The 56758-nt window shown below is 59.2% G+C and carries 54 protein-coding genes, 9 tRNA genes and 1 pseudogene (1 of these 64 cut by a window edge); 34 read left to right on the forward strand and 30 right to left on the reverse strand.

What is annotated here, in order from left to right; all coding sequences use genetic code 11:
* Window positions 1-142: 142 nt before the first annotated feature.
* Both GWQ22_RS08900 and tkt read right to left on the reverse strand, forming a co-directional pair.
* Window positions 143-541: a hypothetical protein gene (locus tag GWQ22_RS08900; protein ID WP_084204666.1), complete on the reverse strand. Its 399-nt coding sequence runs from the start codon at window positions 539-541 to the stop codon at window positions 143-145.
* A 395-nt stretch (window positions 542-936) separates the two neighbouring features.
* On the reverse strand, window positions 937-2928 hold the full coding sequence (gene tkt / locus GWQ22_RS08905) for a transketolase (protein WP_108536476.1): 1992 nt from the start codon (window positions 2926-2928) through the stop codon (window positions 937-939).
* 342 nt (window positions 2929-3270) lie between these two features.
* Here tkt and metK point away from each other — a divergent pair, with 342 nt between their 5' ends.
* The 7 genes from metK to ruvX all read left to right on the forward strand — a co-directional run bounded on the left by metK (window position 3271) and on the right by ruvX (window position 9129).
* Complete coding sequence (gene metK / locus GWQ22_RS08910; protein WP_042037498.1) at window positions 3271-4422, forward strand: methionine adenosyltransferase; 1152 nt, start codon at window positions 3271-3273, stop codon at window positions 4420-4422.
* Between the two features lie 69 nt (window positions 4423-4491).
* The gene (locus GWQ22_RS08915) at window positions 4492-5025 is read left to right on the forward strand and encodes a SprT family zinc-dependent metalloprotease (RefSeq protein WP_275930079.1); all 534 of its coding nucleotides are present in this window, start codon (window positions 4492-4494) and stop codon (window positions 5023-5025) included.
* Between the two features lie 72 nt (window positions 5026-5097).
* Complete coding sequence (locus GWQ22_RS08920) at window positions 5098-5781, forward strand: endonuclease (protein ID WP_275930080.1); 684 nt, start codon at window positions 5098-5100, stop codon at window positions 5779-5781.
* 127 nt (window positions 5782-5908) lie between these two features.
* On the forward strand, window positions 5909-6640 hold the full coding sequence (gene rsmE / locus GWQ22_RS08925) for a 16S rRNA (uracil(1498)-N(3))-methyltransferase (protein WP_275930081.1): 732 nt from the start codon (window positions 5909-5911) through the stop codon (window positions 6638-6640).
* Window positions 6641-6760: 120 nt separating this feature from the next.
* Window positions 6761-7714: a glutathione synthase gene (gene gshB, locus GWQ22_RS08930; RefSeq protein ID WP_275930082.1), complete on the forward strand. Its 954-nt coding sequence runs from the start codon at window positions 6761-6763 to the stop codon at window positions 7712-7714.
* Between the two features lie 391 nt (window positions 7715-8105).
* A complete protein-coding gene (locus GWQ22_RS08935) occupies window positions 8106-8660 on the forward strand; it encodes a YqgE/AlgH family protein (protein ID WP_042037546.1) in 555 nt (184 codons plus the stop codon).
* Between the two features lie 46 nt (window positions 8661-8706).
* A complete protein-coding gene (ruvX, locus tag GWQ22_RS08940) occupies window positions 8707-9129 on the forward strand; it encodes a Holliday junction resolvase RuvX (protein ID WP_042037503.1) in 423 nt (140 codons plus the stop codon).
* A gap of 156 nt (window positions 9130-9285) precedes the next feature.
* Here ruvX and ampC read toward each other — a convergent pair whose 3' ends face one another.
* Window positions 9286-10434, reverse strand: coding sequence for an FOX/MOX family class C beta-lactamase (gene ampC, locus GWQ22_RS08945; protein WP_275930083.1), 1149 nt, complete (start codon window positions 10432-10434; stop codon window positions 9286-9288).
* Between the two features lie 199 nt (window positions 10435-10633).
* Here ampC and GWQ22_RS21870 point away from each other — a divergent pair.
* Window positions 10634-10786, forward strand: a pseudogene (locus GWQ22_RS21870) (AAA family ATPase); the annotation flags it as partial.
* A 167-nt stretch (window positions 10787-10953) separates the two neighbouring features.
* On the opposite strand, the gene GWQ22_RS08955 reads toward GWQ22_RS21870, so the two are convergent.
* A complete protein-coding gene (locus tag GWQ22_RS08955; protein ID WP_275930084.1) occupies window positions 10954-12396 on the reverse strand; it encodes a sodium:alanine symporter family protein in 1443 nt (480 codons plus the stop codon).
* 722 nt (window positions 12397-13118) lie between these two features.
* Between GWQ22_RS08955 and tal the strand changes: the two genes are divergently transcribed.
* Together tal and GWQ22_RS08965 are read left to right on the forward strand one after the other, a co-directional pair.
* Window positions 13119-14069 (forward strand): transaldolase, encoded by a 951-nt coding sequence (gene tal / locus GWQ22_RS08960; protein WP_212512939.1) that lies wholly within the window; start codon window positions 13119-13121, stop codon window positions 14067-14069.
* A 160-nt stretch (window positions 14070-14229) separates the two neighbouring features.
* Window positions 14230-14412, forward strand: coding sequence for a DUF3545 family protein (locus GWQ22_RS08965; RefSeq protein WP_042037507.1), 183 nt, complete (start codon window positions 14230-14232; stop codon window positions 14410-14412).
* Window positions 14413-14461: 49 nt separating this feature from the next.
* Here the strand turns inward: GWQ22_RS08965 and GWQ22_RS08970 are convergent, their stop codons facing one another.
* Entirely contained in the window at window positions 14462-15010 is a 549-nt protein-coding gene (locus GWQ22_RS08970; protein WP_275930085.1) for a hemerythrin domain-containing protein, read from the reverse strand.
* Between the two features lie 179 nt (window positions 15011-15189).
* Window positions 15190-15858 carry a uracil-DNA glycosylase gene (ung, locus tag GWQ22_RS08975; protein WP_212513087.1) on the reverse strand — a complete coding sequence of 223 codons (669 nt, stop codon included), beginning with the start codon at window positions 15856-15858 and terminating at the stop codon, window positions 15190-15192.
* 718 nt (window positions 15859-16576) lie between these two features.
* On the opposite strand from ung, the gene grcA reads away from it, so the two are divergent.
* Entirely contained in the window at window positions 16577-16957 is a 381-nt protein-coding gene (grcA, locus tag GWQ22_RS08980) for an autonomous glycyl radical cofactor GrcA (RefSeq protein WP_275930086.1), read from the forward strand.
* Window positions 16958-17027: 70 nt separating this feature from the next.
* Here the strand turns inward: grcA and kdsA are convergent, their stop codons facing one another.
* The 6 genes from kdsA to hemA all read right to left on the reverse strand — a co-directional run bounded on the left by kdsA (window position 17028) and on the right by hemA (window position 22620).
* On the reverse strand, window positions 17028-17882 hold the full coding sequence (gene kdsA / locus GWQ22_RS08985) for a 3-deoxy-8-phosphooctulonate synthase (RefSeq protein WP_042037513.1): 855 nt from the start codon (window positions 17880-17882) through the stop codon (window positions 17028-17030).
* Window positions 17883-18076: 194 nt separating this feature from the next.
* Window positions 18077-18877, reverse strand: a complete 801-nt coding sequence (locus GWQ22_RS08990; RefSeq protein WP_275930087.1) for a tetratricopeptide repeat protein — start codon at window positions 18875-18877, stop codon at window positions 18077-18079.
* Between the two features lie 11 nt (window positions 18878-18888).
* Window positions 18889-19272 (reverse strand): SirB2 family protein, encoded by a 384-nt coding sequence (locus GWQ22_RS08995; RefSeq protein ID WP_042037515.1) that lies wholly within the window; start codon window positions 19270-19272, stop codon window positions 18889-18891.
* A gap of 45 nt (window positions 19273-19317) precedes the next feature.
* Window positions 19318-20172 (reverse strand): peptide chain release factor N(5)-glutamine methyltransferase, encoded by an 855-nt coding sequence (prmC, locus tag GWQ22_RS09000; RefSeq protein WP_275930115.1) that lies wholly within the window; start codon window positions 20170-20172, stop codon window positions 19318-19320.
* Window positions 20173-20221: 49 nt separating this feature from the next.
* Window positions 20222-21310 (reverse strand): peptide chain release factor 1, encoded by a 1089-nt coding sequence (gene prfA / locus GWQ22_RS09005; protein WP_042037517.1) that lies wholly within the window; start codon window positions 21308-21310, stop codon window positions 20222-20224.
* A gap of 53 nt (window positions 21311-21363) precedes the next feature.
* Window positions 21364-22620, reverse strand: a complete 1257-nt coding sequence (hemA, locus tag GWQ22_RS09010) for a glutamyl-tRNA reductase (protein WP_042037519.1) — start codon at window positions 22618-22620, stop codon at window positions 21364-21366.
* A gap of 121 nt (window positions 22621-22741) precedes the next feature.
* Here hemA and lolB point away from each other — a divergent pair, with 121 nt between their 5' ends.
* The 15 genes from lolB (at window position 22742) to GWQ22_RS09085 (ending at window position 30907) form a co-directional block, all read left to right on the forward strand.
* Window positions 22742-23326 (forward strand): lipoprotein insertase outer membrane protein LolB, encoded by a 585-nt coding sequence (lolB, locus tag GWQ22_RS09015; protein WP_275930088.1) that lies wholly within the window; start codon window positions 22742-22744, stop codon window positions 23324-23326.
* 26 nt (window positions 23327-23352) lie between these two features.
* Window positions 23353-24222, forward strand: coding sequence for a 4-(cytidine 5'-diphospho)-2-C-methyl-D-erythritol kinase (gene ispE, locus GWQ22_RS09020; protein ID WP_275930089.1), 870 nt, complete (start codon window positions 23353-23355; stop codon window positions 24220-24222).
* Window positions 24202-24276, forward strand: a tRNA-Gln gene (locus tag GWQ22_RS09025). The genes ispE and GWQ22_RS09025 overlap by 21 nt, the downstream gene beginning before the upstream one ends.
* Window positions 24277-24588: 312 nt before the next feature.
* Window positions 24589-25536, forward strand: a complete 948-nt coding sequence (locus GWQ22_RS09030; protein ID WP_005317019.1) for a ribose-phosphate pyrophosphokinase — start codon at window positions 24589-24591, stop codon at window positions 25534-25536.
* A gap of 101 nt (window positions 25537-25637) precedes the next feature.
* Window positions 25638-27626: a bifunctional metallophosphatase/5'-nucleotidase gene (locus GWQ22_RS09035; protein WP_275930090.1), complete on the forward strand. Its 1989-nt coding sequence runs from the start codon at window positions 25638-25640 to the stop codon at window positions 27624-27626.
* A gap of 197 nt (window positions 27627-27823) precedes the next feature.
* Complete coding sequence (gene pth / locus GWQ22_RS09040; RefSeq protein WP_042037523.1) at window positions 27824-28420, forward strand: aminoacyl-tRNA hydrolase; 597 nt, start codon at window positions 27824-27826, stop codon at window positions 28418-28420.
* Between the two features lie 163 nt (window positions 28421-28583).
* Window positions 28584-29675, forward strand: a complete 1092-nt coding sequence (gene ychF, locus GWQ22_RS09045) for a redox-regulated ATPase YchF (RefSeq protein WP_042037524.1) — start codon at window positions 28584-28586, stop codon at window positions 29673-29675.
* Between the two features lie 234 nt (window positions 29676-29909).
* Window positions 29910-29986, forward strand: a tRNA-Met gene (locus tag GWQ22_RS09050).
* 13 nt (window positions 29987-29999) lie between these two features.
* Window positions 30000-30074 (forward strand) — tRNA-Gln (locus GWQ22_RS09055).
* A gap of 46 nt (window positions 30075-30120) precedes the next feature.
* Window positions 30121-30195: transfer RNA gene (locus tag GWQ22_RS09060), tRNA-Gln, on the forward strand.
* A 132-nt stretch (window positions 30196-30327) separates the two neighbouring features.
* A tRNA-Gln gene (locus GWQ22_RS09065) sits at window positions 30328-30402 on the forward strand.
* A gap of 36 nt (window positions 30403-30438) precedes the next feature.
* Window positions 30439-30515 (forward strand) — tRNA-Met (locus tag GWQ22_RS09070).
* Between the two features lie 13 nt (window positions 30516-30528).
* Window positions 30529-30603 (forward strand) — tRNA-Gln (locus tag GWQ22_RS09075).
* Between the two features lie 134 nt (window positions 30604-30737).
* A tRNA-Met gene (locus tag GWQ22_RS09080) sits at window positions 30738-30814 on the forward strand.
* Between the two features lie 8 nt (window positions 30815-30822).
* Window positions 30823-30907 (forward strand) — tRNA-Leu (locus tag GWQ22_RS09085).
* A 183-nt stretch (window positions 30908-31090) separates the two neighbouring features.
* Here the strand turns inward: GWQ22_RS09085 and GWQ22_RS09090 are convergent.
* Entirely contained in the window at window positions 31091-32923 is a 1833-nt protein-coding gene (locus GWQ22_RS09090) for an SLC13 family permease (protein ID WP_275930091.1), read from the reverse strand.
* Window positions 32924-33219: 296 nt separating this feature from the next.
* Here GWQ22_RS09090 and pnuC point away from each other — a divergent pair, with 296 nt between their 5' ends.
* The 7 genes from pnuC (at window position 33220) to GWQ22_RS09125 (ending at window position 40334) form a co-directional block, all read left to right on the forward strand.
* Window positions 33220-33942: a nicotinamide riboside transporter PnuC gene (gene pnuC, locus GWQ22_RS09095; RefSeq protein WP_275930092.1), complete on the forward strand. Its 723-nt coding sequence runs from the start codon at window positions 33220-33222 to the stop codon at window positions 33940-33942.
* Window positions 33939-34664 carry a nucleoside phosphorylase gene (locus GWQ22_RS09100; protein WP_275930093.1) on the forward strand — a complete coding sequence of 242 codons (726 nt, stop codon included), beginning with the start codon at window positions 33939-33941 and terminating at the stop codon, window positions 34662-34664. Before pnuC ends, GWQ22_RS09100 begins: the two co-directional genes overlap by 4 nt.
* A 105-nt stretch (window positions 34665-34769) precedes the next feature.
* Window positions 34770-35441, forward strand: a complete 672-nt coding sequence (locus tag GWQ22_RS09105) for a Crp/Fnr family transcriptional regulator (RefSeq protein WP_275930094.1) — start codon at window positions 34770-34772, stop codon at window positions 35439-35441.
* Window positions 35442-35468: 27 nt separating this feature from the next.
* Entirely contained in the window at window positions 35469-35792 is a 324-nt protein-coding gene (yqfB, locus tag GWQ22_RS09110) for a N(4)-acetylcytidine aminohydrolase (protein ID WP_275930095.1), read from the forward strand.
* A 66-nt stretch (window positions 35793-35858) separates the two neighbouring features.
* The gene (locus GWQ22_RS09115; RefSeq protein ID WP_275930096.1) at window positions 35859-36248 is read left to right on the forward strand and encodes a DUF1622 domain-containing protein; all 390 of its coding nucleotides are present in this window, start codon (window positions 35859-35861) and stop codon (window positions 36246-36248) included.
* Window positions 36249-36443: 195 nt separating this feature from the next.
* Window positions 36444-38078 carry an alpha-glucosidase gene (locus GWQ22_RS09120; protein ID WP_275930097.1) on the forward strand — a complete coding sequence of 545 codons (1635 nt, stop codon included), beginning with the start codon at window positions 36444-36446 and terminating at the stop codon, window positions 38076-38078.
* 465 nt (window positions 38079-38543) lie between these two features.
* The gene (locus GWQ22_RS09125; protein WP_275930098.1) at window positions 38544-40334 is read left to right on the forward strand and encodes a hypothetical protein; all 1791 of its coding nucleotides are present in this window, start codon (window positions 38544-38546) and stop codon (window positions 40332-40334) included.
* Window positions 40335-40869: 535 nt separating this feature from the next.
* Here GWQ22_RS09125 and GWQ22_RS09130 read toward each other — a convergent pair.
* Window positions 40870-42234: an MDR family MFS transporter gene (locus GWQ22_RS09130; protein WP_275930099.1), complete on the reverse strand. Its 1365-nt coding sequence runs from the start codon at window positions 42232-42234 to the stop codon at window positions 40870-40872.
* Window positions 42235-42419: 185 nt separating this feature from the next.
* Between GWQ22_RS09130 and GWQ22_RS09135 the strand changes: the two genes are divergently transcribed.
* On the forward strand, window positions 42420-43016 hold the full coding sequence (locus GWQ22_RS09135) for a beta-phosphoglucomutase family hydrolase (RefSeq protein WP_275930100.1): 597 nt from the start codon (window positions 42420-42422) through the stop codon (window positions 43014-43016).
* A gap of 7 nt (window positions 43017-43023) precedes the next feature.
* Here the strand turns inward: GWQ22_RS09135 and GWQ22_RS09140 are convergent, their stop codons facing one another.
* The 16 genes from GWQ22_RS09140 to GWQ22_RS09215 form a co-directional block, all read right to left on the reverse strand.
* Window positions 43024-43239, reverse strand: a complete 216-nt coding sequence (locus GWQ22_RS09140) for a hypothetical protein (RefSeq protein ID WP_275930101.1) — start codon at window positions 43237-43239, stop codon at window positions 43024-43026.
* Window positions 43239-43490 (reverse strand): hypothetical protein, encoded by a 252-nt coding sequence (locus GWQ22_RS09145; protein ID WP_275930102.1) that lies wholly within the window; start codon window positions 43488-43490, stop codon window positions 43239-43241. The genes GWQ22_RS09140 and GWQ22_RS09145 overlap by 1 nt, the downstream gene beginning before the upstream one ends.
* Before the next feature lie 257 nt (window positions 43491-43747).
* Window positions 43748-44545, reverse strand: coding sequence for a DUF1338 domain-containing protein (locus tag GWQ22_RS09150; RefSeq protein ID WP_275930103.1), 798 nt, complete (start codon window positions 44543-44545; stop codon window positions 43748-43750).
* A 109-nt stretch (window positions 44546-44654) separates the two neighbouring features.
* Entirely contained in the window at window positions 44655-46124 is a 1470-nt protein-coding gene (astD, locus tag GWQ22_RS09155; protein ID WP_275930104.1) for a succinylglutamate-semialdehyde dehydrogenase, read from the reverse strand.
* Window positions 46125-46195: 71 nt separating this feature from the next.
* On the reverse strand, window positions 46196-47215 hold the full coding sequence (gene astA, locus GWQ22_RS09160) for an arginine N-succinyltransferase (RefSeq protein ID WP_275930105.1): 1020 nt from the start codon (window positions 47213-47215) through the stop codon (window positions 46196-46198).
* 75 nt (window positions 47216-47290) lie between these two features.
* On the reverse strand, window positions 47291-48508 hold the full coding sequence (locus GWQ22_RS09165) for an aspartate aminotransferase family protein (protein WP_275930106.1): 1218 nt from the start codon (window positions 48506-48508) through the stop codon (window positions 47291-47293).
* A 277-nt stretch (window positions 48509-48785) separates the two neighbouring features.
* On the reverse strand, window positions 48786-49367 hold the full coding sequence (locus GWQ22_RS09170; RefSeq protein WP_042039213.1) for an aminodeoxychorismate synthase component II: 582 nt from the start codon (window positions 49365-49367) through the stop codon (window positions 48786-48788).
* A 21-nt stretch (window positions 49368-49388) separates the two neighbouring features.
* Window positions 49389-49604: a hypothetical protein gene (locus GWQ22_RS09175; RefSeq protein WP_042039214.1), complete on the reverse strand. Its 216-nt coding sequence runs from the start codon at window positions 49602-49604 to the stop codon at window positions 49389-49391.
* A gap of 123 nt (window positions 49605-49727) precedes the next feature.
* Window positions 49728-50732 (reverse strand): tryptophan--tRNA ligase, encoded by a 1005-nt coding sequence (trpS, locus tag GWQ22_RS09180; protein ID WP_275930107.1) that lies wholly within the window; start codon window positions 50730-50732, stop codon window positions 49728-49730.
* 39 nt (window positions 50733-50771) lie between these two features.
* The gene (locus GWQ22_RS09185; RefSeq protein WP_275930108.1) at window positions 50772-51440 is read right to left on the reverse strand and encodes a phosphoglycolate phosphatase; all 669 of its coding nucleotides are present in this window, start codon (window positions 51438-51440) and stop codon (window positions 50772-50774) included.
* On the reverse strand, window positions 51427-52101 hold the full coding sequence (rpe, locus tag GWQ22_RS09190) for a ribulose-phosphate 3-epimerase (RefSeq protein ID WP_108536660.1): 675 nt from the start codon (window positions 52099-52101) through the stop codon (window positions 51427-51429). Before rpe ends, GWQ22_RS09185 begins: the two co-directional genes overlap by 14 nt.
* Before the next feature lie 198 nt (window positions 52102-52299).
* Entirely contained in the window at window positions 52300-53172 is an 873-nt protein-coding gene (locus GWQ22_RS09195) for a Dam family site-specific DNA-(adenine-N6)-methyltransferase (RefSeq protein WP_042033844.1), read from the reverse strand.
* Window positions 53173-53242: 70 nt separating this feature from the next.
* Window positions 53243-54850, reverse strand: coding sequence for an SPOR domain-containing protein (locus tag GWQ22_RS09200; protein WP_275930109.1), 1608 nt, complete (start codon window positions 54848-54850; stop codon window positions 53243-53245).
* A complete protein-coding gene (aroB, locus tag GWQ22_RS09205; RefSeq protein ID WP_042033841.1) occupies window positions 54843-55922 on the reverse strand; it encodes a 3-dehydroquinate synthase in 1080 nt (359 codons plus the stop codon). Before aroB ends, GWQ22_RS09200 begins: the two co-directional genes overlap by 8 nt.
* A 14-nt stretch (window positions 55923-55936) precedes the next feature.
* Complete coding sequence (gene aroK, locus GWQ22_RS09210; RefSeq protein WP_005317117.1) at window positions 55937-56455, reverse strand: shikimate kinase AroK; 519 nt, start codon at window positions 56453-56455, stop codon at window positions 55937-55939.
* Window positions 56456-56646: 191 nt separating this feature from the next.
* Window positions 56647-56758, reverse strand: the final stretch of a protein-coding gene (locus GWQ22_RS09215) for a type IV pilus secretin PilQ family protein (protein ID WP_275930110.1). It continues 2054 nt past the right edge of the window; the window shows 112 of its 2166 coding nt (coding positions 2055-2166); its start codon lies beyond the right edge, outside the window; it ends in the stop codon at window positions 56647-56649.

Genomic DNA, 56758 nt, shown 5'->3' on the forward strand with positions numbered 1-56758 from the left:
ATCGGCCGCACGATGAAGAGCAAAAGTTAGCATGATCGTTACCATGTTCGGGAGTCACATAGGAGATCAGATCCTGGAAATCGGGAAAAGTGCCAATCAGTTCACAATATTTGTGTATAAGAGTCAGAGCCATCAGTGTTCGCTAAAGGTAGTGCTTAAGTTCTACTTCCCGTGTCTTGAACATCTGATAATCAACAACTGTGCGTCCCTTGGCTGCGGTGAACCACTGTACACCGACTTCATCTGAATATCTAAACTCCAATCTAAATTCATATTTACTACTGACAAACAAAGCAATACATGCACCGATCAAAAATGCAACCACAGGGAGAACTGACGTTATTACCTGACCATGTTCATCCGTCGGGACAATGATAAACAATACGCTTGAGGCAATGAAACCGATGATGAACATATTGAGCAGTTTATCTTTCCACGAGAGCGTCCTGACTTGCACATCAGATATTTTATCAAAGTCATAACTGTCTTTGTTGACCCGCAGTTTTTTTGCTGATGGATCGATAGAAATAGAACAAGACATAGGAAAACTCCATCTTGATTACACATCAAATGACATTTTTATAATTAAAGATCATTCACCCGGGAGCGGATCCTGCTCCCTCCGAATATCCTTGTGAGCTGATGCCATCACCCAGAGACGATGCGGCAAGAATGTGATTGCTGGCTTGGTTTATACCATGACGACCCGCTGAAACAGCGGGCCGTCAATCGAGAGCTGGGAATGGCAGCAGCAAGGAGGGTATCATATGGCGCTACAAATAACAGCAAATGAAAAAGAAAAAGCGAGGTCGATAAACACATCACTCTGGCAGCATCAAAGGCCATAAAAAACGCCCCCCATCTTGCGATGGAGGGCGTTTTATCGTTCCGGCTATTGGGCCACGCTGACCCAAGGTTCAGGAACTACAGGGGCTATTACAGGGACTCTGCGGTCGCAACCACGTTTTCCACGGTAAAGCCAAATTCCTTGAACAGCAGCTCGGCCGGTGCAGACTCACCGAAGGTGGTCATACCGATGATCTTGCCGCCGAAACCGACGTACTTGTACCAGTAATCAGCGATACCCGCTTCGATGGCCACACGCTTGGTGACAGAAGACGGCAGCACGGACTCTTTGTACTCGGCAGACTGGGCATCGAACACGTCGGTCGCCGGCAGGGAGACCACGCGCACGGCACGGCCCTTGGCAGTCAGCTGCTCATAGGCGGCAACGGCCAGCTCCACTTCGGAACCGGTGGCGATCAGGATGAGTTCCGGCTTGCCAGCGCAATCCTTCAGCACATAACCACCCTTGGCGGTGTCGGCCAGCTGCTGGGCGCTGCGGTCCATCTGGGCCAGGTTCTGACGAGAGAAGATCAGCGCAGTCGGGCCGTCGGTACGCTCGATGGCGTGCTTCCAGGCGATGGCGGATTCAACCTGGTCACACGGGCGCCAGGTGCTCATGTTCGGGGTCAGACGCAGGGACGCGATCTGCTCAACCGGCTGGTGAGTCGGGCCATCTTCACCCAGACCGATGGAGTCGTGGGTGTAAACGAAGATGGCACGCTGCTTCATCAGCGCGGCCATGCGCAGAGCGTTACGGGCGTACTCCATGAACATCAGGAAGGTGGCGCCGTAGGGGATGAAACCACCGTGCAGGGCGATACCGTTCATGATGGCGGACATGCCGAACTCGCGTACACCGTAGTGGATGTAGTTGCCGGAGGCATCGTCGTTGGTCAGGGACTTGGAGCCGGACCACATGGTCAGGTTGGACGGTGCGAGATCCGCAGAACCGCCCATGAACTCCGGCAGCAGCTTACCGAACGCTTCCAGAGAGTTCTGGGACGCTTTACGGGTCGCGATCTTGGCCGGGTTGGCTTGCAGAGTTTCGATGATCTTGGCGGATTCGGTAGCCCAGTTGGCCGGCAGATCACCTGCGGTACGGCGCTTGAATTCGGCAGCCAGGGTCGGGTGAGCGGCTTCATAGGCGGCGAACTTGGCAGCCCAGTCGGCTTCCAGCGCAGTGCCCTTCTCCTGACCGTTCCACTCGGCAGCGATGTCGGCCGGGATAACGAACGGTGCGTGGTCCCACTTCAGGAACGCGCGAGCTGCGGCGATCTCGTCGTTGCCCAGCGGTGAGCCGTGGCAGTCGTGAGAACCGGACTTGTTCGGGGAACCGTAGCCGATGATGGTGCGGCAGCAGATCAGGGTCGGCTTGCCGGTCTCGGCCTTGGCGGCTTCGATGGCGGCATTGATGGCTTCCGGGCTGTGACCGTCAACCGCCGGGATCACGTGCCAGCCGTAGGCTTCAAAACGCTTGGGGGTGTCGTCGGTGAACCAGCCTTCAACGTGACCGTCGATGGAGATACCGTTGTCATCCCAGAACGCAATCAGTTTGCCCAGTTGCAGGGTACCTGCCAGGGAGCACGCTTCGTGGGAGATGCCTTCCATCAGGCAGCCGTCGCCCATAAAGGCGTAGGTGTAGTGGTCAACGATGTCGTGACCCGGCTGGTTGAACTGCTCGGCCATGGCCTTCTCGGCGATCGCCATGCCCACGGCATTGGTGATGCCCTGACCCAACGGACCTGTGGTGGTTTCCACGCCCGGTGCATAGCCGTACTCGGGGTGACCCGGGGTGCGAGAGTGCAGTTGGCGGAAGTTTTTCAGGTCGTCAATGGAGAGGTCATAACCGGAGAGGTGCAGCAGGGAGTACAGCAGCATGGAGCCGTGGCCGTTGGAGAGAATGAAACGGTCGCGGTCGGCCCACTTGGGGTTGTTCGGGTTATGTCTGAGGTGGCTACGCCACAGCACTTCGGCGATATCTGCCATTCCCATGGGGGCGCCCGGGTGACCGGAGTTGGCTTTTTGAACGGCATCCATACTCAATGCGCGAATGGCATTGGCAAGCTCTTTACGAGAAGGCATCTGTATCTCCTGCGATTGCTTCATTTGATGGCCAAGATTAAGGCGCGTTATTGTCCCAGCAGGGGGCGTGCGGTGCAAATATTATCTGGGCGAATAAAGTGGCTTTGGGAGCTCAATCGCTTTTCTGACCGGGGCAAACGATTGAGTTGTAAACGGCTCGCCCCCCAAATGGGGTAAAGCACGTATCTTGTTCGGCCAGCGCGCGGCAAAACCAAAATAGTGCTGGCAATCGAAGGGAGCGCTAACTAAAATGGACGTCCAGATGTAGATACCTCTACAACCATCCTATCATCACCCGGTTATTGCTGTGGCGATAACCCCAGACAAGCTGAGAATCCCATCATGGCAAAGCTGTTTACTTCCGAGTCGGTCTCCGAAGGCCATCCCGACAAGATTGCGGACCAGATCTCCGATGCGGTACTGGATGCCATCCTCAAGCAAGATACCAAGGCCCGTGTAGCCTGCGAGACCCTGGTCAAGACCGGTATGGTCATGGTGGCCGGGGAAGTAACCACCTCTGCCTGGGTTGATATCGAAGAGATAGTGCGTGATACCGTACGTGAAATCGGCTACACCCACTCCGACATGGGCTTCGACGCTGACTCTTGCGCCGTGCTGAACGCCATCGGCAAACAGTCCCCCGATATCAACCAGGGCGTTGACCGCCGCGATCCGCTGGAGCAGGGCGCCGGTGACCAGGGCCTGATGTTCGGCTACGCCACTAACGAAACCGACGTGCTGATGCCCGCCCCCATCACCTACTCTCACCTGCTGGTGAAGCGTCAGGCTGAAGTACGCAAAAACGGCACCCTGCCGTGGCTGCGTCCGGATGCCAAGAGCCAGCTGACCTTCGCCTACGACGACGCAGGCAAGATCCTGGGTGTGGATGCCGTGGTGCTCTCTACCCAGCACAGCGAATCCATCAGCCACAAAGATCTGGTTGAAGCGGTACGCGAAGAGATCATCAAGCCGGTGCTGCCGGCAGAGTGGGTCACCAAGGACACCAAATACTTCATCAACCCGACCGGCCGTTTCGTTATCGGCGGCCCCATGGGTGATTGCGGTCTGACCGGTCGCAAGATCATCGTTGACACCTACGGCGGCATGGCCCGTCACGGTGGTGGCGCTTTCTCAGGCAAGGATCCGTCCAAGGTTGACCGCTCCGCTGCCTACGCCGCCCGCTACGTGGCCAAGAACATAGTCGCTGCCGGTCTGGCCGATCGTTGTGAAATCCAGATCTCCTACGCCATCGGCGTGGCCGAGCCGACCTCCATCAGTGTCGAAACCTTCGGTACTGCCAAGGTCGCCGAGGATCTGCTGGTCAAGCTGGTGCGCGAGCACTTCGAACTGCGTCCGTATGGCCTGATCGAGATGCTGGATCTGAAGCGCCCCATCTACCAGGCTACCGCCGCCTACGGTCACTTCGGTCGCGAAGAGTTCCCGTGGGAGCAGACCGACAAGGCCGAGCTGCTGCGCTCCGCTGCTGGCTTGTAACAGTCGCCAGTTGTGATAAAAGGGGAGCCTGGCTCCCCTTTTGCTTTTCCGCTACCTGACGAGATATTGATGTCTGCCACCCCTGCCCAGCTTGCATCCCTGCTGCAACAACGCGTAGAAGCCTGTTTCGTGCAGGCCGAGGCGCGCCTCGGTCGCACCTTTGCCCGCCCGCGGATCTACTGCAACATGCGGGGCCGTGCGGCAGGCTCTGCACGGCTGCAAACCTGGGAGCTGCGCTTCAACCCGGCCCTCTATCAGGCCAACCAGCAGGCATTTCTGGCCGAGGTGGTGCCCCACGAGGTGGCCCATCTGCTGGTCTATGCCCTGTGGGGGGAAGGGCGCGGCAAGGCACGGGTGCTGCCTCACGGCACCCAGTGGCAGTCGATGATGCGGCAAGTGTTCGGCCTTGAACCCAGAACCACCCACAGCTTCGATCTGGCGGTACTGGCGCAGCCGACCATGCCCTATCGTTGTCACTGCCAACAGCATCAGCTCTCGGTGCGCCGCCACAACAAGGTGATGCGCGGTGAAGCCCGCTATCACTGTCGCCGCTGCAAGCAGCCGCTGGAGCGAGAACAGCAGGAGTCTGTGCCTGCGGAGTAAGCCAGCCTGTGTCGCAACCCTGTGCTAGGGTGCCCCTCTCTTCATCCGACCACGTCATTACCAAGGATCTTCATGTTTCGTCCCCTGTTTTCGTTCGCCCTGGCCCTGCTGGTCAGTTTGCCCCTGCATGCCCAGACCTTTCGCGCCGCCAAGCTGGATCTGAATCGCCTCTATCAGGATCACCCCGTCACCTTCTACTGCGGCTGCAAGATTGAGTATCAGGGCAAGAAAATGAGCCCGGATCTGGCCAGCTGCGGCTATGAACCACGCAAGCAAGCAAAGCGCGCCAGCCGCATCGAGTGGGAACACGTGGTGCCGGCCTGGGAGTTCGGCCACCAGCTGCAGTGCTGGCAACAGGGTGGCCGCAAGAACTGTGGCAAGAGCGATGAGTTCAACCAGATGGAGGGGGACATGCACAACCTCTTCCCCGCCATCGGCGAAGTGAACGGTGATCGCGCCAACTACCGCTTCTCCGACTGGAACGGCACCCCGGATCAGTACGGCCAGTGCCAGATGCTGGTGGATTTCAAGGATCGTCGGGTGCAGCCACCCAAAGGGCCGGTTCGGGGCCAGATCGCCCGCGCCTACCTCTATATGAGCCAGCAGTATGGGCTGCGTCTCGCGGCGCAACAGCGTAAACTGTTCGACGCTTGGGACAGACAGTACCCGGCCGATGGCTGGGAGTGCGAACGCAATCGCCGCATAGGCAAGTTGCAGGGCAATACCAATCCCTTCATTGAAAAGCAGTGCCAATAACCCCATTTGACGAAGGAGGGGGAGCGCCCCCTCCCATCATGAGGCGCGTCAATAGCCGAGTGAGCCTTGAACAGGGCCTCACGCCAAGATATTGAAGCGTTTCCAAGCAAGAGACTGACAATCAGCCATGCGCATTCCACGTATCTATGAAGCGGCCACCCTGCAGGTTGGCCAGACCCTCGCCCTGTCAGAAGATGGCGCCAACCATATCGGCCGGGTACTGCGCATGCAGCCGGGACAGCAGCTGGAGCTGTTTAATGGCGACGGCAATCAATATGCCGCCACCATAGCCCTGGTCGGCAAGAAGTCGGTGGAGGTGACCATCGACCGCTGCGACGCCCAATCGGTGGAATCCCCTTTCGCCATCCATCTGGGCCAGGTGATCAGCCGGGGCGACAAGATGGACTTCACCATCCAGAAATCGGTCGAGCTGGGCGTCACCTGCATCACCCCGCTCTTCTCCGAGCGCTGCGGCGTCAAGCTGCCGGCGGACAGGCTGGAGAAGAAGCGTGAGCAGTGGCAGAAAGTGGTGATCAGCGCCTGCGAGCAGTGCGGTCGCAACCTGGTGCCCGAAGTTCGCATGCCGATGGAGCTGGAAGCCTGGCTGGCAGAAGAGACTCAAGAGCTCAAACTCAACCTGCACCCGCGCGCCGAGTACAGCATCAGCACACTGCCAGCGCCGACGCACGGGGTGCGCCTGCTGATTGGCCCGGAAGGGGGCTTGTCGAGCGACGAGATCGCCCGTACCGTGCAGGAAGGTTTCAAGGAGATGCTGCTGGGACCGCGGGTGCTACGCACCGAAACGGCCGCTCTGACCGCCATCACGGCGCTGCAGTGCCGCTTTGGCGATCTGGCTTAATACCATAGGGCAGTGTCGATAAGCTGCATGGCGGCATCGAATGATGGCAGCCTCAAACGGCCGATTACGCTGCGCTAATCGACCCTACAACCCAATCGAGCCATTAAGAAGGATATTCGGATGACCATTAAACTCGGCATAGTGATGGACCCGATTTCGGCCATCAACATCAAGAAAGATTCCAGCTTCGCCATGCTCGAAGAGGCGCAAAAGCGCGGCTATGAGCTCTTCTATCTGGAGATGAAGGATCTCTACATGGAAGCCGGTCGCGCCTTTGGTACCATGCGCCCGCTCACCGTCAAATATGACTATGCCGACTGGTACACGCTGGGCGAGGTGGTCGATCAGCCCCTCTCCAACCTCGATGTGATCCTGATGCGCAAGGATCCGCCGTTTGACACCGAATTTATCTACGCCACCTACATGCTGGAGCGGGCAGAGGATGAGGGCTGCCTCATCGTCAACAAGCCACAGAGCCTGCGCGATGCCAACGAGAAGCTCTACACTGCCTGGTTTGCCGAGCACACTCCGACCACGCTGGTGACCCGCCGAGCCGACAAGCTGCGCGCCTTCCACGCCCAGCATAAGGATGTGATCCTGAAACCGCTGGACGGCATGGGTGGCGCCTCCATCTTCCGCATGAAGGAAGATGACGCCAACGTCGGCGTTATCATCGAGACGCTGACAGAACATGGCAGCCAGTACTGCATGGCCCAGACCTATCTGCCCGCCATCAAGGATGGCGACAAGCGGGTGCTGGTGGTGGACGGCGAACCGGTTCCCTACTGCCTGGCCCGCATTCCGGCGCAGGGGGAGACCCGTGGCAACCTGGCAGCCGGTGGCCGTGGTGAGGCTCGTCCCTTGAGCGAAGCCGACTGGGCCATCGCCCGCGCGGTGGGCCCGACCCTGAAAGAGAAGGGCCTCATCTTCGTCGGGCTCGACATCATCGGCGATCGGTTGACCGAGATTAACGTCACCAGCCCGACCTGCATCCGCGAGATCGAGGCCGCCTTTGACGTCTCCATCACCGGCATGCTGATGGATGCCATCGAGCGTCGGCTGGCGAACGCCTGAATAACCCGAAGCTAAACGGCAATAACAACAGAGGCGGCCCCGAGGCCGCCTCTGTTGTTTCCCGCCAGCGTACGGGCACGCTACCTCAGCTGCAGAACGGTTCCACCGTCACCTTGCTCTGCTCCTGTGCCATGCCGTTGATCTGGGTGATACGATCACGAAAATGACAGCTCACCTCGCTGAGGGAGTGAGCCCGCCCAGCTCGTCCTTGCGCAGCACAGGTGCCAGCAGGGGCCCCAGGATCAGCGTCTGTCTGATCGAAACAGCCTCCATGACGTTCTCTCCATCCTGACAATGTCGATGGAAAGGAGCGCAAGCGATAAAAAGCAGTTTTGCCCGATACAGTGAGCTGCCATAATTGCCCCAAATACCTTTGCAATATTTGGCCCATATGCAAACACTGCAAAATCATTTCCTGCTCGCCATGCCAAGCCTCTCCGATCCCTATTTCGAGCGTTCGCTGGTCTACCTGTGCGAACACAACGAAGAGGGTGCAATGGGGCTGGTGGTCAACATCCCGGTGGACATGTCACTGGACGCCATGCTGACCCAGCTCAAGCTCGCCCCCCCGGCCAGCCCGGATCTCAAACAGCCCGTGCTACAAGGAGGACCGGTACACGCCGATCGCGGTTTCGTGCTGCATAGCTTCCGCCCGGGGTTCAACTCCACCCTGCAGGTGGGGGATGAGCTCATGGTCACCACTTCCAAGGACATACTGGAAACCCTGGGCACAGAGCAGGCCCCGGATCACTGGCTGGTGGCGCTCGGCTACGCCGGCTGGAGTGCAGGTCAACTGGAACAGGAGCTGGTGGACGGCGCCTGGCTGGTGATCCCGCCCAATCCGGATCTCGTCTTCAAGACCCCGATCCATCAGCGCTGGCAGCAAGCCGCTGCCAGCATAGGGGTTAATCCCATTCATCTATCCAGCGACATCGGTCACAGCTGATGCCGTTTGCCACGTATTTTACGAGGCGCTTTGAGGAAAACATTCAATGTCATCACGCAGTATCATGGGCTTTGACTACGGCACCAAGAGCATAGGGGTCGCCATCGGCCAGGAGCTCACCGGCACAGCCCAGCCCCTGCGCGCCATCAAGGCCAACGACGGAGTTCCCAACTGGGACGACGTCGAGAAGCTGCTCAAGGAGTGGCAACCGGATCTGCTGGTGGTCGGCCTGCCACTGAACATGGATGGCACTGAGCAGGAGATCACGGTACGGGCCCGCAAATTCGGCAACCGTCTGCACGGCCGTTTTGGCAAACAGGTGGAGTTCAAGGACGAGCGGCTCACCACCACGGATGCCCGCGCCCGCCTGTTTGAACGGGGTGGCTACAAGGCGCTCGACAAAGGCAGCGTGGATGGGGTCTCCGCCCAGCTCATTCTGGAAGCCTGGATGGAAGAGCAGTACGGCTAGCCACCCGCGACAAGGTTAGCAACACTCTCCTTGCCGCGACCAGCCGCTATGATAGCCGGTGACTACAATGACAAAATACGCCGGGGTGACCCGGCGTATTGACAAACGTTCATTATTTACCCCAGAGGAAGTCATCCCGTCAGGCAGACATGATCATCACAACGCCAGCTGGCTCAGGATGGCGTGAGCCGCCTTGACCCTGGCCTCGATGGGATAGTTGCGATTGGCCAGCATGACGATGCCTATCCCCCTGGCGGGTACGAACGCCACATAGGCCCCAAAGCCGCCGGTCGAGCCCGTCTTGTTATAGAGCCGCTGCTCGCCCATCGCTTTGGGCACCGCAAAGCGCGTGACCGGATTAGCCTTGAGGCTCACCGCCGGTGAGTTGCCCGCCAGCAATGTCTGCTCGGTCACCGGATAGGCGTAGCTCTCCCAGCCCAGCCCCTGAGTCATGTCCCCCACCGAATGGAAGCCAGTGTGGGTCAGCGCGATCGCGCTTGTTACCTCGGCATCTCCCTGATACCCCATGTTCGCCTCGACAAACTTCAGCAGATCCGCAGAACCGGTCTTGATCCCATAAGCCTCGGCCGCCAGCACGCCCGGATTGACCCTGATGGGCTTGTCTTCCTTCGAGTAACCGTAGGCATAATTCGCCATGGCCGACTCAGGCACCTGGATATAGGTGTGATGCAAGCCCAGCTTGGGCAGCAGGGTCTGGCTCATCAGTTGCTCAAATGGCTGGCCCAGGCTATTCGCGGCCAGGTGACCAAACAGGCCTATGCAGGGATTGGAGTACTGGCGATGGGTACCCGCCGGGTAGGCTGGCGTCCACTGGCGATAGTAGGCATGCATCTTGTCGGTGGAATCCACCTCGTCGGGAAACTGCAACGGCAGGCCGCCCGCACTGTAGGTGGCGAGTTCGGCCATGGTGATGCCGTCGAAGGCGGAGCCTTTCAGCCAGGGCGCATGCTGGCTCACTTTGTCCTCCAACTGAAAACCACCCTTGACCGCGGCATAGGCGCCAAGGGTCGCGGTCAGTGTCTTGCTGACCGAACCAATCTCGAACAGGGTCTGCTCGCTTACGCGAGTACCGCTCTCCCGATCCGCTACCCCGTAGTTAAAGTAATGCGCCTTGCCTTCTTTGAGCACGGCGACCGCCATGCCCGGAACCCTGTGCTCCTTGAGCAAAGGCCGGATGGCCCCATCCACCACGGCCGCCAGGGGCTCGGCTTCTTTTGCATGGGATAAGGGGGAGAGCAGCAGGGCACTCAGTACCAGCAGCGACCGGGTTGTAGCTTTTTCCATTTTATGAGTCTCATGATGAATGTAGGTAACGCCAACCCCATGGCTGGCACAGTCAATCCGTGCGCAAGCCTAGATGAGCTCCATGTGCCCACTGTGAGCCAGAGTGAAGTCTGTGTGAAGTTGCCCCAAAAATGACCCTGCTCAATGGCTTGCCCATTCGATACTCCTCCACCGCTGACGTATAAGCTGTAGGGGCGAAAGGAGACAAGAGCACATAGCACGACTGCTGCCAGCCGACCTGCTGGGGTTGCAGATCTTTGGCCCCCACCAGCAGCAATTTCGCTTTCACTCCGGCCCCGTCTTTACCCAGGTAGTGCTGGCGGACGAGATCAATCGCGCCAGCCCCCCTCTCCCCGAGACAACGGCAGCGGGTCTGGCAGCAACTGCAGCGACGGTTGCGCCAGACCTGCCGCGAGAGGGGATGGACAGCGATAGCGCCGACCGCCAATCAAGATCCCGCGCAAGCAAAAGGGGAGCCTGTGGCTCCCCTTGTTCATCAGACAACAGCTAGCACCAAGCTCAGGCCTGCTTGCTGCTCTGGGGGGGATTGTCCCAGATCCCCTCTTCCAGCTGGCTGCGGATCTCGGGATACTTGTTAGCATCGAAGGTGGGCAATTTGCCCAGCTTGAGCTGGTCGTTGTAGTCCTTGGCCAGCTTGATGGCCACGCCGGAGAGCAGCACTATGGCCACCAGATTGACGATAGCCATCAACCCCATGGAGACATCCGCCATGGCCCACACGATCGGCAACTCACCCATTGCACCAAACATTACCATGCCCAGCACGAACATCCGGAACAGCATCAGACCGCCCTTGTGGTTGTGCTCCAGAAACACCAGGTTAGTTTCGGCGTAGGAGTAGTTCGCCACTATGGAGGTAAAGCCGAAGAAGAAGATGGCCGTCGCGATGAAGATGCTACCACCGCCACCTATCTGGGAGGAGAGCGCCCGCTGGGTCAGCTCGACTCCTGTGATGCCGGAGCCAGGTTCAAACTGGCCGGACATCAGTATGATGGCCGCGGTACAGGTACAGATGACGATGGTGTCGAGGAACACCCCCAGCATCTGCACATAGCCTTGCGAGGCCGGGTGCGGCGGATAGGGGGTCGCGGTCGCGGCGGCGTTGGGGGCTGAGCCCATACCGGCTTCGTTTGAGAATAGACCGCGCTTGATGCCGTTGATCATCGCCTGGGAGATGGCATAACCCATGGCGCCGGAACCCGCCTGCTCGATGCCGAAGGCAGACTTGATGATCAATGTAAACACCCCTGGCAGTTCGGTGATGTTCATCGCCACCACGAACAGCGCCATCAGGATGTAGGCCAGCGCCATGAAGGGCACCACCAGTTCGGCGAAACGGGCGATACCACGAATGCCGCCGAAGATGATAAGGCCGGAGAGCACCACCAGCGCCAAGCCGGTAGCCCAGTCAGGAATGCCAAACGCCACATTCATCGCCAGGCTGATGGAGTTGGCCTGCACCGCATTGAACACCAGGCCGAATGCCAGCAGCAGGCAGAGGGCGAATACCACCCCCATCCAGCGCATGCCGAGGCCCCGCTCCATGTAGTAGGCGGGGCCACCACGGTAGTTGCCGTCCTCGTCTTTCACCTTGTAGAGCTGGGCCAGGGTGCTCTCCACGAAGGACGTCGCCATGCCGATGAAGGCAATCAGCCACATCCAGAAGATGGCACCCGGGCCACCGAGGTAAATGGCCACGGCCACACCGGCCAGATTGCCGGTACCGACGCGGGCGGCAAGGCTGGTACAGAGGGCTTGAAAGGAGGAGATACCGGCTTTGTCCGATTTGCGACTATTGCGCAACACGGAGAACATGTGGCCGAAATGGCGGACCTGGATAAAACCCAGGCGAAAGGTAAAGAAGATGCCGACCCCGATGAGCAGGTAGATGAGCACGGCTCCCCACATCAGGTCGTTTAGCATTGCGATCAAAGTGTCCATATTTCTCTCGTTGTTATCACGTCCATGGCCAGTCTGCGCTGGCCCCTTGCTGTCGGTGTCTGAATTAGCGGTTCACTAAAGGGGCGGAATCTAGCATAGCGAGGGAGTTCAGAATAGTGATCGCGATCACTGAGAAAACAAAAACGAGCTGTCCGCCACAATAACGCTTCATTTAACACGCAAATTTTCAACAAAACTTGGAATCCAATCAATCAGCTGACAAATTAGCCCCAAAAGAGCACACCCTGACAGTTATCTACATAGAGGTAGATGTGTTCACAGGGAAGCAAACCACGATCGCAAGCGTTTACCTGAAATGGATTTCAAAATGGCCCCGTTTTGCCAAACGTTTTACACGTAATAAAATTTCAAGTAGCTAACCACACAATTTATGTGACCGAGAACACAAAACCGATAATCAACCAAAAAAGTTGTTTTTATCGGGAGATAAATCCATTTGCAGAAAATGGATAAAAGTCGTTTTTTATCAATCACTTTTACCCCCTTCTTCTCCGCATTGCCGGCGACTGGATGATAAGCATACAAGCCCCCCTATTGCAGGATGCGCCACATCCGTATTAATTAGGCAGGCAATGGCGATGGGCCTCACCCATCGTGCTTTTCTGAGCCTGAGCCGCCGGGATTTTGTAATTTTATTTCAGAACTGTCGTCTCACGCCCGCAACCCAGGGATCCCTCCCTCATTAAGAGATGATATTTGCTATGGCCGATAAATTAACCCAACTGAAAGCCCTGACCACAGTTGTCGCCGATACCGGTGATATCGAAGCCATCAAGCGCTACCAGCCCATCGATGCCACCACCAACCCCTCCCTGGTGTTGAAGGCATCCGAGATCCCCGAATACGCGGCACTGATCGAAGACGCCATCAACTGGGCCAAATCCCAGAGCCAGGACAAGGCACAGCAAATCATCGACGCGGGCGACAAGCTGGCAGTCAACATCGGTCTGGAAGTGCTGAAGATAGTTCCGGGCCGCATCTCCACCGAAGTGGACGCCCGCCTCTCCTTTGATACCGACGCCAGCATCGCCAAGGCCCGCAAACTGATCCGCCTCTACAACGAAGCTGGCATCAGCAACGATCGCATCCTGATCAAGCTGGCCTCTACCTGGGAAGGGATCCGTGCCGCCGAGGTGCTGGAGAAAGAGGGTATCCAGTGCAACCTGACCCTGCTGTTCTCCTTCGCTCAGGCCCGTGCCTGTGCCGAAGCCGGCGCCTTCCTGATCTCCCCGTTCGTGGGTCGCATCCTCGACTGGTACAAGGCCAAGCACAACCGTGACTACACCCCGAGCGAAGATCCGGGCGTGGTCTCCGTCACCGCCATTTACGACTACTACAAGCAGCACGACTACCAGACTGTGGTCATGGGTGCCAGCTTCCGCAACACCGGCGAGATCCTGGAACTGGCTGGCTGTGACCGCCTGACCATAGGCCCGGCCCTGCTGGAAGAGCTGAGCAAGACCGAAGGCGCCGTGGTGCGCAAGCTGAACTACACAGGCGAGCGTCTGCCGAAGCCAACTCCGATGACCGAAGCCGAATTCCGCTGGGAACTGAACCAGGACGCCATGGCCGTCGAGAAGCTGGGCGAAGGGATCCGCATGTTCGCCGTCGACCAGGGCAAGCTGGAAACCATGCTGGCCAGCCGCCTCTAATCCGGGCAGCAAGAGCAGACAAAAACCGGGCTCCCGCAAGGGAGTCCGGTTTTTTTATGGGCGCTGGATCCCCTGTCATGAGTTCGTCACGAAAACGTTTTAATTTTAATAGCGTTATGTTATACGGGTGATGAGAACGAGAATAACCAAGGAGGGAGCCATGGATATGTTCAACTTCGATTATGACGATGTGGTTGAGCTCGGTTCACGTAGCCGCGGAACAACGGGAAAGAAACGTAAATGGCGTGAGATTGAGGCGTTGAAAGACAAGCATCGCCTGCAGAAGGAGCTGCAATCCATCGACATCGCCTACGAAGGTCTCTCGGAAGAGATCGAACTGTAAAAACAGCGCCCCGGTTACCCGGGGCGCTGTTTTTAGTAGCTTGTGACGGTCAGAAGGAGAGTGGCAACGACAGGCGTTTGGCCAGCGCCTGGAAGTGCTGACTGATCTCGGCGCCAAACAGGGGATCCCCTATGGCCCGGTTATGCCAGATCTGCTCCAGGTGACGCCAATCATCCTCGGTCAGCGAATCACGCAGATGGGGGAAGATGACTCCCTCTTCATAGTTGATGTGCGCCTCTTGCAGCGCCACAAACTGCTCCAGCCTTGCGGTGAACTGATCCAGCGGGATGACGGCATCCATCAGTATCATCTCCACCATCTCCTTGAGCTCGGCACCGGCATCCAGCAATCTGGCGTGCTCTTCCTGCAACCGGTTGGCAACCTCGCCTTCCACCACCCGGTATTTCAGGTAGTAGTCGTAGATCATCTCCTCTTTCGGATGGTGGTACTTGTCCGAGACCTCCCGCAAATAATCCACCACGTCCCGAAGCAGGAAGTAGCTGACCGGCTGTTCATTGCGAATGACGGCGAGCTTGTGTTTGAGCAGCGCCAGCAACCTGGAGATGTTGAGATGATCCTTGTGCAGACTGGCTAGCATGGGCACTCCTTGCGCTGAAATGAGACGATCCTGCCTCCAGTATACGGTCATTTATCACGCTAACTTTGCACTCAATCAAGTCATCTGCAGACAAAGTGCCAAGTGACGCACAATGCTAGCCCCCGGCTCCTGCCATCCTGGCTCGATACCCGGCGACAGTCATGGCCACTCGGTGTCCTCTATTCGCAGACCGAATGCCAGTTGATGGGGCTCATCCCCTGCTCGGTCAGCAGACGGTTGGTTTCGGAGAAATGGCCGCAACCGATGAAGCCGCGATGGGCGGAGAGCGGGCTGGGATGAGGGGCACTCAGCACGTGATGGCACTGCCGGTCGATGAAACGGCCTTTCTTCTGGGCATGCGCTCCCCACAGCAGGAAGACAACCCCCTGACAGCTGGCATTGATCTGCTCTATGACCCTGTCGGTGAAGGTTTCCCAGCCCAGATGGGCGTGAGAGTGGGCCATGCCCGCCTGCACCGTCAGCACCGTATTGAGCAACAGCACGCCCTGCCGGGCCCAGGACTCCAGAAAACCGTGATTGGGTGTGACAAAACCTGGCAGATCCCGCTGCATCTCCTTGTAGATGTTGACCAGCGAGGGAGGCGTGCGCACGCCGGGCAGCACGGAGAAACAGAGGCCATGGGCCTGGTTCGGGCCGTGATAAGGATCCTGACCCAGGATCACTACCTTGACCCGATCCAGCTCGGTCAGCTTGAAGGCGTTGAACACCTCGGTCGCAGGCGGGTAGATCAGCTTGCCCGCTTCCCGCTCACTCCTGACGGTCGCCAGGGTCGCCTTGAAATAGTCCTGCTCTTTTTCAGAGCCAATCACATCTGTCCAGCTCGGCACCCCAGCCCCCTCCATCAATGCGGCAGGATCAGACCCCTGCAGTCCTTTCCCTTTCTCCTCTTTCTCCGAATCCAGTACATCTGTCCAAGTCTGCACCCCAGTATCCTCAATTAATGCGGCAAGGGGTTCAGGATAGGGGGGCAGACCGCAAGACGCAACCGCATCGCCATCAGCTGAGCCCCATACAGCGGGTCGTGACGGACATGATGCCTCCTCATCGAGAGCGGCAGAAAATGCGGGACGCCGAACCGGCTCTCTTCGCCACGCGTGCCTAGGCGGGGACAGCGCCTTCCTCTGAGCACCCTCGCTGCCTTTATGGAGGAGACGAGCACCGGGGTTGCCGGACGACGGACATCTGGCACAGAGCCACGACACTCTGCCGGTGAAGCGGGCTGGGCCAGCACTGTCACAGGCTGAAATAGCCATAAGATGTAGTTAAATTACTAGATTTAATTAATAAAAGATGCATAATTTGGATATCTTATATAATCATAAAAATGACCTATTTTTGATTAATCTCAATAATTTAAACCCAACACACAGGTACAAGTTGCGCATTTTTTGATTTGGATCAATTTTCGTATTATTACCATCGTGATATATATGACCCAACAAAGTAAAGGTGTAAGGCAAGGGCCCTTTAAATCATCCCGGTGGTTTAAATACATCAGGGTAATCTCCTTACAGTTGAATCCGCTTTCCTATGAGGAGTCATACCATGATCAAGGGCATCCAAATCACCCAGTCCACCAACACCGCGCTGCTGAACTCTTTCTGGCTGCTGGACGAAGAGAAGCAACAGGCTCGTTGCATCTGCGCCAAAGGCGACACCTTCGCCGCCGATCAGGAAGTCAGTGTCTCTGACCTGGGTCAGTTCGAATACCGTGAACTGCCAGTTCAAGCCGAACCTGACGTGGAAGGTGGTCAGCACCTGAACGTCAACGTGCTGCGCCGCGAAACCCTGGAAGACGCCATCGCCAATCCGGAGAAGTACCCGCAACTGACCATACGAGTTTCTGGCTATGCCGTGCGCTTCAACGCACTGACCCCGGAGCAGCAGCGTGACGTGGTCACCCGTACCTTTACCCAGAGCCTGTAATTCGCTCCCGGTATCGACTAATGAAAAAACCTCCCGATGGGAGGTTTTTTCATACCTGCTCTCTGGCCAATCAGGCTGAGGTATCGAGCGGCTCAAAGCCCTTGATCAGATCGTCAATGGCTTTCATCTGCTTGAGGAAACCTTCCAGCTTCTCCAGTGGCAGGGCACTCGGGCCATCACAACGGGCCACTTTCGGATCCGGGTGTGACTCGATGAACAGACCGGCCAGGCCGACCGCCATGCCAGCACGGGCCAACTCGGTCACCTGATCCCGACGACCCCCCGAGGCAGCCCCCAGCGGATCGCGGCACTGTAACGAGTGGGTCACATCGAAGATCACCGGATAGCCGCCTGTGCTCTTCTTCATCACCCCCAGGCCCAGCATGTCCACCACCAGGTTGTCATAACCGAAGTTGGCGCCGCGCTCACAGAGAATAAGCTGGTCGTTGCCGCACTCCTCAAACTTGTCGGTGATGTTCTTCATCTGACTTGGGCTCAGGAACTGCGGTTTCTTGATGTTGATGACGTTGCCGGTACGGGCCATGGCCTCCACCAGATCGGTCTGGCGCGCCAGGAAGGCGGGCAGCTGGATGACGTCAACCACTTCGGCCACCGGCTTGGCCTGATGAACCTCATGCAGATCCGAGATGACCGGCATACCGAAGGTTGCCTTGAGCTCCTGGAAGATCTTCATCCCCTCTTCCAGACCCGGGCCGCGGTAGGAGTGGATGGAGGAGCGATTGGCCTTGTCCCAGCTCGCCTTGAACACGAACGGGATGCCCAACTTGCTGGTCACTTCCACGTACTTCTCGCACACCGCCATCGCCATGTCGCGGGATTCCAGCACGTTCATGCCACCGAACAGCACGAACGGTTTGTCGTTGGCTACATCGATGTCATTGATCTTGATATTCTTCTGTTCCATCTCAGGCATCCTTAAGTGAAAGGGCTTGAATCCAAATTAGTCCGTTGCACCTTGGGTACACCGACCTTGATACTCTTCTGTTGCAGCTCCCGGGCATCCTTGAGTGAAGGGGCCCGGGGCTTGAATCCCTGTTAGTCCGTTGCGCCTTGGGCACACCGGCACTGATATTGTTCTGTGGCAGCTCCCGGGCATCCTTAATGGAGCGGCTTGGGGCTAAGATCCAGCGCGGCCAGTTGTACCTTGAGCACATCGGCCACCGGATCGTCCGGACATTGTTCAATAAAGTATTCAAAATCGTCGGCGGCGAAGCGTGGACAGTCGAGCTGCTCGTAGATGAAGCCCCGATCCCGCGTTTCCAGCGGATCGCCAGGCTTCATGCGCAGCAGCAGTTCGCTGCAGCGCAGCGCTTCTGTCATGCGATCTTCCCGCAGCAGGGCACCCTTGCTGACGTTGAGCAGCCGCTCGATGATCTCCCACTGGCCCGAGGGCTGCAGGTGTTCGGCGGTCAGGGTAGCCAGATTGCCGAGGGCGCCGCGCAGCAGCAATTCGATACGGTGCAGGCTCAGCTCGTCGCCGGTGAAGGGGTCTACATAGACCTCGCCTTCGCTTCCAGCGAAGCTCACCAGGAAGTGACCGGGGAAGCAGATCCCCTCCACATCCAGCCCGAGCTTGCGGCCCAGCTGTATGATGAGGATGCCGAGGCTGACCGGAATGCCCTGCTTGCGGGCGAGCACCTGAGCCAGATCGCAATTGGCAGCGGAGAAGTAATCCTGCCAGTCACCGTGAAAACCCATGCTCTGGTAGAAGCCCTGCAGCAGCTGACGGCGCACCTCGTCGCAATTGCCCTCGTCGATCGTCTCGTCCAGCCAGGCATCGAGGCGGGCCAGCTCGGCCTCGCCACGACCGCTGATACTATGGATCTCGTCGCTCACCGACAGCGCCAGCTCGGCAATATCGTGGGCTTCGAAATCGGTCCATTCGTCTACGCGTATCATCGTCATCACCCTTAACCGAACAGACTGGCCTGCTTGTATACGGCCAGTTTGGCGATAAAGAAGAGCCAACCGATGGCGCCGAGGAAGGCAAACCAGCGGATACCGTTATTGCGGGCCAGTCGCAGCGCCATCATGGCCAAAAATGCCACCACCAGGATGGCCGTCAGCTTCTCGCTGAGCCAGGGGGTGCCGTTGTTGAGCGGATTGAGATCCAGCACCATGCACAGCAGCACGCCGGAGAGCACCACCAGCCCATTCAACCAGCCGCTCAGTTGCAGGACCCGGCTGCTATAGGCACCACCCGTCCCCTTCTGAACCCAGTAAAAACGCAGCATAAACATCAGCACGGCCGAGGCGATCAGCACCAGGTGCAGATGTTTGAGAACAACATACATAACATATCCTTGAACAGGGGCAGGCCGCGGGCCCGCCCGTCATCATCACCGAGCCAGGCGCCCCAGGGTCACCCGCTCGTTATCACCGTAATCGCGCACGGTTTCCACCTGGCTGTAGCCGCACTGCAGCAGGAGTTGACGCACCGCCTCACCCTGTTGCCAGCCATGCTCCAGCAAGAGCCAGCCGCCCGGGCAAAGATGGGCCGGCGCACCGGCCACTATCAGGCGGATATCTGCCAGCCCCTGCTCGTCCGCCACCAGAGCAGAGCGGGGTTCGAAACGCACATCCCCCTCAGCCAGGTGGGGATCGGCACCGTCGATGTAGGGCGGGTTGGAGACTATCATCTCGAAGCGCGGCGCGCCCGAGAGTGGCTCAAACCAGCTGCCGCCCCGCACCTCGATGGGTAACCCCAGCGCGGCGCTGTTGGCGCGTGCCAGTGCGGCCGCCTCCGGCATGCGATCCACCGCCCATACATCAGCATCCGGCCGCTCTGACTTGAGCGCCAATGCAATGGCACCTGTGCCTGTACCCAGATCCAGCAAGGCGCAAGGCGCCTGATGCGGCGAAGCAGGCCTTGGGGGCAACCGCGCCAGCGCCTGCTCCACCAGCACCTCGGTGTCGGGGCGCGGGATCAGGGTGGCCGGGCTCACCTTGAGCGGCAGTGACCAGAACTCCCGCTCACCCACCAGGTGAGCGATGGGCTCGCCATTGAGACGACGGCTCAGCCAACCCTGCAGGGTCGCCTGCTGGGCGGCATCGAGGGTGCGCTCCGGCCAGGTCATCAGATAGCTGCGTCGGCAACCAAGCAGATGGCAGAGCAGCACATCGGCGTCGGCGCGGGGAGAGTCGCCCCCGGCCAGAGTTGCCATTATGTGGGCGCGGGCCTGCTGGATCTGCATCAGCGGCGCACCAGCGCCGTGACGGCGATATCTGCACACACGGGCTGCATCAGCTGTTCTCGGCCAGGGAGGCGAGCTGATCGGCCTGATACTCCTGGATCATGGGGCTGATGATGCAGTCCAGATCCCCCTCCATGATCTCGCCGAGGCGATAGAGGGTGAGATTGATGCGGTGTTCAGAGAGGCGACCCTGCGGGTAGTTGTAGGTGCGGATACGCTCGGAGCGATCACCGGAACCCACCAGGTTGCGACGGGTGCTCTGCTCGGCGGCGCGGTGGCGCTCATCCTCGGCCGCCTGCAGGCGGGCGGAGAGCACAGACATCGCCTTGGCGCGGTTCTTGTGCTGGGAGCGCTCGTCCTGGCACTCCACCACCAGACCCGTCGGCAGGTGGGTGATGCGGATGGCGGAATCCGTCTTGTTGACGTGCTGGCCACCCGCCCCGGAGGCGCGGAAGGTATCTATCTTCAGGTCGTTCGCATTGATCTCGATCTGCTCGGCTTCCGGCACTTCCGGCAGCACGGCGACGGTACAGGCGGAGGTGTGTACCCTGCCCTGGGATTCGGTCTCGGGCACCCGCTGCACCCTGTGGCCGCCGGATTCAAACTTGAGACGGCCATAGACGTGCTCGCCGTCTACCTTGGCGATCACCTCCTTGTAGCCACCGTGCTCGCCGTCGTTGCAGCTGACGATGGAGATGCGCCAGCCCTGACGCTCGGCGTAGCGCGAATACATGCGAAACAGGTCACCGGCAAAGATGGCCGCCTCGTCACCGCCTGCACCGGCCCGGATCTCGAGGTAACAGTTGTTGTCATCCTTGGGATCCCGGGGCAGCAGCATCACCTGCAGCGCCTGCTCCTGCTCCTCCAGCGTGCTCTTGGCCAGCGGCAACTCCTCCTGCGCCATCTCGCGCAGGTCGGCATCATCCTCTTCCAGCATCAGCTTGGTGGCCTCCAGGTTCTCTTCGGCCTGGCGAAAGTGCTGGAAGGCGTGAACGATATCTTCCAGCTGGGCATATTCACGGGTCAGGGCGCGGTAGCGATCCTGATCCGAGGCCACCCCTGGCTCGCCGAGCATGGCCTGTACTTCTTCGTGGCGCTCGATGAGGCCTTCCAGCTTTCTGATCAGTGACGGATTCATAAATCTTGTTTTCTCGATGGAGGAAGGGGCCGCCAGTCGGCCACCCCGAACAATTACTCTGGTGACAATCCCAGCACCTGACGCAGGCGGGAGAGCTGATGGTGATCTCCCTGGGCCGCCGCCTGGCGCAGGGCCTGGGTCGGTGCGTGGATCAACTTGTTGGTGAGGCGATGCGCCATGGCCTTGAGGGCCTGTTCGGCATTCTCACCTTGTTGCAGGGCCAGCAAGGCGCGCTGCAACTCCTCATCAGCCACCTGCTGGGCCTGATGACGATAATCGCGGATGAGATCCACCGAATGCTGACTGCGATACCAGCCCATGAACTCATCGCGCTCTTCCTGCACGATGAGCTCCGCCTCGGCGGCGGCCCGTTTGCGGGTTTCCAGGTTCTGCTCGATGATGCCCTGCAGGTCATCAACCGTGTAGAGGTAGGCATCGGAGAGCTCGTCCACCTCGGCCTCGATATCCCGTGGCACGGCGATATCCACCAGGAACATGGGTTTGAAGCGACGGGCCTTGAGGGCGCGTTCCACCATGCCCTTGCCGATGATGGGCAGCGGGCTGGCAGTCGAGCTGATGACGATGTCCGCCTCGTGCAGATAATCCGGGATCTCTTCCAGGGTCATCACCCTGGCATCAAACTCCTCGGCCAGCAGCTGGGCACGCTGCAGGGTGCGGTTCGCCACCATCATCTGGGTGACGTTTTGCTCGCGCAGATGACGGGCGACCAGTTCTATGGTTTCGCCAGCACCGACCAGCAGCACCTTGGTTTGGGAGAGATCAGAGAAGATGCGCCGACCCAGGCTGACGGCGGCAAAGGCCACCGACACGGCGCTGGCGCCTATCTCGGTGTCCGTGCGCACGCGCTTGGCCACGGAGAAGGATTTCTGAAACAGGCGTTCCAGCGACCCCTTCACCGCCTCGGACTGCTGGGCATGGGCATAGGATTGCTTGATCTGCCCCAGGATCTGCGGCTCGCCCAGCACCAGGGAATCCAGGCCGCAGGCTACCCGCATCAGGTGACGCACGGCCTCTTCGTCCCAGTGCAGGTAGATGGCTGACACCACGTCGGCCGCGTCCAGACCATGGAAACGTTGCAGCCAGTGCAGTACCTGCTCCCCCTGCCCCTGTGCCAGGCTGCAGTAAAGCTCGGTGCGGTTGCAGGTCGAGACGATCACCGCCTCGCTTACGCCGGGTTGGGTGACCAGCTCACGCAAGGCGCGATCGATGCAGTCCGGGCCGAACGCGACCCGCTCCCGCAAGGCGACACTGGCGGTGTTGTGGTTAATTCCGAGGGCAAGCAAACTCATGAGTGGGTGGTGATCGTATCTGTGCGCTGGGAGTAAAGGTCGTCAATTGTACGAGAAAGGGTAAGGCTTTAAAAGCAATACGGCCGCCCCGTATACTGTGGCAAATCCCCATATCTGGAGCATGACCTTGTTATTGCGTATTTTCACCTTCGCCTGCCTGCTGTCGCTGGCCGGTTGTGCCACCATCCAACCCCAGCGGGATCAGGTCAACTGGCAGCAAGAGCGGGCCCGTCTCGAGCAGCTCACCCACTGGCAACTGTCGGGCAAAATGGCCATCATCACGGCCCAGCAGAAGGGCAGCGCCCGGGTCAACTGGCGGCAGGATGGGGACGACTATCGCCTCAACCTGAGCAGCATAGTTGGCACCCACATACTGGAGCTCTCCCGCAGCAAGGGCGAGATTACCCTGATAGACAACGAGGGCAAGCGGCACCAGAGCCAGGATGCCGAGGCACTCGTCTATCAACTCACCGGCTGGAACATACCGGTGCAGGGACTGCCGGAGTGGATCAAGGGGCTGCCGGGCAAGGCCGAGTTCGAACTCAATCCCGACAGCAGCCTGGCCAGCGTGCGTGACGGCCAGTGGCAGATCGTCTACGGCGACTACCGGGATCAGGACGGCTACCGCCTGCCACACCTGCTGACCATGGAGGGCCAGGGCAGCCGCCTCAAATTGCAGATCAACCAATGGACGATCGTTCACTGATGGCTGCAATCGACAAGGAGGCGAACATGACAGCCACTCGCTGGCCAGCACCGGCCAAACTCAACCTCTTCCTGCACGTCAATGGCCGTCGTCCGGACGGTTATCACGAGCTGCAGACCCTGTTCATCTTTCTCAGTCACGGCGACTGGCTCGAATTCGAGCCACTGCCAGACACTGTGCAGCTCACCTTGAGCCCGGCCATTCCCGGCGTGCCCGATGAGCAGAACCTCATCATACGCGCCGCCCGCCTGCTGCAGGCGCGGTTGCCGAGCCCGCAGGGGGCCCATATCCGGCTGGAGAAGGTATTGCCCATGGGGGGTGGCATAGGGGGCGGCTCTTCGGACGCGGCCACGACCCTGGTTGCGCTCAATCACCTCTGGCAGGCCGGCTTGAGTGAAGATGAGCTGGCCGAGCTCGGCGTCCAGCTGGGTGCCGACGTGCCCGTGTTTGTTCGTGGCCGCGCCGCCTTTGCAGAAGGGGTGGGCGAGCGACTGCAACCGGTCGAATTGCCAAGCGTCTGGTACCTGGTGCTCAAGCCCGATTGCCACGTGGCCACTGCCGCCGTTTTTCAGGATCCGGACCTGCCCAGAGCGACGCCGAAAATGGCATTTCACAACCTGCTGGAAGGGGCGTGGAAAAACGATTGCGAAATGCTGGTGAAAAAGCGCCACCCCGAGGTTGCCAATGCGCTCGGCTGGTTGCTAGAATACGCGCCGTCAAGAATGACGGGCACAGGAGCCTGCGTCTTTGCTCAATTTGAAGACGAAGAGGCTGCTCGGGAAGTGTTGGCAAAAGTGCCGAAGGGATGGGATGGGTTTGTCGCCAAGGGCGAGAACATATCACCACTGTTCGTGACATTGCAACAAATCAGTGATTGGGGTATCGCCAAGCGGTAAGGCAGCGGGTTTTGATCTCGCCATTCCTAGGTTCGAATCCTAGTACCCCAGCCATTATCCTGGTGATTGACACGGGTGTCTCGGTAAGCAGGCCGCAGATGATCTTGACAGAGCGCAATCTCGTCAAGCCAGTCTGCAACCATTATCGTCCCCCTTGTCACTCGCAAAGAGGTCATCGATCTCCTGGATGACGGCTTCCCGCAAACGCGGCAGCCATCCGGTTTGAAACATGCAACGAGATGCACCTAGCCTGAAAGCGGCCTATATTGGCCTGACCCGTCAACTTGATAAATCGTTTGCCCCAAAACGATACGGGTCTGAATCAGACTCCCCCACATACTGGATGCAACCCCGAGGTTTCAAACCGTGCCTGACATGAAGCTGTTTGCTGGTAACGCAACGCCGGAACTAGCCCAGAAGATCGCAGATCGCCTGTTTATCAAACTCGGCAATGCTGCCGTAGGTCGCTTTAGCGACGGCGAGATCAGCGTACAGATCAATGAGAATGTACGCGGTGGCGATATCTTCATCATTCAATCCACCTGTGCCCCGACCAACGACAATTTGATGGAATTGATCGTCATGGTGGATGCTCTGCGTCGTGCTTCAGCTGGCCGTATTACTGCCGTTATCCCCTACTTTGGTTATGCCCGTCAGGACCGCCGCGTCCGCTCCGCCCGTGTGCCCATCACCGCCAAGGTTGTCGCCGACTTCCTCTCCAGCGTGGGTGTGGACCGTGTGCTGACCGTTGACCTGCATGCCGAGCAGATCCAGGGCTTCTTCGACGTCCCGGTCGACAACGTGTTCGGCAGCCCTGTGCTGCTGGAAGACATGAAGTCCAAGAACCTCGAATCCCCTGTCGTTGTATCGCCGGACATCGGCGGCGTGGTGCGTGCCCGTGCCATCGCCAAGCTGCTGGACGATACCGACATCGCCATCATCGACAAGCGTCGTCCCCGCCCGAACGTCTCCCAGGTCATGCACCTGATTGGTGACGTGGCTGGCCGCGACTGCATCATAGTCGACGACATGATCGACACCGGCGGCACCCTGTGCAAAGCCGCAGAAGCCCTGAAAGAGCGCGGCGCCAAGCGTGTATTCGCCTACGCCACTCACCCGGTCTTCTCCGGTTCCGCCGTGGAGAACATCAAAAACTCGGTCATCGACGAGCTGATCATCACCGACTCCATCCCGCTCACCGCAGAGATGAAGGCGGTCGACAAGGTCAAACAGCTGACCCTGTCAACCGTACTGGCGGAAGCCATTCGTCGTATCAGCAACGAAGAGTCCATCTCTGCCATGTTTGAGCATTGATAGACACCGTTGTGACAAAAACCGCCAGCTGGCGGTTTTTGTCTTTCTAGTCCTGTCACACCCGGTATTGCCCTGCCCCACCGCAGGTTAAGGATTGATCCATGAATCGCTTGCGCCCGCTGCTGCTTCTTGCCTTCTGCAGCTTCCTGTTCGCCTGTCAGCCCGGCAAAGAAAATCAGCCCTTCGTGCTGACCCTGGCGCACATGAACGATACCCACTCCCAGTTTGACCCGGTCAACGCCGAGCTGAAGGGGCCCATCTTTGGCAAGCAGGGGGAAACCGACACTCTCTACACCCGCTTCGGCGGCTATCCGCGCCTGCTCACCATGGCAAAATCCTTTCAGGCCGAGGCGCTTGCCAAAAACCAGCCGCTGTTGCTGTTGCACGGTGGCGATGCCTGGCAGGGCAGCGGCTACTTCAAGCTCAACGAGGGAATGGCCAATGCCGAGCTGCTGAACCAGTTCGGCCTCGATGCCATGGCCCTGGGCAATCACGAATTCGATCTCGACAACCAGAAGCTCGCCCGCTTTATCAAGAGGGTCAACTTCCCGGTACTGGCGGCCAACCTCGACACCAAGGCCGACCCTGACCTGCACAACGCCACCAACCTCAAACCCTTCGTGGTCTATGCCTTCAAAGGCAACCGAAAGAGCCCGGTCACCGATCTCAACAACCTGCCCCAGGGCCAGCATCTGGTGGCCGTGATGGGACTGGTGCTGGAGGACATGGCCAATATCTCCCCCAACGTCGGCAAGCTGCGCTTTGGCAAGGAGGTCGCTTCGGCTCAAGCCACTGTTGACATGCTGCAAGCCAAGGGGATCCACCAGATCGTCGCCCTGACCCATATCGGCAACGAGCGGGATCTGGCGCTGGCGGCCGAGGTGAATGGCATAGATGCCATCGTCGGCGGCCACTCCCACAGCCTGCTCGGTGACTTCAGCAACATCGGCTGGGGCAAGACCGGCGAATACGCCCAGCTGGTCACCAATCCGGACGGCGTCGGCCTGACTTGTGTAGTACAAGCGGGCTCCTACGCCCAGGCCATCGGCCTGGCCCGGATCAGCTTCGACGGCCAGGGCCGGGTCATCGCCTGCAAGGGCCAGAACCAGCTGCTGGCCAGCCGTGACTTCTTCGCCGATCCGGCCCGCAAACAGGTGCTGGATAAGACGCGTGGCAAACAGGCTAGCAAGTTCATTGATGCCCAGCCCAACCTGGTGACAGTGGATGAAGACCCGCGCCTGCGCGGCATCATCGACAGCCACTACAAGCCGGCGCTGGAGCAGGCCTTCGGACCCGTCATCGCCACCCTGCCGGCGCCGCTGCAAAATGCCCGTCGCCCCGGCGACAACGGTAGCGACAGCCACGGATCCGACGTCGCTCCCCTGGTGGCCGAAGGCCAATACTACTGGGCCAACACCCCGGCGGTGCAAGCCCTGACCGGCGGGCCGGTTCACTTCGCCCTGCTGGCGGTGGGGGGCGTGCGCGCCGATCTGCCCGCTGGCGAGTTGCGCGAGGGGGACGCGGCGCTCACCCTGCTGCCATTCAAAAATCAGCTATCCGTGCTGACCCTGACCGGCGCCGAGGTACGCGCCCTGCTGACAGAGACCATCACGGCCACCTTGCCTGCCAGTGCCCACGCCGGCAAGTTCCCCTACGGCGGTCATCTGCGCTACACCTTCACCGAAACGGTGCCGGGCAAGCGCGGCGAGCTGACCCAACTGCAATGGCAGACGGCGGCAGGGCAATGGCAGGATCTGGTCGACAACCAACGCTATCGGGTGGTGATGAATGCCTACAGTGCCGATGGCAACGACGGCTGGCAGGCACTCGCCCGCGCCCAGAGCCAGCAGGCCGAGCGACTGGATCTCGCCTGGGTGGAGGGCAAACTGACCGGCTTCCCCATCGAGAAGGTGGAGCAAAGCGGCGATCAGCTAAGCGCCCGTTATGCACCGGGTCAGCAGCTCGACTGCAAGGCCAGCAGCGTTAACTGCGGCACGGACGCGGCCTCCTTCGTGCAATACGTGCGAGAGCAGCGGCCGACCCTGACCGCCCTGACGGAAGAGACGGTCACGCTGCTGCGGGCCGAGTAAGGCGCCACCCCAGCGAACATTGACCAACACGGGCCCCGACAAGGGGTCCGTTTTGCTGCCATTGGCAACCCCATCAGCGGTTATTCCCTCACGGTTGCCGAGCTTTGGTTGAGTGATCGCCAGTCGGCGGCTAGAATATTGCGTCCCATTGCCTTGGGCAGTCTGCCCATTGCAAGTAGCGAGTGAAGACATCAAGCGTGACAAGCCAAATCAAACTGATCGTGGGACTGGGCAATCCCGGCCCCGAATACGCCAAGACCCGCCACAATGCGGGCGCCTGGTATGTGGAGCAGCTGGCAGGCTGGCACAATGTCAGCCTGCGCGAAGAGCCCAAGTTCTTCGGCCACACAGCCCGCATTCAGGTGGAAGGTCAGGATGTGCGTCTGCTCATCCCGAACACCTACATGAATCTCTCCGGCAAGGCCGTAGCGGCGCTGGCCCGTTTCTACCAGATAGAACCGGAAGCCATGCTGGTGGCCCACGATGAACTGGACCTGCCCCCCGGCATTGCCAAGTTCAAGCAAGGTGGTGGCCACGGTGGTCACAATGGCCTCAAGGACATCATTGCCAAGATGGGCAATAACAATAACTTCTTCCGGCTGCGCCTTGGCATCGGCCATCCCGGTGCCAAGGAGCTGGTGGCCGGATTCGTCCTGACCAAGGCCCCAAGCAGTGAACAGAGCCTGATCGAGGCCGCATTGGATGAGTCCCTGCGCGCCACCGATATCCTGTTCAAGCAAGACATGACCAAGGCCATGAATCGCTTGCACAGCTTCAAGGCCGAAAAAGTATAGGGATGTTCGATCATGCGCCGGCTTCACTCGGGGGCGCGTTCAACGACGCGCCCAAGCCAGACATGATCAGGGCCATGAGCGGTTTCATACCGTCTCGAGGCCAAAAAATATGACACGGGACGCCTGCGCCCCTCACAGCATCTATCAAGTAAGGTAACAATCCATGGGTTTTAAATGCGGTATCGTGGGCCTGCCCAATGTAGGTAAATCCACCCTGTTCAATGCGCTGACCAAGGCTGGCATCGAAGCCGCCAACTTCCCGTTCTGCACCATTGAGCCGAACACGGGTGTGGTTCCCATGCCGGATCCGCGTCTCGACCAGCTGGCGGCCATCATCAATCCCCAGCGTGTCGTGCCGACCACCATGGAATTCGTGGACATCGCCGGTCTGGTTGCCGGTGCCTCCAAGGGCGAAGGTCTGGGCAACCAGTTCCTGGCCAACATCCGTGAAACCGAAGCCATCGGCCACGTGGTGCGCTGCTTCGAGGACGAGAACATCATTCACGTTGCCGGCAAGGTCTCTCCGGCCGACGACATCGAGGTGATCAACACCGAACTGGCCCTGTCGGATCTGGACGCCTGCGAACGCGCCATTCACCGCCAGTCCAAGCGCGCCAAGGGCGGCGACAAGGATGCCAAGCTGGAAGTGGAAACCCTGGAGAAGATCCGGGTCGCCCTGGAAAACGGCCAGATGATCCGTGGCATGAAGCTGGACAAGGATGAGCTGGCCGCCGTGAGCCACCTCAACTTCCTGACCCTCAAGCCCACCATGTACATCGCCAACGTGGCGGAAGACGGTTTCGAGAACAACCCCTTCCTCGACAAGGTACGTGAAATCGCCGCCGCCGAGAACGCGGTTGTGGTGGTGGTCTGCTGCGCCATCGAATCTGACATCGCCGAGCTGGATGACGACGATCGCGCCGAGTTCATGGCAGACCTTGGCATCGAAGAGCCGGGCCTGAACCGGGTGATCCGCTCAGGTTACGAGCTGCTCAAGCTGCAGACCTATTTCACTGCCGGCGTGAAGGAAGTGCGTGCCTGGACCATTCCGGTCGGTGCCACAGCGCCGCAAGCGGCGGGCAAGATCCACACCGACTTTGAAAAAGGCTTTATTCGCGCCCAAACCATCGCTTTCGAAGACTTTATCACCTACAAGGGTGAGCAAGGTGCCAAGGAAGCAGGCAAGATGCGCGCCGAAGGGAAAGAGTACATCGTCAAAGATGGCGATATCATGAACTTCCTGTTCAACGTCTAATCCCAAGAGAGGCCAGCATTGCTGGCCTCTCTTTTATCTGGCAGAACACCCTATCTTCCGGCAAATGTCGTAAAAAAAACCAGATTGTTGGGCTTTTGCACGACAGCGACCAATAACTCGCCAAACGCACCCAAATTCGGTTTTTCTGGCAAAAAAAGGGTTGACGCCCCAGAGCCAGATACGCATAATTCGGCCCGCACAGTGATGAGGCAACGACTCACTGGAAGCACGGTTGGCTATGTAGCTCAGTTGGTTAGAGCATCGCACTCATAATGCGAGGGTCACAGGTTCGAATCCCGTCATAGCCACCATAAATTGTTCAGTTGGGGTATCGCCAAGCGGTAAGGCAGCGGGTTTTGATCTCGCCATCCCTAGGTTCGAATCCTAGTACCCCAGCCATTTTTAAAAGTTCTTTGCCAGTCTCGAGACTGTTGAGGAGCGCTGTTGGGGTATCGCCAAGCGGTAAGGCAGCGGGTTTTGATCTCGCCATCCCTAGGTTCGAATCCTAGTACCCCAGCCATTATTGCCTTTCATCGACCTCGTCGGTGATAGCGGTGGTAAACGTAAGAGGTTTCGATCTCGTCAAGTTTCCTGGTACCACCGCAATGTTTAAAGGTTCTTTGCCAGTCTCATGACTGTCGAGGAGCACTGTTGGGGTATCGCCAAGCGGTAAGGCAGCGGGTTTTGATCTCGCCATCCCTAGGTTCGAATCCTAGTACCCCAGCCATTTTTGACTTGTCAGCGATGATATTGGTGACAAGACGGCTATGTAGCTCAGTTGGTTAGAGCATCGCACTCATAATGCGAGGGTCACAGGTTCGAATCCCGTCATAGCCACCATAAATTGTTCAGTTGGGGTATCGCCAAGCGGTAAGGCAGCGGGTTTTGATCTCGCCATCCCTAGGTTCGAATCCTAGTACCCCAGCCATTTTTACCCGTCATCGACCTGTCGATGATTTGCTGTGGTAAGCGTGAGAGATTTCGATCTCGTCAACGTGCCTAGGTCCAAGCCCTAGTACCCGGCCATTTTTGACTTGTCAGCGATGACATTGGTGACAAGACGGCTATGTAGCTCAGTTGGTTAGAGCATCGCACTCATAATGCGAGGGTCACAGGTTCGAATCCCGTCATAGCCACCATTAATATTGCGGAAGTGGCGAAATTGGTAGACGCACCAGATTTAGGTTCTGGCGCCGTAAGGTGTGAGAGTTCGAGTCTCTCCTTCCGCACCATTAATAGCAGTACCAAACAAACCAGCTCAGGCTGGTTTTTTTGTGCCCGTTTTTCGCCGTATCCCCTCTTGCCACCCTTGCTCTGCCTCACTCCCCCCTCGCTCTGCTGCCATCCGGGCCGATGCGGAGCGACAAAAAAGCGGCCCTCAAGCCGCTTGTCTCTCTTTCCCCTGATCAAACCGGTCAGAACGGGAAGAACCAGGGGATAGCGATGACGCTCACCACCATCACCAGCAGGGTGAAGGGCACGCCAATGCGCACGAAATCCACAAACTTGTAGTTGCCAGGCCCAAGCACCAGGGTATTGACCGGCGACGAGACCGGCGTCATGAAGGCCGCCGAGGCCGCGATGGCGATGGTCATGGCAAAGGGATAGGGGGAAATCCCCATCTGCTGGGCCGTTCCCAGCGCAATCGGTGCCATCAATACCGCCGTCGCAGTATTGGAGATGAAGAGCCCGATCAGAGCGCACAGGGCGAACAGGCTGGCCAACATAGCACGAGGGCCCATCTCACCGACGGCTGCGATCAGACCGCCAACAATCATGTCCACCCCCCCCGTCTTCTGCAGCGCCAGCGCAAAGGGCAGCATGCCGACGATCAGGATCAGGGTGGGCCAGTGGATGGACTTGTAGGCGCTCTCCATGTCGATGCAGCGGAACTTGCCCATCAGCAGACAGGCCACCAGTGCCGCGATGACGTTGGGCACGGGATCAGTCACCATCAGCACCACCATGATTCCGAGACAGATCAGGGCGTGGATGGCCTGGCTGCGAGCCGGCGCCATCTCGTCTACCTCGGCGGGCAGGCCGAGCAGCAGGAAGTCTCGGCTGTGGGTCTGCAACAAGCGGATCAGGCTCCAGTTGCCCACCACCAGCAGAGAGTCGCCCATCTGCAAGGGATCATCCACCAGCTTGCCGGTCAGCGCCTCGCCATCACGGCGGATCCCCACCACGCTCAGACCGTAGTGAGAACGAAAGGCCACCTCGCGAATGCTTTTGCCCAGCATGCGGGATCCCGGAATGAGCGACACCTCGGCCATGCCCACCTCCCGCGCCTGATCGGAGAAGTACTCCCCGCGCAGGATCATGGGCTCGAGCCGCGCCTCGCGGCAGAACTCGCGAATGTCTACCTCAGGGTCGGACATGTCGATCAGCAGCACATCCTTGGCCTGGAACTCGGTGACGCCGGAGACGGTCACCATCACCCGCCGGAACTTGCGCCAGCGCTCCACCCCGATGACGTTGGCGCCATAACTGGCCCGCAACTGCAGCTCATCCAGGGTCTGGCCTATCAGGGGGGAGTCGGGCCGGATCGCCAACCGGCGGGCCCGCCCGGCCAGCCGGTAATCGCGGATGAGATCGCGCATGGTGCTGCGCCCTGCCTGTTTGCCTTTGCCCTCCTCCCCTTCACGGACCAGGGAGCCCCGCATCAGCAGCATGTAGACTATGCCCATCACCAGGATGATCAGCCCCATGGGGGTGAAGCCGAAGAAGCTGAAACCCTGAATACCGTGGCGCATCAGCTCACTGTTGACCACCATGTTGGGCGGGGTCGCCACCAGCGTCATCATGCCACTGATGAGGCCGGCAAAGCCGAGCGGCATCATCAAACGGCCGGCCGGGATCCCCATGCGGTTCGCCACGCTCAGCACCACCGGGATGAAGATGGCCACCACCCCTGTGCTGCTCATCACGGCCCCCAGCAGGGAGACAGCCACCATCAGCAGTACCAGCATGCGGATCTCGCTGCTGCCCGCCACCTTCACCAGCATATCCCCCACCTGGTAGGCGATGCCGGTACGGACCAGCCCCTCCCCCACCACGAACAGGGCAGCGATCAGAATGACGTTGGGATCGCTGAATCCCGCCAGCGCCTCCGGCAGGGTCAGGGTGCCGCTCAACACAAACAATATGATGATCAACAAGGCGACTACGTCCATGCGTACCTTGTTGGTGATAAACAGATAGATGGCGCCCACCAGCATGCAGAGGACCCAGATCAGTTCGGAATTCACACTTGCTCCTTTCGTTCATGTCCGCCATGACACAAGGGGTGAAATGGCGGACTCCATCAGACCACAGTTTGTTCTGCCCCGGTTTCTTACATATCCATAAAGGGCAAGGGCCATCATCGCATATCGGGCCCCCTGCGGTCGGCAAAAATGGCGAGCCTTTGCCGCCACCCTGTATCCATTTTTTGATGTGGCTCAGGCTGACCCGGACAAAAGTCCTGCGATCGCCGCCGCACAGCCACTAGAATAGGCCCGTCCCGATCCCCCCCCTTTCTTCCAAATTTTCAAAGGAAACGAAAATGAGCGTATTCGAGTGGTTCAGCATCAATCACACCCTGGTGACCATACCGCTGGGCGGCGGTTACGCCATGTCGTGGATTGAAGCCATCGGCACTTTATTCGGCCTGGCCTGCATCTGGTTCGCCAGTCAGGAGAAGACCATCAACTACCTGTTTGGTCTGATCAACGTCAGCCTGTTTGCCATCATCTTCTTCCAGATCCAGCTCTACGGCCTGCTGATGCTGCAGCTGTTCTTCTTCTGCGCCAACGTTTATGGCTGGTACGCCTGGACCCGCCCCGCCAACGAGCAAGGGGATACCCTGCAGATCCGCTGGCTCAGCAAATCCAAGCTGATGATGACCGCCTTGGTGAGCGTGCTGGCCATCGCCCTGCTGACCCGCTATATCGATCCGGTCTTCGCTACCCTGGCGCGCACCTCGGTCGCCCTGCTCAACCTGTTTGGCGCCAATCTCGCCACCCCTGAGCCCTCCCCGGATGCCTTCCCGTTCTGGGATGCCACCATGACGGTGCTTTCGGTAGTGGCCCAGATCCTGATGACCCGCAAATACGTGGAGAACTGGATCCTCTGGGTGGTCATCAACATCATCAGCATCGGTGTCTATGCCGCCCAGGGCGTCTACGCCATGTCGCTGGAGTACCTGATCCTGCTGTTTATCGCCGCCAACGGCACCCGCCTCTGGATGCTGGCCGCCAAACGCCCGCAGCAGGAAGTGATCGCATGAGCCTGCTGCCCCATCTGCAATGCCGCCCGGAGCAGATTGCCGAGCGGGTGGTGCTGTGCGGCGACCCGGCCCGGGTCGAGCGCATCGCCAGCCAACTCGAGCAGTGTGAAGTGCTGGGGCAAAACCGGGAGTTTCGCCTGATCAACGGATCCTATCAGGGGCTGCCCATCACTATCTGCAGTACCGGCATTGGTGGCGCATCGGCCATCATAGCGCTGGAGGAGCTGGTGCAAGCCGGTGCCAACTCGCTTATCCGGGTCGGCTCCGCCGGTGCCCTGCAGCACGACATCGGGCTCGGGGACCTTATCGTAGTGGAAGGCGCTGTACGCAGCGAAGGGGCCTCACTGGCCTATCTGCCCGCCGAATACCCCGCCTGCGCCGATATCTGGCTGCAAGCTGCCCTGCTCAACCATGTGGCCACCGGCAGCCAGCCCTACTGGCACGGGCTGGTGCGCTCCCACGACAGCTTCTATCGGGATGACGAGCAGGAAGTATGCCGCTACTGGCATGCCCGTGGCGTGCTCGGTGCCGATATGGAGACCGCCTCCCTGCTGACCGTGGGTCGCCTGCGCAAGGTGCGGGTCGCTGCCGTGCTCTGCAACGTGGTGCTGTTCGAGCAGGATGTGCAGCAAGGGGTGGCGGACTACGCCAGCGCCGAGCAGGCGATGATGGCCGGTGAGCAGCAAGCCATCGCAGCCGCCCTTCACTCCCTGGCGCAATAAGCCGCAAACCGTTAACTGCGGCATATCCGCTACCGTGCGGGCTGGTATCCGGCCCGCTCTCTTGCTAGCCTCATGGCCCTCGTCATCCGGTGCGACAGGCAAGTCATGCAGCAACAACCCTACCCCCTCGGCCGTTTTCACGCCGAACTTGAGCAGCTTGAACCCCGCTTTGCCGCGGCGCTGGAGGCGTGCACCCTGTTTCTGCGCCGCTACCTGCCCGGCGAATACATCATGCGGCAGGGGGAGCAGAGCGAATGCCTCTATCTGGTGGAGACTGGGCGGGTCTCCCTCAACAGTGCCGTGCACTCGGGGCGCCTGTTTCAGCTCGGGGAGATAGCGTGCCAGCGCCAGATCTTCGGCGAGATGGAGTTTTTCAGCGCTACCCCGGTGCAGTGGAGCGTGATGGCCGAGACCGAGCTGGATGCCAGCGTCATCTGCGCTCACAAGCTGGCCCAGCGGCTGCTGGCTGAACCCGAGCTGACCCTGTTCTTCGCCTCGGCCCTGGCCAGCGACTACCTCGATACCCTGGACATCACCACCAGCCGCCTGCTCCACCCCATCGCCTACAACATCGCCTATGAACTGTGGCGCGAGCGCCAGCGCCCCCCCATGCTGGGTTCGCGCAAGAGGGCCCACGAGGCGGCGCGCTTTGGCACCACGGAGCGCGTCTACCGCCGCGCCCTCAAGGAGTTGGTCGACCAGGGGATAGTGTGCGATGGCGCCGACGGTCCCACCATCGCCGATCTCGCCAGGCTGCGTACCTATCTCGACCTTTAATCCCGTTTCACCCTTTCAGGAGTCACCATGCCTGCCCATCCCTATCCCGAGTTCACCTTCTTCAGCCGCTTCGTGGCCGACATTCAGGCGGGCCGCAAGACCATCACCATCCGCGACGAGAGCGAGGCCAACTGGCAGCCCGGCCAGCGTCTTTCGCTTTTCACCAACCCGGAACACCAGCCCTTTGGTACCATCGAAGTGCTCTCGGTCAATGCGGTCGCCTTTGATGAACTCAGCGACGAGCACGCCCGTCAGGAGAACATGACCCTCCCCGAGCTGAAAGATGTTATCCGCGATATCTACCCCGCCCTGCCGCCGCTCTATGTGATTGAATTCAAAATGATTGCCTGAGCCGGATTTGGCCTTTGCCGATCAATATGCTAATAGTGTCCCTTTTGAATCAGGGAGGTGATCCGAGTGTTTGACATAGCGAGCCTGAAAGAGGGCATGATGCACGGGGTCGAGCTGTTCCAGCTGCTGCTGGAGATCATCTCCATCGCCTGCGTGGTCATTGGCCTTGGCAAGACCCTCTGGCTGGCGGCACGGATCCGGGATCACGCCCCCGGTTTCCCCCGCATCCGCCTCTGTTTTGGCAGCTGGCTCATTCTGGCGCTGGAGTTCCAGCTCGCCGCCGATATCCTGGCCACCACGGTCGCGCCGAGCAAGGAGGAGCTTATTCGCCTTGCCATCATCGCGGTGATCCGCACCTTCCTGAACTACTTCCTCGGCAAGGAGCTGGAGGCGCAGGCGGAACACCAGCAGGAGAAGGCAGAGCGCCAGGCCGAACAAGCCAAGGCAACCCGATAACGCCGTATGCCAAAGGGCATATGCAGAGATCGCCATCCCGGCCATCCCCGTGGCACGGGATGGCCAAGTTGTGACCCTTCCCTCACTTTTGACAATCAGCCAATAATGGAACCCTTTTCAACGATGGTCTGAGCCTGTTGATGCCTTGCTCATCTGCGTAAGATAGCAACACCGCTCCCCCAACCGGCCACGCTGATGAACCCGCACATTCTCCATACTCCCGCCATCGACCTCGATAGCTGTGTCATCTACCAGATCTACCCCATGAGCTTCCAGGACAGCAATGGCGACGGCATGGGCGACATCAATGGCATCCGCCAGCGCCTGGGTTATCTGACGCAGCTTGGGGTCGACCTGCTCTGGCTCACCCCCATCTATCGCTCCCCCAAGCGGGACAACGGTTACGATGTGGCCGACTACCACACCATAGACCCCGCCTTTGGCACCCTGGCCGAGCTGGAGCTGCTGATAGCAGAGGCGGCCGACCGTGGCATCGGCATCATGATGGATATCGTTGCCAACCACACCTCCATCGAGCATGAGTGGTTTGTGCGCGCGCTGGCGGGCGATCCCCGTTATCAGGCTTATTATGTGTTTCGGGATAAGGCCTTTGTCGATGCCCACCCCATCACCTCCATCTTCGGCGGCAACGGCTGGCAATATGTGCCCCAGCTTGATCGCTACTACCTGCACAACTTCGATGCGAGTCAGGCCGATCTGGACTGGGATAACCCGGCGGTGCGGGCCGAGATGGCCGCAGTCATCAACTTCTGGCTGGCCAAGGGGATCCAAGGGTTCCGTTTCGATGTGATCGACATGGTGAGCAAGGAGTGGTCGCGTCTTGCCATGAGCAACGGCCCCCACCTGCACGACTATATTCGCGAACTCAACCAAGCCAGCTTTGGCGGCAAGGGGATCATCACTGTGGGGGAAACCTGGGGCGCCGATCTCGCCCATATGCAGCACTATTCGAACCCGAATGGCAGCGAATTCAGCATGGTGTTCAACTTCGAACATCTGGGGCTGGGCCGCGACAAATGGTCGTCACACTTTGACCCCCTCGCCTTCAAACGGGCCATGGCCCGCCACCAGACCGGGCTGCACGGTCAGGGTTGGAACAGCCTGTTTCTGGGTAACCACGACCTGCCCCGCGCCGTCTCCCGCTTTGGTGATGACAGGCCCGAGTGGCGCGAAGTCAGCGCCAAGCTGTGGGCTATGGTGATCAATCTGATGCAAGGCACCCCTTTCATCTATCAAGGGGAAGAGCTGGGCATGACCAACCGCCACTGGCAAGCCGATGAGCTGCGCGATGTGGAAGCGATCAATTATCGCGCCAGCCAGTCGGAGCTGGATCCCGCCGAGCTGAGCCGGCGACTCGATGCCATTGGCCGCGACAATGCCCGTACCCCGATGCAGTGGGATGCAGGCCTGCATGCAGGATTTAGCCCGGCAGCCCCCTGGATTGTGCTCAACGACAACCACGTCGCGATCAACGCCGCCGAGCAGTTGACCCGCCCCGATTCACCGTTTCACTGCTATCGCCAGCTGATCGCCCTGCGCAAGGCTCACCCCGTCATTCGCCACGGCGACGTCGCGCTGCTGGATGAAGAAGACCCTGATCGCATCAGCTACCGCCGCCGCTGGCAAGACCCGATAACCGGGGCACGGCACACCCTGCTGCTGCTCGCCAATCTCACCGCTGCCCCCTTGTCGATGCCCCACTTTGACCAAGTGGAAAAAGGCGCCACCTTGCTGATAAGCAACTACCCGGGGGAACCCGCCGCCACCTTCGCCCCCTATCAAGCCACCGGCTGGTTGATGACGACATAACAGACCACGCCCAGGGGCGACCTCATGGCCTCCGTGCTTGCACGGCGATTCACCTGACACATCCCCTGCCAATCACGACAGAAAACATGGCACGCCATTGCCTGATATTTCCCCCTGCATGGCGTGCCTGCGTTTTGCTCTTTAGTCACTTAAAAACTTCGTATTTTCAAGCGAAAATAAACCGAAAAAAACAAAGACATTAAAAGATATTTTAATCAACAACAATTTACCTCAAGATATTGTTTTTAATCGTAATAGCTAAAAATAAAACAAGACTGCCTTGTTATTTACAGGGGATATTTCGAGCTATTAAGTCAGGCTTAAAAATCAATTCAAATTTACGGGCTTGTGGTTCCTTGCCCCGGCCTTATGGTTTCCATCCCAAGCGAAGAGACCTTCTCTCTACAGCAAGGTGCAGTTCAGGCTCGCGGAATATTCATTCCGCCATAACAACAGGAAACCATCATGCGCAAAACCGGCGTGGCCCTCGCCATCTCGACCCTCTTCTGGCTCAATTCAGCCATCTCTGTTCCCCTTATCTACCCGGACGACCCACAGCTCACTTCTGAACGGGAAATCCCCGCCCTTACCCGCAGCTTCCAGCTGGCGCAAGATGATCTGGGCAACCGGATCCACCAGCTCCACCTGCCCATCCAGACCGAGCCTGAACTGGTGGCTGAGCTGGAACAAATCGGCAAAGAGCAGGGATTTTCGGTCAGCATCCATGACAACATGTACACTTGGACCGAAGACAACATGTGGCTGTCACGGGATGGCGCCCTCATCTTCCGCCCCCAGGCGCCGCTGGCCGACAAGGATAGTTACCACGCCTTCATCACCGCACTGACCGCGCAGAGCCCAGGGGCCGAGCAGGAGGGTCACCACAGTCTGGGCAGCCAGGACTCCCAGGGGCTCAACGAGAGCATGCTCTCCCAGGCCAACACCTTTGCCGAGGCGCAGGGGCGTGAGCTCATCCCCACCTTCTCCATCATCGATGGCGGCAACATGCTGACCGGTCAGCGCGCCGACGGCACCCCCTATGCCCTGATCGGCCGAGACGCCCTGCTGCAGACCACCCTGCACCACAGCCGGCTGGATAGGGAGCGCATCGCCACCCGGCAGGAGAGCATGGAGCGCGACGGTCGCTTCCACCTGCAACTGGATGAACAAGAGTGGCTGGGCAGCCCCTATACCTTCCAGAAGGGCCATGACACCGAGGTGGACCTCATACTGCTGGAGGCGGCCAACCTGCTGCCGCAGGGACTGGATGAGCAGCAGCGCCACGCCTTTGCCAGAACCGCGCGCGCCAAGGCCGAGCTGGCGCAGTACCAAGTGGACAGGGACAGCCGGCAGGCCGCACAGGGGCGGATGTTTCTGAGCCCGCAGCAAGGGGAGCGAATTGCCGAGCGCTATCGCGCGCTCCATGGCAAGGCGCTGCCGGCCTCCTTCGATCTGCTGGCCCGGCTGAAGCGGGACTACGCCAGCCTGGTGGTCACCGCCGATCTCCACTCTGGCTTTGCTGATGACCAGATAGAGAACGAGCTGCCAACGCTTCAGGCCGATGCTGCCACCCTGACCCGGCTGGGAGGCATGCTGCAGGCCGGCGGTTACCAGCGCAAGGAGTTGGCCGGCGCCGAGCTGGATGAGCAGACCCGCCGTTTTCTCGCCATGATGGCCATCAGCCAGCGCCTGATGGCGCAGGAGCTCAAGGTGGCCGAGCGTGATCTGGTGATCCTGGCCCAACCCGGTTTTCACCTCGACATGGCCATGCGCCCCTTGGCCGATGGCCGCATCCTGTTCAATGACCCTGCAGCCAGCGAGGCGCTGATCCTGCAGGTGCTGGCCAGCGACGGCAGCCTGAGCGACAGCGAACGCCAGGGCCTCACCGAGACCCTCACCAGCCTGCGGCAACAGGCCGAGCGCTGGCACAAGATCCATGCCCTCATCCGGCAGCAGCTGACCGACGCCGGTCTGACCCCCATCGCCACCCCGAGCGCCTTCAGCGTGAACAAGCGGGCGGTGAACTGGATGAACGGCATCATGGGCACGGCGCAGCACCCCTTCTATATCACCAACGCCGCCAGCATAGCCTCACTGAATCAGGCCTTCGGCGCCTGGCTAACACACGAGGTGCCCGAGCTGACCACCTACTTCGTGGGTCAGACAGCAAGCAGCACGTGGGAGGGATTTAACCAGGCGGAAGCCCTGCTCTGGGGCAGCGGTGGCCTGGATTGCATCACCTTGCACCACGAGTAGCGAGAACGTGAGCCGGACGTTCAACTGACCGTCATTGGGCTCGAAAGCGGGCTCTGTGTAATTTGCGACCAGCATGTTTGCTGGACCGCTTTTCCATGTTGGACATCCTGTTCAAAGGCGCTGTCAGGAGGCGGAGCTCCGTGCACTAGCACGATGAAGTGTTGCCCGGAGCCATCCCTCTTCTGAGTATTCATCCGCTGCGTGCATGCCCTCTCACAGGGAGGATGCCCCGCATCTGCTGAAAACAGGAGACCTAGGCCGGCGAGATGCTTCATCGCCGGTGAGCAGATCGGCGTCACAGACAAAAACGGGGCGGGTAAAAGTACCTTGCTGGGCCCCCTCTCGGATCGTCTGGGCCGAATGAAGGTGATGCTCGAGGCGATCCCCCTGTGGTATCGGCCCAGGCCCCCGACTTCGTCCAGTGCGTCACTGCCGCCATGCTGGCGCGGCGACAGCCTGCCGCCGACCAGTGAAACCGGATAACAAAGAGGGCTCCCTGCGGGGAGCCCTCTTGCTATTACATGCTGGTGGTGACTCAGGTGTGGATGCTGGCCAGCTCGTGCCGTTTCAACGCCAGCAGTGTGATGAGGAAGGCGGCGGTGGCGATCAGCGCCATGCCGATATAGGTGGCACTGAACCCCGGGGCCAACTCGGCCGGGCTCAGGCTAGCCAGATTGTGGCTGGTCCCCGCTGGCAGGGCGGCATGAAACAGCACGGCACAGATGGCAACCCCGACTGCGCCCCCCAGCTCGCGACCGAAGTTGAACAGGGACATGCCGATACCGCGATCTTCCCGTGGCAGGGCATTTTGCACCACCACCGAGAGCGCCGGCAGCACCAGCCCCAACCCCAGACCGGCAAACCCAAGGGCCAGCTTGACCCAGACATCGAAATGGATCTGCCACAGCGCCAGCGCCGCCAGGGCAAAGCCCACCACCACGAAGCGCTTGTAATAACCGGTGCGGCCGATCAGCTTGCCGCCGACGAAGGCCCCTGCCGTGATGCAGACCATGAAGATCACCATATAAAAACCGCTCTCGCTGGCTCCCATCCCCTTCTGCAACTGCATCTGCAGCGGCAGATAGACCAGCACGGCGAACATCAGCAGTTGCGAGGCCAGCGCCAGCAGCACGCTCACCAGATAACCGGGCAGCCGAGCCAGATGGGCGGGCAGTATGGGATCCTGGGCGCGCCGCTCCACCAGGATGAGCAGCAACAGGGCAATCGCCAGTCCCGCCGCCAGCCAGATGGCGGGGAGCGCCGTCTCGGGCGAGAGCAGCAACAAGCCCAGCGTGGTGACGGTAATGAGCAGCGCGGCCCCCTTCCAGTCGAAGCGACTGTGGCGACGCACATTGAGGTGGCCCAGATTGCGGTTCACCAGCCAGAGCGCCAGCGCCCCGAGCGGCAGGTTGATCCAGAAGATCCAGCGCCAGCTCAGCTGCTCGGTGAAGTAGCCACCGAGCAGGGGCCCGGCGATGCTGGAGACCACATAGACGGCCGAGATGTAGCCCTGATACTTGCCCACTTCCCGTGGCGGTATGCTGTCGGCGATGACGGTGAAGGCTAGTGCGATAAGCCCTCCGCCGCCCAGTCCTTGCAGCACCCGGGCCGCCAGCAGGGTCGGCAGATCCTGAGAGAGGGCGCAGGCCACCGAGCCCGCCATAAACAGGCCTATGCCGATGTTGAGCATTCGTACCCGGCCGAACAGATCGCTCAGTTTGCCGTAAATGGGCAGGGCGGCGGTGGCCGCCAACAGGTAGGCGGTGACCACCCAGGTGAGGGCGGCGCCAGCGTTCAGCTCGGCCCCTATGATAGGCAGTGGGGTGGTGACTATGCTCTTTTCCAGTGAACCCAGGGCGATCACCAGGGCCACGCTTGAGAAGATGGTTTTTGGAGACATATGCGGGCTCGCTAATTTGAAATGCCAGGATCTGCGGCACAAAGCTCATCATTGTCTCATAAATCACCAGCCGATGGCCAAAACCACTGCCATGGCGCCGCCATGCGCGCAACCATGACGGAGGTCGCGGCATACGCCCGCTGGATCTGGTAGTGTGAGTGTTTGGTTCAAGAGGAAGCAGACCCATGTCCGAGCAGTTCCGGTTTGATCAATACGACGCCCTGATTTTCGATATGGATGGCACCCTGGTGGACTCCATGCCCCTGCATCTGGATGCCTGGGAGGTAACCAGCTCAGAGTTCGGTCTGCCGTTTGATCGGGCACAGCTCAATGAATACGGCGGCATCCCTACCCGCAAAACAGTAAGCATGCTGGCTGCGCAGCACGGGCTGGATATCGATGTGGATGCCTTCACCCACCGCAAGACAGCCCTCTATTTGGAAAATATCGACAAGGCCCTCGTCTTCCCTCCCATGTGGGATCTGGTCAAGCGCTGGCACGGCAAGGTGCCGATGGGCATAGGCACGGGATCATCGCGGGAGCATGCCCAGCGCATTTTGAAAAATACCGGCCTGGATGCCTATATCTCAGTGCTGGTCAGTGCCGACGACATCCACAACCACAAACCCCACCCGGACACCTTCCTGAAGGTAGCCGAGTTGCTCGGGGCCAATCCCGCCAACTGCCTGGTGTTTGAAGATACCCAAATCGGCATTCAGGCAGGCAAAGCCGGCGGCATGGCCACCTTGCTGGCCACCGAAGGCGCACTGCAACGGGTGTGAGAACGGGTTAGCTAAGCGCCCGCCACTGCCGCCAGAGTCCGCCAAGGAAGACCAACAGGAAGAGGCCCAGAGCCATCTGCCAATGGAAAGTGAAATAGAGGTCCGCTGGCAGGGATGCCAGATAGATAAACAGGGCACTGAACAGGCCGCCACACAGCGGTCTTTTCAAGAAAGACCAGCGCAGCAGTGTGACAACACTGCCCCCCTTGCCAGACCGGGCCATCAGTGCATCCCCCGCAGGCTGAAATTGCCGGCGACGCTATACCACGGATTGTGCGCCCTGTGCTTCTCTTCCCGCGCCTCATGATCCTGCAACAGTGTCAGCACCTCGGCCAGGATATCGGCATAAGAGGGGGCAGCGACAGCCATCACCCCTTGTTCGACCCGTTGGTGACGCTCATCATCATCCCCGGCTACCCAGGTTGCGAGAGAGGTAAATGACTGACCTTGCTTGAAAAAGTGATAACGAGACATAGTGGGCTCCGAAGCGTTGGGGCCACAATATACACCGAAGATTGCGAACAAAATAGACCCGTATGGCAATCTAATTAAGTCTTGGTGTACCGTCACCTCATCCTCCCACCTTGTCACCGCCAAGGGCTGCAATGACCCGTTTAAGCGAGAGCAAAGGACCCGGGAGCACAGAGCCAAGGCCGGGTAAAAGGGTGTATAGGCCCAACGAAAAACCATAAAAAACGCCCCTTTCGGGGCGTTTTGGCCAACTGTCGCCCTTACATGGCGTTGGTGGATTCGAAGATCTTGTCGGCGGAGGCTTCGACAAAACCCGGGTAGAGCACACCATCGGCCTGCGGGTAACGCAGGGCGAACTCGTAGAAGCAGCTCGGAATGGTGCGCACGCCATCGGTGAAGGCCACATCCGCCTTGTCGGCCATGGTGGAGGATTGCTCCAGCATCACCTGCGGGTCCCCTTTCACCTCGCCACCCACACCGTTGAGCACGAAGCCGGCCGCCTTGAGGGCGGCGTTGACCTGCAAGATGGTATCGAACTGCTTGAGGCGATTGATGTTGACCGTGAAGTGGTTGGCACGATAGCCCCAGGCCGCCATCCAGGCCGCGTACTCGCTCTCCGCCAGCAGGGTCTGGTAATCGGCCCAGGAGACCTGCCAGGGGGCACCGGCATAGAGGAAGGCCGGGGTATCGGTCAGGTACGCAGGCACCTGATCCGCCAGCTTGTGGATGATGGCCTGCGCCGCTGGGGAGAGTTCTTCCACCTTCAGCTCGCTGATGAACACCTTGGGGGCATCCGGATCTTTATGCTCAAAGTGCTTGGCATAGAGCTTCTTGGCCTTGAACACATATTCGCCCTTCTGCTCGTAACCGAGCGCCAGGAAGTGGGCGGCCAGCTTCTCCAGCCCCAGCTTGGGCAGGTTGTAGGTGCGAAATGCCACGTGATCATTGACGATGGGCTCGCCACCACCCAGCAGGGTGTGGACCTTGAGGGCACTCGGGGTGACGTGAATGTAGTTATCCCACAAGTGACCGAACAGGGTGTCGATATCCTTTTGCATCTCTCTTTCCTTTGATTGCGGGTACAGACAAGGGCACCTGTTCAGTGCCCCTTTTATTGTTTGTGATCTGCGCTCAACGCAGAGGAGGACAGTGTCAGCCTCTTCCTTGTTAAAAGGTCAAACCCGGCGACAGCTGATCCGGCATGGCGGCTTTGCTGTCCTCGACGGATGCGACCGGATAGGCGCAGTAGTCGGCGGCGTAGTAGGCGCTCGCCCTGTGGTTGCCGGAGGCACCGATACCGCCGAACGGCGCGGCGCTGGAAGCACCCGTGATGGGTTTGTTCCAGTTGACGATACCGGCGCGGATCCGCTTGAAGAAGTGGTGCCAGTCCGCCTCGCGGTCACCGAGCAGGCCCGCCGAGAGGCCGAAGCTGGTGGCGTTGCCTTGATCGATGGCGGCATCAAAATCGTCGTAACGAATGAGCTGCAGCAGCGGGCCAAAATACTCTTCGTCCGGCAGTGCGCTCACAGCGGTGACATCGATGATGCCAGGCGAAACGAAGCCTGTGCCCGCTTCCAGGTGCTTGAGGGTGAGCAGACTCTCGCCACCCAGTCGTTGCAGGCTGGCTTGCGCCGCTACCATGCCCAGCGCCGCTTTCTCGCTGATCATGGCCCCCATGAAGGGCTGCTCGGCGGCATCATAGAGGCCAACCTTGATCTGGCCGACCACCTCGACCAATCGCTTGACCAGGGCATCGCCCCGGGCACCGCGCTCGACAAACAGACGGCGGGAGCAGGTGCAACGCTGGCCGGAAGTGATGAAGGCAGATTGCACTATGGCGTGAACGGCGCCATCAATATCACTCACATCCTTGACGATCAGCGGGTTGTTGCCACCCATCTCCAGCGCCAGGATCTTGCCGGGCTGACCGGCAAACTGCTGGTGCAGGAAGTGGCCGGTACGGGACGAGCCAGTGAAGAAGAGGCCGTCGATATCCGGATTACCTGCCAGCGCCTTGCCGGTCTCCACTTCGCCCTGCACCAGGTTGAGGACGCCCTTGGGCAGTCCCGCCTCCTGCCAGATCTTCAGCATGGCTTCGGCCACCATGGGGGTCAGTTCGGAAGGCTTGAACACCACGGTATTACCGGCGATCAGCGCAGGCACTATGTGACCGTTCGGCAGATGGCCCGGGAAGTTGTAGGGGCCGAACACGGCCACCACGCCATGAGGCTTGTGGCGCACGAATGCCTTGGCACCCGGCATGGGATTTTCGACCGTGCCGGTGCGCTCGTCATGGGCGCGGATGGAGATGGCGATCTTGCCCTGCATGGCGGCCACTTCGGTGCGGGTTTCCCACAGGGGCTTGCCGGTTTCGCGGGCGATGGTGAGCGCCAGCGCCTCCTTGTGCTCGCCGAGCAGATCAGCGTAACGACGCACGATGGCAAGACGCGCCTCCAGGCTCATATCGGACCAATGGTATAAGGCAGCGCGGGCAGCCTTGACGGCGGCATCCACCTGGGCGGCGCTGGCAGCCCCCCCTTGCCAGATAACCTCGTTCTTCGCCGGATCCCTTGACTCGAATGGCTTGCCTTCACCGGCAAGCCATTGACCGTCTATCAGTTGTACTAACTGGCTCATCCATTCACTCCCTGTGGTTCGCAAGCAACGTTGGCTGCCTGTTTCATATGCGGTTTTACTGCCAATACGGCTCAATCGAGATCGACGGCGCGTACCATGTCACCATCCTGCACCTTGAGTGCCGTCGCCATCTTGGGCGGAATGATGGCTTCATGCTTGTCGAGATCGACCCGAATATTGCCGTAGCAGGCACGGTAGTGCTCGTAGTGGGTATTACAGACCAGATGGATCTTGCCACCTATGGGTTCGCCGATCAGCACCCGCAGCTTCTGACTGCGGCGCACGCTGCGGATATTCTTCACGTCACACTCGACGGTGGGGCCTGCATCGAAGATGTCGACATAACCCCGGTTCACGAAGCCTTCATCCTGCAGCATCTTGATGGCCGGGCGGGTCTTGTCGTGGGTCTGGCCGATGACGGCGCGCGCCTCGTTGCTCAGCAAGTTGACGTAGATGGGGTACTTGGGCATCAACTCGGCGATGAAGCGCTTCTTGCCAATGCCGGTGAGATAGTCGACGGTGGGAAAATCCATCGAGAAGAAATGCTTTTGCAGCCACTCGTAGAAGGGGCTGTGACCATTGCCATCGGAGACGCCACGCATCTCGGCAAAGACGGTATCGTCGAACAACTCGGGATGCTCGGCCATGAACAGGAAGCGGTGCTTGGAGAGCAGGCGGCCGTTGAGCCCCTCGCGGGCGCATTCACGCAGAAACAGGGTGCAGAGTTCGGAATTGCCGGTGTAGTCATTGGACAGCGTGAGCGTCTCGACCACGTTGTAGATGCCGAGCTTGGGGGAAGAGTGCACCACCTTGCCGATGTGATAGTTGTAAAACGGCTGGGACAGGCCCACGGCCGCATCGATGGCACAGGTACCGACCATTTCGCCGGTCTCCAGATCCTCAGCGACGAAGAAGTAGAGGCAATCACCCTTACCTGCCGGTTTGTCCGAGAAGGTCTGGGTCGAGGCATCTATCTTGCGCTGCAGCAGTTCATCGTTGACAGGTAACGAAGTCATGCCGGTGCCGGATTCAATGGCACAGGTCTTGAGACCGGCAAAATCTTTTTGCTCGATGGGACGGATAACCAACATAAATGACAACTCCCTTTCATTGACGACAGGTGGGGTCCCGGCTCCTGCCGGGAGGGCTCCCCACCTCAATTTGGATCAGGCGTTAACCACCTGGGCAACCGCTTTCTCGAACCGGGCCAGCCCTTCCTTGATGTCCGCTTCCGGGATAACCAGCGAGGGGGCAAAACGCACCACGTTGGTACCCGCGACCAGTGCCATCAACCCCTGATCGATAGAGGCCAGCAGGAAGTCACGGGAACGGCCCTTGTAGTCATCGTTCAGCACGGCGCCGAGCAACAGCCCCTTGCCACGCACTTCGCTAAAGCAGTGGTACTTGGCATTGATAGCATCGAGCCCGGCACGGAACAGCTGTTCGCGCTGCTTGATGCCGCTGAGCACTTCCGGGGTGTTGACCACATCGATCACCGCCTCGGCCACCGCACAGGCCAGCGGGTTGCCGCCGTAGGTGGAACCGTGAGTACCCACTTTCAAATGAGCCGCGATCTCGTTGGTGGTCAGCATGGCGCCGATGGGGAAGCCGCCGCCGAGCGCCTTGGCGCTGGTGAGGATGTCAGGCGTGACACCCAGACCCATATAGGCGTAGAGATCACCGGTACGGCCGACCCCGGACTGCACTTCGTCATAGACCAGTAGGGCATTGTGTTTGTCGCACAGCTCACGCACGCCCTTGGCGAACGCGTCGGTCGGACGAATGATGCCCCCCTCCCCTTGCAGCGGCTCCATCACCACGGCGCAGGTATTGTCGGAGATGACAGCAGCCAGCTCCGCCAGGTCGTTGTAAGTCACATGGGTGATATCCGCCGGCTTGGGACCGAAACCATCCGAGTAGGCGGCCTGGCCACCGACACTGACGGTAAAGAAGGTACGACCATGGAAACCCTGATGAAAGGCGATGATCTGGGTCTTGTGCGCACCGAACTTCTCGATGGCGTAACGACGGGCCAGTTTGAGGGCCGCTTCGTTGGCTTCGGCGCCCGAGTTGCAGAAATAGACCTTGTCGGCAAAGGTGGCGGCAACCAGCTTCTTGGCCAGGCGCAGGGCTGGCTCGTTGGTCATCACGTTGGAGAGGTGCCACAGCTTCTCGCCCTGGGTTTTCAGCGCTTCGACCAGCTTGGGATGGCAATGGCCGAGACCATTGACGGCTATCCCACCGGCAAAATCGACATACTCACGGCCTTCCTGATCCCAGACACGTGACCCTTCACCACGCACCGGGATGATCTTGGCGGGCGCATAGTTGGGAACCATCACTTCATCAAACACTTCACGTGTCACTGCCAACAACTCTGACATATTGCTCTCCTTCGATCTGGCGACAGAATAATCCACCGCCCAAAAGTTAAATCCATGTAAACACATCGGCATTGTCACAGAAAAAAAGCTAAAAGTCTGCAACAACACGAGTTACAGGGAACAATGTTCGATTGCCTGTGAGATTTTAGGCAACCGCATTGCATAACGGCTCAGGGGGTATTGGCAAGAGATAATTTGGACAGGGAGGGGGGTGAATAAAGTGTCAGGGAAAATATTTTTGGCTTCATGTCGATTCTGGGAAGCCGATCACAACGATTCAGGAAGTTGCTAAAAAATTGGCCAGCAATTGGTGACCCTGCTCGCTCAGGATGCTCTCCGGATGGAACTGAACTCCCTCTATATTCAACTGCTTATGGCGCAAGCCCATGATCTCGTCAAAAGAGCCATCGGCGTGCTCGCTCCAGGCGGTGATCTCGAAACAGTCGGGCAGTGTGCCCTGATCCACGATCAACGAATGATAACGGGTGACCCGCAGCGGATCGTTCAGACCGCGAAATACACCCTGCCCCTGATGGCGGATGAGCGACGTCTTGCCATGCATCACCTGACGGGCACGCACCACTTGGGCCCCGAAGACCTGCGCCAGGGATTGATGGCCGAGACAGACACCCAAGATAGGGAGCTGACCGGCAAAGCGGCTGATGGCCGCAAGGGAAATGCCCGCCTCATTGGGCGTGCAGGGGCCGGGGGAGATCACCAGATAACGGGGGGAGAGCTGCGCGATAGAATCCAGCGTCAATTCATCATTGCGCTTCACCACCACCTCTTGCCCCAGAGCGCCAAAATACTGCACCAGGTTCCAGGTAAAGGAGTCGTAGTTATCGATCAGCAACAGCATGGGGCAACCAGAGACAGAGAATTAACGATCCAGATAACGACCCTGTTCCATTTCGCGCTCGCGCTGGCATTCGGCCAGATAGATGGCGGCGGCGATGGCAGGGGTCTTGTGGTATTTGTCGATGGCGTTGGAGACCATCAGCTGCAGAGTATTGAGGTTCTTGGCCTTGCGAAATTTACGCAGCCAGTGACCTTTGTCACCCAGCTCTTCAATCATGATATTGGATTCGACAGACATGCTTACTCTTGGGGCAAAAGCCCGCGTTTGAAATTGGAAGATGAATTACAAATAGCAGGTCGGGTAAAAACAAAGAAAGCTAGGCAAATACCCAGCTCTCTTCTACTACACCTTCCCAGTATGTCAGGCTCGAGGAACAAAGCCGATGACATCATATACCCTGGTCAGGGTTTTTTCAGCCCTTTCCCGTGCCTTTTGTGCACCTGCCGCCAAAATTGTTTGCAGATGAGCTTCATCCTGACGCAGCTCGCGAAAGCGCGCCTGAATAGGTTCCAGCAAGGCAACGACAGCCTCGGCAGTCTCGGTCTTGAGGTGACCGTACATCTTGCCTTCAAAGTGCTGCTCCAACTCGGGGATGGAGCGACCGGTTACCCCGGACATCAGGGTCAGCAGGTTGGAGACCCCCGGCTTGTTCTGGGGATCGAACCGCACCACCGCCGGCTCGTCGGAGTCGGTCACGGCACGCTTTATCTTCTTGACGATCTGCTTGGGATCTTCCAGAAGACTGATGAAGTTGGCCTCGTTGTCATCGGACTTGGACATCTTCTTGGTCGGATCCTGCAGGCTCATCACCCGTGCCCCGTCGCTAGGGATGAAGGGCTCTGGCAGAGTGAACGCCTCGCCGTGCAGATTGTTGAACCGGGTGCAGATGTCGCGAGTCAGCTCCAGATGCTGCTTCTGATCGTTGCCGACCGGTACCTGATTGGCCTGATAGAGCAGGATATCGGCAGCCATCAGCACCGGATAACCAAACAGACCGACGTTGACGTTGTTCTCGAAACGGGCGGACTTGTCCTTGAACTGGGTCATGCGCGACAGCTCGCCCATCTGGGTGTAGCAGTTCAGGATCCAGCCAAGTTCGGCGTGCTGTGGTACGTGAGACTGGATGAAGACGGTGCTCTTCTTGGGATCGATCCCCACCGCCAGATAGAGGGCGGCGGCATCGAGACACGCCTTGCGCAGGGCGGCTGGCTCCTGGCGGGTGGTGATGGCATGCAGGTCGACGATGCAGTAAAGGCAGTCGAAGTCATCCTGCATATTGACCCACTGACGCAGGGCCCCCAGGTAGTTGCCGATGGTCAGCTGACCCGAGGGTTGGGCCCCGCTCAGTACGATAGGTTTAGTCATGAGAGTGTTAATCCTTGTTATTCGGCCAGCTCGGCAGCCTTATTCGGCCAAGAGTGCATCGAGTTGGGCAAACTGCTCGCATACCCAGTCCGGGCGGGAATCTGCAATGGGGCGGCCATAGTTATAGCCATAGGTCAATCCCACCACCTTGATGCCGGCGGCCTGCGCGGCCAGCACGTCATTCTCGGAGTCACCCACCATCAGGGTCCGCGACGGGCTGACGCCCAGCTCGTGGCAGGCATGCAGCAGCGGATCCGGGCTGGGTTTTTTAACGGGAACACAGTTGCCACCCAGCCAGAGCGCGAAACAGTCGCTGATGCCGAGGGCATCCAGGATGGGCTGCACGAAGTGACTCGGCTTGTTGGTCACGACGGCCTGCAGGTAACCGAGCTTCTGCAGGCGGCGCAGGCTCTGCTCAACCCCGTCATACATGGCCAGCCCTTCCAGCAGACAGGCCTGATAATGCCTATCGAACAGGGGGCGCGCCGTGGCAAACAGCACAGGGGCCTCACGGTAATCCAGCGCCCGCTGGATCAGCTTGTCGGCCCCGTTGCCGACCCAGGTACGCACCACGGCCTCGTCGGCCTCGGCCAGTCCCAGCTCGGTGAGGGTACGGTTAACCGCCAGCGCCAGCTGAGGGGCGCTGTCTATCAGGGTGCCGTCCAGATCGAACAGCACCAGATCAAAATCACGCTCAGCGTTCGACATGGGCAAGCTCCGCGCGCATCCGGTCGATCACCGCCTTGTAGTCCGGCTGGCTGAAGATGGCAGAGCCGGCTACAAACATGTCGGCACCGGCTTGTGCGATCTCGCGAATGTTGTCGACCTTGACGCCGCCATCGATCTCGAGGCGAATGTCACGGCCACTCTCGTCGATCAGGCGACGCACCTGGCGCAGCTTGTCGAGGGTGCCGGGAATGAAGCTCTGCCCCCCGAAGCCCGGGTTGACCGACATCAGCAGGATCACATCCAGCTTGTCCATCACGTACTCAAGGCAGGTGAGCGGCGTCGCCGGGTTCAGCACCAGACCCGCCTGGCAGCCCTGCTCCTTGATGAGGCCCAGGGTGCGATCCACGTGATCGGACGCTTCCGGGTGGAAGGTGATCAGATTGGCGCCCGCCTTGGCGAAGTCCGGGACTATGCGATCCACCGGCTTGACCATCAGGTGCACATCGATGAGCGCCTCGATGCCATAGTCGCGCAGGGCCTGACAGACCATGGGGCCTATGGTCAGGTTGGGGACATAGTGGTTGTCCATCACGTCGAAATGCACCACGTCGGCACCGGCGGTCAGCACTCTGGCAACATCATCGCCCAGACGGGCGAAATCGGCGGACAGGATCGAGGGGGCAATCAGAAAGTCTTTCATCAGCGTCATCCATTGGCTAGCGGGCAGAAAAAGCGGCGTAATTTTACCGCAAATATCCGATGAAAACGACCCGAACGCAGGAAGGTAAAAATGAGCCGCCAACGTTGCCGCACATGTCCGATGAAAACGACCCGAATGCGGGGAGAAGAGCAGCGAAACCTGGAAACAGCAGCGGCACCCGAGGGTGCCGCCAGAAGATCAGCCGAGTGAGACAAGCTCGGCATCGCTGGGGTAGTGACCCTGCTCCGGCTCGATACCGGGCGGGTAGAGCGCCAGCAGCTCGGCCACCTTGTTGCGGCTACCGCCGTTGCGGCTGATGGTGCGCTTAACCAAGATCTCGTCCAGTCGAGCGCCACGGTATAGCTCGCGAGTCAGCTCTATGTCGTGGTTGCTGATAAGCACCGGCACCCCCTTGTGGGCAGCCGTGTGACGGGCCAGCCGCGCCAGTATGGCCTGATCATCCAGCGTGAAACCGCCTGCGGAATAGGTGGTGAAGCTCGCCGTGGTGGAAAGCGGCGCATAGGGGGGATCGCAGTAGATCACCCAGTCCGGCTCGGCGCGCTTGATGGCATCGGCATAGCTTTCGCAGATGAAGGTCGCCTTCTGCGCCTTCTCGGCAAAAGCCCATAGCTCTTTCTCCGGGAAGTAGGGCTTCTTGTAGGAACCAAACGGCACGTTAAAGCCGCCCTTCTTGTTATAGCGACACAAACCATTGAAACCGTGGCGGTTGAGAAACAGGAACAGCAGTGCCCGCTCAAAGGTGGTTTCGGTCTGATTGAACTGGGTACGCAGCCGATAGTAGGCCGCCTTGTGATTGTGCTCGGCCACAAACAACTTGCGCGCTTCGGCGATGAATCGGTCAGGCGTCAGCTTGAGATGGTTGTAAAGGCAGATCAGATCCGGATTGATGTCGTTGAGCACATAGGCGTCGTAGTCGGTGTTGAGAAACACGGACCCGGCCCCGACGAAGGGCTCCAGCAACACACGCCCGGCCGGCAAGCGCTCGGCAATCTCTTCAACCAGGGAGTATTTTCCCCCGGCCCATTTTAAAAAAGCGCGTGTTTTTTTCATGGAAATCCGGTGTTAAGAAGGCATCGACCAAAAAAGGGGGACGATTCTACCCCCTTACCGGGCGCAATGGCTATTGCTTCAACTCTTTTTGTACCTGAGCAAACGACTTGGGCCAGGGCTGTCCCTTGAGCAGGGCGGGTGAGAGCTTGCGAATGGCAGCCTTGGCTTGGGCTGCATTGGCATAATCCCCTTGCAATACCACGTACCAGGGGCTGCCACGGAACTGGGTTTTGTAAACCCAGACATTGCCTGCCAGAGCGTGCTCGGCCACGAACTTGTCGACGGCCTTGGTGTTGCTCGCCCCCATCAGCTGGATGCTGTAATGACGCTTGGGCTTCTTGTTCAGGGTCGCCGCCGGTGTCAACGCCACCTTGGGTGACGGTGCCACCACGGGTTCAACCACGGCTTGCTTGGCGACCGGTTTGGTTGCAACTGGGGTGCTCTCGGCCTTGGGCGCGGTGGCCGGCTTGGCAAGCAGGCCCTGGGTCGATGTATTCTGAGCCTGGGCAACCTGAGTCGAAACGGCTTGGGAATCGGCACCGGTCAGCTCATCCACCACGACCATGGGCAAAGCACCGCTGACGTTGGGTTGGTTCATCAGTTTCTCGACCACTTCATCGGAGATCACCACCCGGCGCCCCTCGTAATTGGTCGATTCGGTGGTCATGGGCTCGCTCTCGACCACCTTGGGCAATACCTTGGCATCCGGCTGCCAATCGCGCACCACACCGCTCGGGTTATCACCACTGGCATTCGCACTGCCCTGACCACCGCTCCGGCCATCGCTACCGGTATCGGTGCCGCCTATGGTCAGGGGATCACCACCAGACACCGGAATGGGCAAAGCCGTGATTTGCGCAGGTTCCAGCGCAGAACGCTTGCTCTCACCGTTAAACAGAGCTGGCAGCAGATAGCTCAGGGCCAGCAAGCCGGCGGCAACCACTGCCAGCACGGTCGCAATCTTCTTGACGGGCAACTCTGCCTGACGCTTCTTGGGCCTTCTGTCGGTCATGATATCCTCCAGTAACTGCATGATGATGGACGGATGTCCATTTGCCGCGTTCAGGATCTCTTCCACTTTCAACTTGGGCAAGAGGGCTGCCGGGATCTTGAGCTCTTTGGCTTTCTCATACAAGAAGATACGTTGCTCTGGCGCGCTCAGTGGCGCCACTTCCAGCTCCAATGCCGGCATTGCCCGCCCTTTCAGCAGGACCTTCTGGTTGCGACACCAGACGTCACTGCCGGAGAGTACGATGGCCAGCTGATGCGGCACGGAGAGGGTATCGTTGTGACGACAGAGGCTCCACAGCTCACCAACCAGCTCGGCGGGCAACTCGTCGGCACGTTCGATCAGCAGTAGCAGGGTGGCAGACTTGCCTTCCAGCATGCGAAAGAAGCTGTCGGCCAGCGCATCCTGTGGATTGAACAGCGGCCTTGCCACCACCTGCGGCAACAGCAACTGACGCACGTCCGCCATTTTCATGGCAGGACTGCCAATCAGGCTCACGACTCGCACTTTTTCGGGCAGGGCACCGAGCAGGGATTCACACAGGGTGCCGCGACCACTGCCTTGCTTGCCAGAGAGAAAAATAAAGGGGTGATTGAATTCAATCAGGTGCAGCAGCCGGTCAACCAGCTGCCGCTGGGAAGGAAGTTTAAGCAGTTTATTATTACTCACGACCAGACTCGATCACCGCCAACAATTCAGCATCGGAGACATCGGCCACCACCTGTGCATGGCCGATACCGACTGGCAATATCAGTCGCAGCTTGCCTTCCAGTACCTTCTTGTCACGCCGCATATGGCGAATGAAGGCATCGAAATCCATCTCGGCCGGCGCCTGGATGGGTAGATTGGCCGCCAGCAGCAGATCGCGGATACGGGCTACCTGCCGGTTATCCAGCTCGCCACGCACCTCGGCCGTGAATGCAGCCAGCATCATGCCTGCGGCAACGGCTTCGCCGTGCAGCCAGTTCCCATAGCCTTTTTCGGCCTCGATGGCGTGACCAAAGGTGTGGCCCAGGTTCAGCAGGGCACGCACACCGTGCTCTGTCTCGTCCTGCGCTACCACATCGGCCTTGATCTCGCAGCAGCGGCGAATGGCATACGCCAGGGCAGCCGGCTCCAGCGCCTGCAGACGGGACATGTTGGTTTCGAGCCAGGAGAAGAATTCGGCGTCCCAGATGATGCCGTACTTGATGACCTCGGCCATGCCGGCGGCAAATTCACGGGCAGGCAGGGTCTTGAGGCATTCGGTGTCGATAACCACATGTTTGGGCTGATAAAAGGCCCCAATCATGTTCTTGCCGAGGGGATGATTGACGGCGGTCTTGCCGCCGACGGATGAATCAACCTGGGAGAGCAGTGTGGTAGGCACTTGAATAAAAGGAATGCCACGTTGGTAGCTTGCCGCAGCAAAGCCGACAACATCCCCAATCACACCGCCCCCCAGGGCGATCAGTGTAGTGTCCCGACCATGGTTGGTTTCCAGCAGAGCAGACATGATCCGCTCGAAGGTTGCCAGGGTCTTGTAGGCCTCACCGTCCGGCAGGATCAGGTGTTCAACCTGAAAACCGGACAGCAACTGGATAATCCGCTCAAGATACAAGGGCGCAACAACGGTATTGGTCACTATCATGACCCGTTTGCCCTTGATGGTTTGTGTCAGCACCTCTGCATGCTGCAACAGACCCGCCGCTATCTCGATGGGATAACTGCGTTCACCCAGTTCGACCTTCAACCTTTCCATGGACGTCCTCTAGATTACATGCCAATCAACTTAACAATTTGATTAGCAACAATTTTAGCGCTCTGATCATCAGTCTGGATGACAAAGTCAGCCACTTCTTCATACAGCGCATTGCGCTCTTGTGCCAGACGCTCGAGTACTTCGCGCGGCGGCTCTTCGGTTTGCAGCAGTGGGCGACGCTTGTCTCTTTGTGTGCGTGCCAGCTGCTTCTCAATGGTTGTTTCGAGGTACACCACGATACCGCGAGCAGAGAGCTTGTTCCGTGTTTCACGGCTCTTGATGGCACCGCCACCCGTCGCCAGCACGATACCCTGCTGTTCTGAAAGGTCGCCTATGACCTTCTCTTCGCGGATCCGGAAACCCTCTTCGCCTTCAACATCGAACACCCAGCCGATATCGGCACCACTGCGGCGCTCAATCTCATGATCTGAGTCGAAAAACTCCATATGCAGTTGTTCTGCCAGATGTCTACCTATGGTGCTCTTGCCCGCACCCATGGGACCTATCAGGAAAATATTGCGTTTCTCAGCCATGTCTTTTCATTAGTAATTACAAACTGTACGACCCCGACAAACACTCGATCGGGGTACCTATGAACCTTGTCTTGCGATGGATCAGGAGGGGGATTATCTCAATAGAAATCGGGACTGGCAACCGCAGCCCTTACGCCCCAGCCTCATTGGGGCGTAAGGTTATATGTGTTTTACCCTCACATGTAAAGCATTCAGAAGGCGTCAGTGACTATCTTCGGCGTCACGAAAATTAGCAATTCCCGCTTTTTATTCTCGCTGGTTGTCTTGCGAAACAACAGGCCAAGACCCGGGATATCACCGAGT

It is taken from the genome of Aeromonas sp. 1HA1 (assembly GCF_029237385.1).
GTDB lineage: Bacteria > Pseudomonadota > Gammaproteobacteria > Enterobacterales > Aeromonadaceae > Aeromonas > Aeromonas popoffii.

Excerpts from the sequence above, each read along its gene's own strand:
- ispE (WP_275930089.1), top strand. The coding sequence starts at position 23,353 with ATGACAGCCACTCGCTGGCCAGCACCGGCCAAACTCAACCTCTTCCTG.
- aroK (WP_005317117.1), bottom strand. The coding sequence starts at position 56,455 with ATGGCTGAGAAACGCAATATTTTCCTGATAGGTCCCATGGGTGCGGGC.
- GWQ22_RS09150 (WP_275930103.1), bottom strand. The coding sequence starts at position 44,545 with ATGCAAAAGGATATCGACACCCTGTTCGGTCACTTGTGGGATAACTAC.
- GWQ22_RS08995 (WP_042037515.1), bottom strand. The coding sequence starts at position 19,272 with ATGTATGTTGTTCTCAAACATCTGCACCTGGTGCTGATCGCCTCGGCC.
- grcA (WP_275930086.1), top strand. The coding sequence starts at position 16,577 with ATGATCAAGGGCATCCAAATCACCCAGTCCACCAACACCGCGCTGCTG.
- GWQ22_RS09035 (WP_275930090.1), top strand. The coding sequence starts at position 25,638 with ATGAATCGCTTGCGCCCGCTGCTGCTTCTTGCCTTCTGCAGCTTCCTG.
- GWQ22_RS09125 (WP_275930098.1), top strand. The coding sequence starts at position 38,544 with ATGCGCAAAACCGGCGTGGCCCTCGCCATCTCGACCCTCTTCTGGCTC.
- rpe (WP_108536660.1), bottom strand. The coding sequence starts at position 52,101 with ATGAAAGACTTTCTGATTGCCCCCTCGATCCTGTCCGCCGATTTCGCC.
- GWQ22_RS09130 (WP_275930099.1), bottom strand. The coding sequence starts at position 42,234 with ATGTCTCCAAAAACCATCTTCTCAAGCGTGGCCCTGGTGATCGCCCTG.
- GWQ22_RS09100 (WP_275930093.1), top strand. The coding sequence starts at position 33,939 with ATGAGCCTGCTGCCCCATCTGCAATGCCGCCCGGAGCAGATTGCCGAG.
- ychF (WP_042037524.1), top strand. The coding sequence starts at position 28,584 with ATGGGTTTTAAATGCGGTATCGTGGGCCTGCCCAATGTAGGTAAATCC.
- rsmE (WP_275930081.1), top strand. The coding sequence starts at position 5,909 with ATGCGCATTCCACGTATCTATGAAGCGGCCACCCTGCAGGTTGGCCAG.
- GWQ22_RS08990 (WP_275930087.1), bottom strand. The coding sequence starts at position 18,877 with ATGATACGCGTAGACGAATGGACCGATTTCGAAGCCCACGATATTGCC.
- pnuC (WP_275930092.1), top strand. The coding sequence starts at position 33,220 with ATGAGCGTATTCGAGTGGTTCAGCATCAATCACACCCTGGTGACCATA.
- GWQ22_RS08970 (WP_275930085.1), bottom strand. The coding sequence starts at position 15,010 with ATGCTAGCCAGTCTGCACAAGGATCATCTCAACATCTCCAGGTTGCTG.
- hemA (WP_042037519.1), bottom strand. The coding sequence starts at position 22,620 with ATGAGTTTGCTTGCCCTCGGAATTAACCACAACACCGCCAGTGTCGCC.
- yqfB (WP_275930095.1), top strand. The coding sequence starts at position 35,469 with ATGCCTGCCCATCCCTATCCCGAGTTCACCTTCTTCAGCCGCTTCGTG.
- ruvX (WP_042037503.1), top strand. The coding sequence starts at position 8,707 with ATGTCATCACGCAGTATCATGGGCTTTGACTACGGCACCAAGAGCATA.
- GWQ22_RS09175 (WP_042039214.1), bottom strand. The coding sequence starts at position 49,604 with ATGTCTGTCGAATCCAATATCATGATTGAAGAGCTGGGTGACAAAGGT.
- trpS (WP_275930107.1), bottom strand. The coding sequence starts at position 50,732 with ATGACTAAACCTATCGTACTGAGCGGGGCCCAACCCTCGGGTCAGCTG.
- prmC (WP_275930115.1), bottom strand. The coding sequence starts at position 20,172 with ATGCAGATCCAGCAGGCCCGCGCCCACATAATGGCAACTCTGGCCGGG.
- prfA (WP_042037517.1), bottom strand. The coding sequence starts at position 21,310 with ATGAATCCGTCACTGATCAGAAAGCTGGAAGGCCTCATCGAGCGCCAC.
- GWQ22_RS09145 (WP_275930102.1), bottom strand. The coding sequence starts at position 43,490 with ATGTCTCGTTATCACTTTTTCAAGCAAGGTCAGTCATTTACCTCTCTC.
- GWQ22_RS08900 (WP_084204666.1), bottom strand. The coding sequence starts at position 541 with ATGTCTTGTTCTATTTCTATCGATCCATCAGCAAAAAAACTGCGGGTC.
- lolB (WP_275930088.1), top strand. The coding sequence starts at position 22,742 with ATGACCTTGTTATTGCGTATTTTCACCTTCGCCTGCCTGCTGTCGCTG.
- GWQ22_RS09140 (WP_275930101.1), bottom strand. The coding sequence starts at position 43,239 with ATGGCCCGGTCTGGCAAGGGGGGCAGTGTTGTCACACTGCTGCGCTGG.
- tkt (WP_108536476.1), bottom strand. The coding sequence starts at position 2,928 with ATGCCTTCTCGTAAAGAGCTTGCCAATGCCATTCGCGCATTGAGTATG.
- GWQ22_RS08965 (WP_042037507.1), top strand. The coding sequence starts at position 14,230 with ATGGATATGTTCAACTTCGATTATGACGATGTGGTTGAGCTCGGTTCA.
- gshB (WP_275930082.1), top strand. The coding sequence starts at position 6,761 with ATGACCATTAAACTCGGCATAGTGATGGACCCGATTTCGGCCATCAAC.
- kdsA (WP_042037513.1), bottom strand. The coding sequence starts at position 17,882 with ATGGAACAGAAGAATATCAAGATCAATGACATCGATGTAGCCAACGAC.
- GWQ22_RS09105 (WP_275930094.1), top strand. The coding sequence starts at position 34,770 with ATGCAGCAACAACCCTACCCCCTCGGCCGTTTTCACGCCGAACTTGAG.
- GWQ22_RS09135 (WP_275930100.1), top strand. The coding sequence starts at position 42,420 with ATGTCCGAGCAGTTCCGGTTTGATCAATACGACGCCCTGATTTTCGAT.
- metK (WP_042037498.1), top strand. The coding sequence starts at position 3,271 with ATGGCAAAGCTGTTTACTTCCGAGTCGGTCTCCGAAGGCCATCCCGAC.
- GWQ22_RS09185 (WP_275930108.1), bottom strand. The coding sequence starts at position 51,440 with ATGTCGAACGCTGAGCGTGATTTTGATCTGGTGCTGTTCGATCTGGAC.
- GWQ22_RS09170 (WP_042039213.1), bottom strand. The coding sequence starts at position 49,367 with ATGCTGTTGCTGATCGATAACTACGACTCCTTTACCTGGAACCTGGTG.
- GWQ22_RS08955 (WP_275930084.1), bottom strand. The coding sequence starts at position 12,396 with ATGGACACTTTGATCGCAATGCTAAACGACCTGATGTGGGGAGCCGTG.
- GWQ22_RS09165 (WP_275930106.1), bottom strand. The coding sequence starts at position 48,508 with ATGTCAGAGTTGTTGGCAGTGACACGTGAAGTGTTTGATGAAGTGATG.
- astA (WP_275930105.1), bottom strand. The coding sequence starts at position 47,215 with ATGTTGGTTATCCGTCCCATCGAGCAAAAAGATTTTGCCGGTCTCAAG.
- tal (WP_212512939.1), top strand. The coding sequence starts at position 13,119 with ATGGCCGATAAATTAACCCAACTGAAAGCCCTGACCACAGTTGTCGCC.
- aroB (WP_042033841.1), bottom strand. The coding sequence starts at position 55,922 with ATGGAAAGGTTGAAGGTCGAACTGGGTGAACGCAGTTATCCCATCGAG.
- GWQ22_RS08920 (WP_275930080.1), top strand. The coding sequence starts at position 5,098 with ATGTTTCGTCCCCTGTTTTCGTTCGCCCTGGCCCTGCTGGTCAGTTTG.
- ampC (WP_275930083.1), bottom strand. The coding sequence starts at position 10,434 with ATGGAAAAAGCTACAACCCGGTCGCTGCTGGTACTGAGTGCCCTGCTG.
- GWQ22_RS08915 (WP_275930079.1), top strand. The coding sequence starts at position 4,492 with ATGTCTGCCACCCCTGCCCAGCTTGCATCCCTGCTGCAACAACGCGTA.
- GWQ22_RS09195 (WP_042033844.1), bottom strand. The coding sequence starts at position 53,172 with ATGAAAAAAACACGCGCTTTTTTAAAATGGGCCGGGGGAAAATACTCC.
- GWQ22_RS09120 (WP_275930097.1), top strand. The coding sequence starts at position 36,444 with ATGAACCCGCACATTCTCCATACTCCCGCCATCGACCTCGATAGCTGT.
- astD (WP_275930104.1), bottom strand. The coding sequence starts at position 46,124 with ATGAGCCAGTTAGTACAACTGATAGACGGTCAATGGCTTGCCGGTGAA.
- GWQ22_RS08935 (WP_042037546.1), top strand. The coding sequence starts at position 8,106 with ATGCAAACACTGCAAAATCATTTCCTGCTCGCCATGCCAAGCCTCTCC.